The following is a 57,671-nucleotide window of genomic DNA, read 5'->3' as shown; positions in this document are numbered from 1 at the left end:
AATCCAGCTTCGAAATATCCAATAAGTCGGTGAGCAACTCGCCCGCTGTTTTGAGCGAGCTATTCACATGGGATAGGGTGGTGCGCGCCTCGCGGTCCAAATTAGGATACTGGGACAAGGACGCGGTAAACAATCTCGCCGCATTCAGGGGTTGCATTAAGTCGTGCCCTACCGCCGCTAAGAAGCGACTCTTAGAAGCGTTAGCCATTTCTTCCTGCGCCTTGGCCTCAAGCAACTCACTGTTTAGCATGGCTAACTCATAGGTACGCTCTTTAACACGCGATTCGAGGGTTTCATTGGCCTCAAGTAAAGCCCGTTCCTGCTCACGGTATTGAGTGATGTCGGTAAAGGTCATCACAAAGCCGCCATCGGGCATAGGATTGCCTTGAATTTTAATCACTTTACCGTCTTTACGTTGTCGCTCTGAGGTATGCGGCGTGCCATTACGCATATGCTGCACACGTTTTTCGACCTGTGACTCAATATCCCCCTCACCGCAATAGCCCCGCGCCGCGTTAAAGCGGATCACTTCACCAATCGGCATCCCTTGCTGTAAAAATCCATCCGGATATTGATATAGCTCGACGTATTTGTAGTTCCATGCCACTAAGTTGAGGTCGCTGTCGATAACACTCATCCCTTCATAGGCATGCTCGATAGCCCCGCGCAGCATATCTTGGCTGAGCATGATTTTGGATGAGGCTTCATCTACTAGACTAAAGACTTCATCCAAGGCCAAGTCGCGCCCCTGTAAAACCGAGTCCATTACCAAGGAGGCACTGGAAGCGCCAAGCACTCCGGCGAGTAAGCGCTCGGTGTGGGCGATAAGCTCAGGTGTCGCAGCCTTGTGCCAGCTGTCACTCTTGACCGCCTCGGTGGAGAATCGGCTAAAGCTTTCATAGGCGCGGGTTGGGCTAACAAAGCGACTGGCTAAGATCAGCAAATCCTGCTGGGAGATGGGGCCATTTTTCTTATTGGCATTATTTTTAAGCTTACCCGGGCTGACAAAGGCGCTGGCTTGAATACGCTCGGCCACCCCTGCCCTAAACCAAATCGAGCCTAAGATGTAGCAGGCAATATTAGCGAACAAGGCTGTGAGCGCATCGCGCACATTGGGGGTAATGGCATCTAACAGGTCGATATTACTCGACAACAAGGTCGCCACATTTTGGCCGTCATTCATGCCGCTCAGCATGATGTAAAACCACAGGCCAAAGCCCACACTCAAGCCTAAAAACACCCCGGCACGATTACCGTGCTTCCAATAGAGCCCGCCCACCAGCGCAGGAGCCAGCTGGGCAAACGCCCCAAAGGATAACATCCCAAGGTGCGACAAGGAGTCACTGTCGGCTAGCGCCAGATAACTGCCATACCCCAGGCCAAGGATGATGACGATGGCCAGGCGGCGTGCATTTAACAGCATCTGCGAAAACTGGCTAAAGTTTTTCTCACGGATATTGCCCGTGCGCAGCATCACAGGCACCAGCCACTCGTTACTCACCATCACGCTTATCGTCACTACCGCCACAATCACCATGCCAGTTGCCGCAGATAACGTACCCAACAGTGCAATCACGGCGAGCAGTGGATGATCTAACGCAAGCGGTAAATTGATCACATAAGTGTCTGCGGCAACGCTATCCCCGAGGATGACTTTACCCGCTAGGGCGAGTGGCCCAACGAATAAGCCAAACAAGGCCAAATACAGTGGGAATAACCAGCGCCCCTTAGACAACACCGACTCATCGGCGCACTCCACCACCATCACGTGGAATTGCCGTGGCATACATAAAAACGCCGCCATGCCGACGAGCAGCTCAGGCATTAAGGCTTCGATGCGAGGATTTGGGTAATTAATTAAGGCTTTTTCACTCGCCTGCTGCCAGATATCACCAAAACCATCGAACACCCCAAAGCTAATCACAATCCCCACCAGCAAAAATGCCGCCAGTTTGACTAGCGATTCAAAGGCAATCGCCAGCATCATGCCGGGGTTATGCTCGGTGGCATCGAGCTTACGCGTTCCAAATAGAATGGCAAAAATCGCCAGCAATGCTGTGATAAGTAAAGGGATAGTAATGCCGTTTAAAGGATCGTCTGCTGGCTGAAACAAATTAAGGCTAAATACCATCGCCTTAAGTTGCAGGGCAATGTAGGGCATGATGCCAAATAGCGCGATGAGGGTAACAATGGCCGCCAAGGTTTGTGACTTACCGTAACGGGCGGCGATAAAGTCGGCGACCGAGGTAATATTTTGCGCCTTGGACACGAGGACCATCTTGCGCAGCATGCCAAAACCTAAGGTGAAAATAATGATAGGACCGATAAAAATCGGAATGAAGGACCAAAAATCATTAGCCGACTGCCCTACCGTGCCTAAAAAGCTCCACGATGAACAATAAACCGCCAGACTTAAACCATAAATGCCTACCTGAAGCTTCTTGGTCACACCGCTAAACCAACGCTCCGCGCCCCAGGCTAAAAGGAATAAAAGTGAGACATAACAAATAGCAATAACGGCGACGACTAAGGTTAGATTCATATTTTTGCTCTTTTTTCCATTATTGTGCGATAAATAATGGCTGAAATCTAGCCAGATTTTCGAGTGCAACAGCCTAAATATAAAGGAGATTTTAAAACTAGACCAAGGTCTAATGGAGTTGCCAGCCCCTTGCATACCATACTCAGACTACGCAATTTTTAGAAAGGGAAGCCCTATGAGCTCGCAGTCTCTCTACAAAGTCTCCGGCAATATCGCTGCCAATGCACTTGTAAATAATGATCAATATAAAAAAATGTACCAAGAGTCGATTGTCAATCCAGAGGGTTTCTGGAGAGAGCACGGCAAACGGATCGATTGGATAAAGCCATACACTAAAATCAAAAAAACCACTTTTGACGATCATAACTTATCGATTAACTGGTTCTACGACGGCACCCTAAACGCCTCAGCCAACTGCTTAGATCGCCATCTAGCAGAGCACAGCGACCGCGTTGCCATTATTTGGGAAGGCGATAACGCCAGCGAACAACGTAAAATCACCTACGGTGAGCTGCACACTCAAGTGTGTAAGTTTGCCAACGCCCTACGCAGCCAAGGCGTGCGTCGTGGGGATATTGTGACCATTTATATGCCAATGGTGCCAGAAGCGGCAGTGGCAATGCTGGCCTGTGCCCGCATCGGTGCCGTACACTCGGTGGTCTTTGGTGGCTTCTCACCCGATTCAATCGCTTCACGGGTCATCGACGGTAAATCTAAGGTCGTCATCACCGCCGATGAAGGTATGCGTGGTGGCCGCGCGATCCCACTCAAACGCAACATCGACGATGCGCTCAAGCATCCCGATGTTACCAGCGTTGAGAAGGTAATCGTACTTAAACGTACTGGCGGCAAAGTTGATTGGGTAGAAGGCCGCGATGTGTGGTGGCACTCACTAGTTGAAACCGCATCCGAGCACTGCGCCATTGAAGAAATGGGCGCCGAAGATCCGCTCTTCTTACTTTATACCTCAGGTTCTACCGGTAATCCCAAGGGCGTATTGCACACCACCGGCGGTTATATGGTGTATGCCTCTATGACCCACGAGTATGTGTTCGATTACAAACCCGGTGAGATTTACTGGTGTACCGCCGACGTGGGTTGGATCACGGGTCATTCCTACATGGTGTACGGCCCACTCGCGAACGGTGCGACCGTGCTTATCCACGAAGGGATCCCTAATTACCCAAGCCCAGCGCGTTTAGGCGAGATGATTGACCGTCACAAGGTCAATATTCTCTATACGGCGCCGACACTTATCCGTGCACTGATGGCCGAAGGTAAACAGCATTTTGACCAGTATGATGGCAGCTCGTTGCGCATCATGGGCTCTGTGGGTGAACCCATCAACCCTGAAGCTTGGCGCTGGTACCACGAGGTCATCGGCCATGAGCATTGCCCAATTGTCGATACTTGGTGGCAAACCGAAACCGGCGGCATTTTGATTACGCCATTACCAGGTGCAACCGATACCAAACCCGGCTCGGCGACTCGCCCCTTCTTTGGGGTACAACCGGCGCTCGTGGACAACATGGGTAACATTTTAGAAGGCGCAACCGAAGGTAACTTAGTGCTGCTCGACTCATGGCCAGGCCAAATGCGTACCGTTTATGGTGACCACGAACGCTTCGTGCTGACCTACTTCAAAACCTTCCGTGGCATGTACTTTACCGGTGACGGCGCGCGCCGCGATGAAGACGGTTACTACTGGATCACTGGCCGTGTAGACGACGTGATTAACGTCTCTGGGCACAGATTAGGCACTGCAGAAGTAGAAAGTGCACTGGTGTCACACGAACTGGTCGCTGAAGCCGCCGTTGTGGGCTATCCCCATGATATTAAAGGTCAAGGTATTTACGCCTATGTCACCTTAACCCGCGGCACAGAAGAGAGTGAAGAACTTCGCCAAGAGCTGCGCCAATGGGTTCGCAAAGAAATTGGCGCCCTGGCCACACCGGATCTTATCCAGTGGGCGACAGGATTACCTAAGACACGTTCAGGCAAAATCATGCGCCGTTTCCTGCGTAAGATTGCCGCGAACGAAGTGACCAACTTAGGTGATGCATCAACGCTGGCCGATCCAGCCGTGATTGAGACCTTGATTGAAACTCGCTTGAATCGTAACGAGTAATCGTTATCCCGCGCTTAATCGTGACTTTTCACGGTTAAGCGCAGCTTTAGCTCCTGTACGTTTGAACCTTGCACCTTTGAGTAAAGGTTCCTTTAAATGAAGCAAACCCTGTTGAGAAAGTGCCTGATTGCCCCTTTCTCTTAGTTGCCCCTCCAACCAAGGGGCATTTTTTTGGTTCTGTGTTAAGCTTGGCGCCAAACTCAATCGACCAAGAATATCTAGCAGCGTGTCAGTTAATTCCAGCCCAAGCGTTACCCTCAGGGATTACCAGCAACAAGCCGTCGATGCCGCCATCGCGCATTTCAAAAAAAGCACCGAATCCGCCGTGTTAGTCCTGCCAACAGGAGCAGGGAAAAGTATCGTTATTGCCGAGCTTGCCCGCATCGCCAGAGGACGTGTGCTGGTTTTAACCCATGTGAAGGAACTGGTTGCCCAAAACGCGCAAAAGGTCGGATTACTGACGACTGAGGCCAGCATTTACTCCGCTGGGTTAAATCAAAAATCGACTGACGGCAAAACCGTCGTGGCCAGTATCCAATCCGCCGCGCGCGCCTTAACTCAATTCGATGAGCCCTTCTCGCTGGTGATTATCGATGAGTGCCACAGAGTCAGCCTCGAAAAAACCAGCCAATATCAGCAGATCTTAAGTCATTTACAGCAGCGTAATCCCAAGCTCAAATTATTAGGCCTAACGGCCACTCCCTATCGGCTCGGTACGGGCTGGATTTACAAACGCCATTACCATGGCAAAGTTGGCTCGCCTGAACTTGGGATCTTCGAGCAGTGTATTTTCGAGCTCCCCATCCGTCCGCTGATTAAACAAGGTTATTTAACCGCGCCCACCTTGTTCGATGGTTTAAGCGCTCAATATGACTTCAGCCAAATCAAGCCCAATGACAATGGCGAATATCCCGAGACCCAAGTCAATGCGCTGCTGAATCACGCTGGACGCGCGACAACGGCGATTGTGGAGCAACTGATTGAGCTGAGTCACCATCGCCAGGGGATCATTATTTTCGCGGCAACAGTTCGCCATGCTGAAGAAATTGTCAGCCAGCTCAACAAGGAGCACAGCGAGCAAACGGCAATCGTCACAGCGCAGACGCCAGATAATGAACGTGATGAACTTATCGAGCGCTTTAAAGCGAGGGAGCTTAAGTTCCTTGTCAACGTGGCGGTATTGACCACGGGATTCGATGCGCCCCATGTGGATTTGATTGCGATTTTACGCCCCACCGCATCGGTGAGTTTATTTCAGCAAATGATTGGCCGCGGTCTTAGGATCTGTGAAGGTAAAAAAGATTGTTTAGTGATTGATTACGCAGCCAATGGCTATGATTTGTATTTTCCAGAAGTCGGCCAAGCTAAGCTCAATAGCAATTCGGTTCCGGTACAAGTTCACTGCCCTGTCTGCCAGTTTGCCAATATCTTTTGGGGATTAACCGACAATGATGGCGATATTATCGAACACTTTGGCCGTCGCTGTCAGGGCATAGTCGAGCATCATGGGCAAAAGCAGCAATGTGACTTTCGTTTTAGATCTAAATCCTGTCCCGATTGCGGGCAAGAGAACGACATTGCGGCGCGTATTTGCCAGCATTGCCAATCAACCTTAATCGACCCCGACAAACGCCTTAAGCAAGTATTGAATAAGCAGCACCATCATCTGTTCCGCTGCCAGCATATGACGTTAATGGGTGATGCAGGCGATCTTAAGGTGCAATATCTGGACATTGAAGGAAACGAGTTTAATCGACGCTTTAAACTGCAAACGCCCGCACAATGGCGTACCTTGTATGCGCTGTTTATTTTTCCCCATAGTCGCACGCCGGGCCTAAAACCTAAGCAATACAAAAAAGTGTCTGAGCTGATTGCCGATAGCGCCGCCTTTCGAATGCCGGATCTGTTACTGCTGAAAAAGCACAAGAAAGGCTGGGATCTGCTCGAAAGCTATTTCGATTACCAAGGGCGCTATCAAACTGAAAATAAACACATCTGACATTATCAATTCGGTTAGCGCTATGGTATAAAACGCTTAAAGTAATCCTAAGGAGCTATTATGTACGTTGTTATTTTTGGCCGTCCTGGCTGTCCTTATTGCGTGCGAGCAGTACAACTGTCAGAGCAACTCGTTGAAAAACGTGATGACTTTAAATTTAGATACGTGGATATCCACGCCGAAGGGATTTCTAAAGCGGATCTCGAGAAAACTGTCGGCAAGCCAGTCGAAACTGTGCCACAGATTTTCGTTGATGAAAAACACGTAGGTGGTTGCACCGATTTCGAACAATATGTTCGCGATAACAACCTGTTAGGTTAATCCTAATACCAAATAAAAAGGAGACCTCAGGTCTCCTTTTTATTTATTACATCAAACGTTAGAGCACATACTTCGCCGAGAAGATGATCCGGCTTAAATCACCATCATCACCATTCTCTTTACTGTTTTGGGCGTACATATATTCCACCCCAAAGGTCAGTGGTTTACTAGGGGAATACAACAGGTTGATATAGCCAGAATAGGCATCCTTATTCACCCCTGTGCCCGTTAAAGCCACATCATTATCCGCTTGCATACCAGAAAATGTCACACTGGTGCGCCACTGTTCGTTCCACCAATGACGGTAAGACACAAAGCCGCCGAAGGTACGAATGGATTCGATATCGCCGCTCGCATCTAACACACCCGCATTAATGTAGTTAAGCGCCATATAACGCCCTAAACCATCACCATAGGTTGCGGTAAAGCGCAGATCATCTTTACCAATGGGGATAATCCCCGCCACACTGGCGCCGTAACCAAAGCTCGAACTATCGATTTGGGTCGCACCGATTTTGGTTTCTAAATTGAGTTGACGAGCAATACCCGCAAACGAGAATGAGGCGCCGCCGTCCGTCTTGAGATTGTATCGTGCCACCACATCAGGCACGACACCATTACCACTGGTGATCCGTGCGCCACCTTGATTCGGAGTTACCGTTGTTTCAGGGTTTTCTATCGCAAATTGGAAGTTGCCATGGGTATAACGCAGTAACGATTGACGCACAAAGGGCGTACCATCTGCAGCCCCCACAAAGTCGAGGTTTTCAGGCAGAGCCGCAGGGTTTTGGAATGTGGTCCAGGTTTGACCTACGATCCAATTATCATAGGATACATAGGCATGGCGGATACGTGGTGAATAGCTGTTAGACACCCGCTCATTGCCATCTGTGTGGGTCATGAAATCCAGTTCAATAAAGCCCGACAAGCTATGACCATCAAGGTCCGTTGCCGCCTTAAAATTAAATCGCGTTTCACGGGCTTGGAAATCCACCACTTGGTTACCGTTGCCGTCTTTACCGTAAATGGTACCCGGTACGTAAAACTGACGGGATAAATCCCCCGAATCGGGTGCCCCATTGCCATAATCGCTGAACATCACGTCCGCCTTGATATAGCCACCAAATTCAACGTCAGTATTTTTTAAAGAAGCCGCATTGGCAGAGCCCATAAATGCCAATAAGGTTGCAGAGTAAAGCAAGCTAAGTTTTGCTTGTTTCATTTTATGTTTCCCCAGTTGTTATTATTTGTCCGCAGCCAATATGGACAATTTAACAAGCGAGCAACATTGGCAATAAGTCTATGAGACAAAAGTAGAAAATGCTGAATATAACGCGAAAATACTTTGGGATTGCAAGCTAAAGAGGAGTTTACTAGGGAATTTTAGAGTGGTGGGTCGTGAAGGATTCGAACCTTCGACCAATTGGTTAAAAGCCAACTGCTCTACCGACTGAGCTAACGACCCATTTAAGGAATCTGAATTTTACACTCTCAGAAAAGTGGCGAATCGTGAAGGATTTAAACCATTCGATTGATTGGTTAAAAGCCTACTGCCCTCGCTTTATAAAATAAGCGACAGGCTAACGACCCATCTATGAACTCTGAATTTTACACTCTCAGAAAAGTGGTGGGTCGTGAAGGATTCGAACCTTCGACCAATTGGTTAAAAGCCAACTGCTCTACCGACTGAGCTAACGACCCATCTAGTACTCTTAATTTTACACTTTCAGAAAAGTGTGTGAATCGTGAAGGATTTAAACCATTCGACTGATTGGTTAAAAGCCAACTGCCCTCGCTTTATAAAATAAGCGACTTAGCTAACGACCCATCTAAGGACTCTGAGTTTTACACTCTCAGAAAAGTGGTGGGTCGTGAAGGATTCGAACCTTCGACCAATTGGTTAAAAGCCAACTGCTCTACCGACTGAGCTAACGACCCATCTATTTTGCCACTAATTTATTCACTTTCAGTAAAGTGGTGGGTCGTGAAGGATTCGAACCTTCGACCAATTGGTTAAAAGCCAACTGCTCTACCGACTGAGCTAACGACCCATCTGTTTTGGCACTGATTTATTCACTTTCAGTAAAGTGGTGGGTCGTGAAGGATTCGAACCTTCGACCAATTGGTTAAAAGCCAACTGCTCTACCGACTGAGCTAACGACCCATCTTATTTACAACACTTCAAATACCGCTAACTTATTCTATTTACTAGAGTAAGTGGTGGGTCGTGAAGGATTCGAACCTTCGACCAATTGGTTAAAAGCCAACTGCTCTACCGACTGAGCTAACGACCCATTTACTGGTATTTTGCGCCCCGAACGACCTCGCCGTTCCGAGGGCGCCTATAATACCTTTTTCATTTTCCCATGCAAGCGTAAATTCCCAATTTTTTGTCGTTTGCATGAAAAACAGACTAAGAGTATGTTTTTTAGTTAATTATGCTTTAATTGCAGCCAATTGTTGTTGAGCAATGCGTGCTGCAGCGCTGTTGGCGTAGTCTTTTACTACTTGTTGGTAGTATTGAGTCGCACCGGCTTTATCACCGGTTTTCTCTGCGATCATGCCAAGCTTCACTAGACTGTCACCACGTTTGTTGGAATCACTAAAACGGGTTACGACGGTATTGAAGGCTTGTTTGGCTTCAGCAAATTCACTCTTATTAAACAGTAACTGTCCTAACCAATAGTTGGCGTTGGCAGCATAGACTGAATCTGGATACTGTTTAATGAAGGCACGAAACGCTGGAATAGCATCGTCATACTTGCGCTCTTTCAGCACTAAGTTCACCGCACTTTCGTAGCTGGCCGTTTCACTTAAGCTACTGGCGGCGGCATTGGCGGTTGCGGCCACTGCAGCGGGCGTTGCAGGAGTAGAAGCAGCTGGCGCGGCAGCGGCTTTGGAGGATAAATTGGCAATTTCATCGTAAAGCTGACGCTGACGTTGTTGCATCTGCTCTATTTGATAATTCTGTTGTTCGGTCAAACCACGTAAGTCGAGAACTTCTTGCTGCAAAGTATCCAGACGGCGCTGCATATCAATTTCGCTTTGTTGTCTCGATTTTACAATGCGCTCTAAACGAGCAAGTCTGTCATCACCTGAACCACCAGCAATATCTTCAACAGGAGCAGGAGCTGCCACTGCAGCTCCTGCGCCGAAGAACATTGCCGTAATTAAGACGGCACGTTTCATCTAGTTACTCTCCGTAATTCAATCTTAGTAAACTAAAACTGCACGACGGTTTTTAGCAAAACCTTCATCGGTACGAGTGAAGTCAAGTGGCTTCTCTTCGCCATAGCTTACGATGCTCATTTGGCTAGGTTGTACACCCATGCCTTGTAAGTATTTAGCAACAGCTTTAGCACGACGCTCACCCAGTGCGATGTTGTATTCTGGCGTGCCACGCTCGTCGGCATGACCTTCAATCAATACGCGTACGCTTGGGTGCTCAACTAAATAAGTACCGTGGGCTTCGAGTACGGCGGCGAATTCAGTTTGAACTTCACTGCGGTCGAAGTCGAAGTAAATGATGTGTTCTTTTCTCAACTGCTCGAGTTGCTGACGTTGTTGCTCTTCAGGTGACAACATTCCACCAATACCGCCAGTTTGAACGCCACCACCATTCAGTTCGCTACCAGAACCGTTTGTAGAGCCCATTGCATCAGTTTCTGATTCAGAAGTTGAGCTACACGCACTAATAGCCATAATTGGAAGTGCTACCAACATAGCTTTTAACAACTTGTTCAGATCCATTATCTGTTCCTTATAAAATTAAATGTGAATAAATCGAGCTAATACATTAGAGAAACGGAGACCAAGAAGGTGATTTCACCTCACCCTGACCTACCGGTAATCTCGCTTTAAAGCGTCCGTCCGTAGAAACAGCTGCTAAAACTTGCTTGCCTTGATACGTAGTGCCATAAATCACCATAGTACCATTAGGGGCCACACTTGGAGATTCGTCCAAACGTGTCGATGTCAGCACCTGCATAAAGCGCGTACTTAAATCCATACGTGCAATATTAAATTTACCGTTTGTGCGATTCACAAAAATCATGCTGCGACCATCAGGGGTAATCGAACCACCTAAATTCCATTCACCTTCAAAGGTTTCACGGATCACTTTGCCTGAATTTAAATCTACACGATATAACTGTGGTCTACCACCGCGCTCGGAGGTAAACAACAATGACTTGCCATCGGGATACCAAGATGGCTCAGTATCGATGGAATAGTGGTTGGTAATACGTTTTGCTGCCTTAGTGGCGATATCGATAACGTAAATCTCAGGTTGACCATCCTTTGAGAGGGTCACAGCCAAGGATTTACCATCTGGCGAGAAAGTCGGTGCACCGTTAATGCCAGGGAAGCTGCTCACCTTTGTACGTACTTGGGTGTAAAGATCCTGAACAAAAATCTCAGCCTTTTTGTTTTCAAAGCTTACATAGGCTAAACGACGACCATCGGGAGACCAAGAAGGCGACATCAGCGGCTCTGGAGAGCGCAGTAACATTTGCTCGTTATAACCGTCATAGTCGGCGATCATCAGTGAATAAGCCGCTTTCTGAGTGTGATTCACCACCACGTAAGAAATACGGGTTAAGAACGCACCACGAATCCCCGTCAACTTCTCATAGACGATATCGCTAATACGGTGGCCATATTGACGGAACTGCGCCGCAGAAATCACTGTTTGGCGACTGTCCATCAAAAATTCCGTAGCACTGGTAGGGCCTTTTAACGCTTGGTTTTGCGCTTTAACCAAATCGATAAGGTCAAAACTCACCAAAAACTGATCCGTACCATAAGGTTTTACCGACCCCACGACGACAGCTTCGGCACCGACATTGGCCCACGCGCTCGCGTCAAACTGGGCTAAGGCACCGATACCACGTTGTGGTAACCCTAATTCATCTAATGGTTTGAAGGTACCGCTACGAATTAAGTCAGACATCACCACATCGGCAATCGCCTGGGGTGGCGCACCCGCACCTTGCCATTGGAATGGCATCACTGCGATTGGACGCGCCGCATCCACACCCTCAGTGATCACAATATCCAGCGCCGCTTTTGCCGGCATAGTGCAAAGCAGAACCGCCAATGCTAACCATTTTGCCAAAATTTTCATGGGACTCCTTTAATTAAACGTTGGTTCAACGATTAAGTTAATTTCTTTCATCAAGTTATAAACCGCAGGATCCGGAGACACTGGTAACTTGCCCGCTTTTAAGATCGCCGCTTTTGCTGCACGGCACACATTAGGATCGCCCCCCTGCGTCTGACTGCTGATCACAAAACCATCATTGGCTAAACGCACAGAAACAGTACAGGTTTTACCGCGCATCGACTCGTCAACCACTAGGTTACGTTGAATCGTCGATTTAATCATCGCGGTGTATTTACCCACTTCCGTTTGCATTTGCTTATTCATGGTTTGCGATAACGCAGCCTGCTCGGCGGCTAACGCATCGGCCATTTCCTGCTCTTGCTGGGCACGCGCCTTGGCTTCAGCATCCGCTTTTGCCTTAGCTTCGGCTTTTGCTTTCGCTTCTGCATCGGCCTTGGCTTTTGCCTCCGCTTTGGCCTTAGCGTCTGCCTCGGCTTTCGCCTTGGCTTCGGCTTCCTTCTGCTTACGGTCAGCCTCGGCTTTCGCGGCTGCAGCTTCTTCTACTTTGCGTTTTTCCGCCGCTTTTTGAGCTGCATCTTCAGCAAGTTTACGTTCCTGCTCCTTCTGCTTGCGGTCGGCTTCAGCTTTCTGCGCTTTTTCCTTTTCCTGTTGCTGCTTCACCTGCGCGGCTTTCGCGGCATCATTGGCCTTTTGGGTCTCAATTTCCTGTTGCTTACGTTCTTCCGCCAGTTTCTTCAACTGTGCCTGTTCACGCTCACGGGCTTGCTTTGCTTCCTGTGCTTTGCGCTCAAGTTCGGCTTGGCGCTCACGTTCGCGGCGCTCGGCATCGCGCTTTTCCTGCTTAAGCTTTTCAACTTGATTAGCCACTTTTTGCTGATCAACCATAACAGCTTTTACTGCAGGGGCGCTAACTTGTTGCACAGGTTCAGGTTTATGGGTGAAATCTATGCCAATAGCCAGAATAATTATCACGCCAATATGAATACCTGCTGAAATCGACAGAGGTAATGCAACATTTGAATTATCCGCCACCTATTTCTCCTTGGGTGAATCCGTCATCAAACCGACTGAGGGAACGCCTGCCTGCTGCAGGGTCACCATCAATTGGATCACGTTATCGTAAGGAATATTTCTATCGGCTTTCACCACCACTGGGCGCTCAGGCTCAGTCACCATGATCGCCGCAACGGCGGTGGCTAACTCATCCAATTCCATCTCTTCGTTATTGGAACCGCCCTGATTAAGGAAATAAGCGCCGTCGGCATCGATAGACGCTACTACTGGCGGCTTACTGTCCGCAGGCAGCACTTCCGCCGCACCTTGAGGCAGCTCCACTTTCACCCCTTGGGTCACAATCGGCGCTGTTACCATGAAAATAATCAGCAGCACGAGCATGACGTCGATATAAGGCACCACGTTGATTTCGGCAACGGGGCGACGACGTTTACGCTGATAACCGACTTGCATTATACGCCTTCCTTCTCACTGTACGCTTGGCGATGCAGGATGCTAGAAAACTCTTCCATAAAGTTAGCGTAACCGATTTCCAGCTTTTCAACTTGGGTGGCAAAACGGTTATAAGCGATAACAGCAGGGATTGCCGCAAACAGACCCATTGCGGTTGCGATCAGTGCTTCTGCAATACCTGGCGCCACCATGGCAAGCGTCGCGTTTTCCATTGAGCCGATAGCGATAAATGAATTCATAATACCCCATACCGTACCAAACAAACCGATATAAGGGCTAGTCGAACCAATGGTTGCCAATAAAGGTAAGTTGGCCTCTAACTTTTCTAATTCACGGGATAAGGTGACGCGCATGGCACGTGAAGTACCATCCATCACTGCATCGGGCACTTTGCTATTTAATTTATTTAGACGTGAATATTCTTTAAAACCCGTCACAAATAATGACTCTAAGCCAGTATTATCTGGACGAGCCGATAATTCTTTATACAGACGATTTAAATCAACGCCTGACCAAAATTTATCTTCAAATTTTGCCGATTTACTTTTTGCAGATGTCAATAAGCTACGGCGTTGTAAAATCACCGTCCAAGACATTACAGACAAGCAAAGTAAAGTGAACATCACAAATTTCACTAATAAACTGGCTTGTAAAAATAACCCGACAATCGACATATCAGCTTGCACTGTCAAACTCCTGCACAATATTTAAGGGGATAGCTCGGGGCCGCATTCGTGATAAGGCAACACAGGCTACTAGCACTGTGCCTTCACAATAACAGTCTCCCTGATGATCAACCAAACGTTGATGAAATACCAACGAGGCCTTTTTCAACTCTATGACCTTAGTTTCTACAATAAGGTTCTGTTCAAAACGCGCGGCTTTTTTAAAATCCAATTCCGCCCGCTTAACCACAAACGCCGTATCATCGGCTAACAGTGCAGTCTGGCTTACGCCTAAAGCTCTTAACCACTCGGTTCGCGCCCGCTCAAAAAAATTGAGATAGTTCGAATGATAGACAACTCCACCAGCGTCGGTGTCTTCGTAATAGACTGAAATGGGCCAATTAAACGTCATTTGAAATCAGCAAATTTTGGTTGAAAAATTGACGCTTACTATACCTAGGGAAACAAGACTTGTGAATGACCCGACGAAGATATAGATAGGGATAGCGCGGGTTTCAGCGCAATTGAGGGATTTGTAAATAACAATGGGGTCAAACGACCCCATTTCATTAACATAGTTCGCTATTTTGCGAGAGTTTGCGGCAATGTCAGCCCGAAGCTTTGCCACAGGAAGCTGTAAATGTCGGCAAACTCGTCGATCTTCATCGCTGTTGGTTTGCCGGCACCGTGCCCTGCATTAGACTCAATGCGCATAATGACGGGTTTATCGCCCTGCTGCTTCTCTTGCATCATGGCAGCAAACTTAAAGCTGTGTAGCGGAACTACGCGGTCATCGTGATCGGCCGTCATCACCATAGTCGCAGGATAGGCCTGGACTTTAACGTTATGGTAAGGCGAGTAAGCCAATAAGGCAGGGAATTGCTCAGCGTTGTCGGCACTGCCGTATTCACTGGTCCAAGCCCAACCAATGGTGAACTTGTGGAAGCGCAACATATCCAGCACACCCACGGCCGGTAACACGGCGGCAAACAGTTCAGGACGTTGAGTGACAGCAGCGCCCATCAACAAACCACCGTTACTGCGACCATAAGCACCTAACTTAGTACTGTTAGTGTATTTTTCGTTGATTAGGTATTCGGCCGCCGCAAAATAGTCATCAAACACATTTTGCTTTTTATCGAACATCCCAGCTTGGTGCCAGCTTTCACCGTAATCGGCGCCGCCACGTAGGCTTGGTACGGCGTAAATGCCGCCCATATCTAACCAAGCGATGTTGGCAGGACTAAAACGCGGAGTCATTGAAATCGCAAAACCACCATAGGCATAGAGTAGCGTTGGGTTTTGACCATTCTTCACCAGCCCCTTCTTGTAGGACACCATCATAGGGACGCGAGTACCGTCCTTGCTGGTGTAAAATACTTGCTCAGACACATAGTCATCGGGATTGAACGACACCTGCGGCTTAGCAACCACTGTCGACTCTGCCGTTTTAAAATCGAACTTATAGGTAGTTTCGGGTTGAATATAGCTGTTAAAGACATAGTAGAAATAGTCTTTGCTCGCCTTGCCGAAAGGTCCGGCAACATTACCTTTACCAGGTAAAGTGACATCCTGACGCTTTTGTCCGCCCATGCTGAAAATCGATAACTGTCCCAATACATCGTGCAAATAACTCACGACTAAATGGTCATTAATAATGGCCACTTTATTAATAGGATCTTTCGATTCTGGAATAATGGTTTGCCACTGGGATTTATCACTATTACGGGTATCGATGGCAATCACTTTACCGTTTGGCGCATCTAAATCGGTCTTGAAATAAAATACGGCGCCATCATTGCCTAAAAACTCATATTCCGCCTCGAGGTTAAGGATTAATTCCACCACCTGCGCTTTAGGTTCAAACAGTGATTTATAGAAGAAACGATTCCGTTTGTCTGTGCCTTGGGAAATTGACAACAGTAAATATTCGCCCTGCTCAGACACATCGATGCCGAAGCCCCAGTCTTTATTTTGTGGGCGTTCGTAAATCAATAAATCTTGGCGCTGATCTGTGCCTAACTTGTGGTAATACACTTTTTGATTAAAATTCACATCAGCCAGTAAATCACCGCCCGCGGGTGCATCGTAACGGGCATAGAAAACACCTTGGTTTTCCTTATCCCACACTGCGCTGGAGAATTTAATCCAGTTGAGTTCATCTTTAAGCTTTTTACCCGTGGCAATATCGATAAACTGCCACTGCTGCCAGTCAGAGCCTGACTTAGACACTCCATAGGCTAAAATCTTGCCGTCATTACTGACTGATACGCCGGAAAGCGCCACAGTCCCATCGGCTGAAAAACCATTTGGATCCAGTACAGGTTTCTCAACGCCATCTTTGCCTTTTACATAGAGTACAGATTGCGCTTGTAAACCATCGTTACGGTAATAAAACTGGTTATCGCCATTCTCGAAAGGAGCAGAGATTTTCTCGTAGTTCCACAGCTCTGTGATACGGTCAACCACGGCTTGTTTGTTGGGGATCTTCGCTAGGTATGCTTGACCAAAGGCCTGTTGTTCTTTGACCCAGCTTTCGGTTTCTGGCGTGTTTTCTTCAAGGTGACGGTAAGGGTCCGCCACTGCAACACCGTGAATCGTCTCGACTAAGTTGTCTTTTCGGGTTTCTGGGTAAACCAATTTGTTGGCGCTGACCTGCTGTGCGGCCTCTTCTGGCGTATTGCCACTCTGGCAGGCGGCCAACGCCATGCCCAATGTGGCCACTAATAAACCTTGCTGGGCAAGGCGAAATCTTAATGCCATCTTTTATCGTCCTTTTAGTGATATCCGGCTTAACGCTCTTTTGCAGCAAGTACTATACAAGCAAAATTTTTCATGGCAATGCCGCAGCAAAAGATGAGCTTTTCTCGCTAAGAGGCAAGATTTAACAAAGTGGTAGCAATGATGAGTTTATTGAAGTGTATTTTTATGCATTAATTCTGACTGACAAGCTGTTAATCAAGCTAAATAGTGACTTAAGTGAGCTAAATCACTTAATTATTCATTAGTTTTACTAATGTGTCTAGGCAATTTTTCTCGTTTGCTTGAGCCCTTGGGACGCACTAGAATGTGCTTGTTTTCAGGAGATATCCGCTAGCGGATATGGAAAACAAAGAACTTTTAAACTGGTGTCTTTTTAAGATGTCAGTTCATCCCTGGTTCTTATGCTTGACTTCCTTCCTTCAATTTGTTGATTGCAAATGCATTTTTTGCGGCCCGCTTAGATTAAGCGGGCTTTTTTTTATCTCGATTCAAACACACCGCGAAATTCTAGCGATTTTCAGTCGTTTTTTGTTACATAAAAATCTAATCCTCTTCCCTAAAAACGCAGCAATAAACTTATGCCTTGACGTCACTCTTAGCATTGCCGCACTTTTAATACCAATCACATTAAATATCTAATCAGTTCAGAGCCTCACAGGCCTCTCAATCCAAGGCGCATTGACGAAGAAATGGTTATTCCCTTTTAAGTCAATGTAACACGGGAGTGAGATGCCTGTGAGGCTCCCGAAGGGCGGGGTTGAATGGGCTTTATACTGTGTTTAAGGCTTTCGACAGAGCGCCACTATGCCTTCAAGCCTTCGCCTTGTCTAAAGCCCGTTTAACTCCCGCTGAATGAACAGATATTTAATACGATTGGTATAATAAGCCATAAGCTTGAATGACTGAGATTGGAGTAACATTCATGCGTTCACGAGATGCACGCTTCAGAAATGACAATGCCAAGTCCGAATACTTGGCATTGTTGGTTTAAATGAGGTGTATTTAAACTGAACGAAACTAGAACTTAGAGCCAAATATCACATCAGCGGCTTACTGATCCGGATAACGACGCGGCGGTTGAGTGCTCGCTCCTCAATATCATCATTCGACGCCACATGACGGCGCTCACCATGGCCGACGGTGACTATTCTATCCTGCGGAATACCGCTGGCGACAAAGAAATCTTTTACCGATTCTGCGCGCTTATCCGACACTTTTTGGTTAACGGAACGACCACCGTAACTGTCGGTATAGGCATCGACTAACACCAGCTCCACATCCGGATCGTAGGATAAGTATTCCTGAATGCGGGAAAGCTGCTGCTGTGAGAAACGAGTTAAATCGGTGCCGCCCTCTTCATAGTTAAGTACGGTAAAGGCGATATCCTCGAAACTGTATGGCAATAAGTGTGATAGGCACGACTTAAACTCAGCATATTTACGGCCAAAGTTCGCCGCCGACAGCCCTACCGCAATTTTATTCGATTCGTTATACCAATCGGCATAATAAAACGTCGGCTCCATGCCACGGCTCAGTTCGCTCAACATCGACCAAGCGGCACGTTTTGGCACTTCACCATTAAAGTACTTTTGGTAACGTAATGAAGTGATTTCTTTCGATACTACGCCAGGACGCCACTGGGGGGCGCGACTCATCAAGGTCGCCTGTGTGACTTGGTCCGGTTTCACCCACATGTCCAAGGTAAAGTTAAGATTTAACTGTTTACCCGCTTCGCTGGTGAAAATCGCCTTACCGTAAGATGGAATATCATGCTCAAGACGGCATATGATGGGGCTGTTTTGACTGACTCGCCATTGGGATTCGCCCAAAGAGGCCACATAGTGGCGCAACTCTGCCATTGCAGTTGCTGGAACGCATAAAATTGATACTAATATCAGTTTTCGCCACATAGCCCTTACTCGTGTTTATTCGGTTACGAAGTTTTATCGGCAAACTTTTTAGTTCCTTTAGCTCATAAAACCACCAATCAAACATGACACATCCTAGTACATTTAGCATAATAGCGCCCTATCATTTTTCTTGGGTACTTTAATGAGCGATATTAGCGACGCAAACAAATTGAAACACCGATTTCGAGGCTACTTTCCGGTAGTGATAGATGTCGAAACCGCGGGCTTCAACTCTCAAACCGATGCGTTGCTGGAAATAGCCGTCACGCTGTTAAAAATGGATGATGAAGGCATGCTCGGCATTGATAAAACCCTGCATTTCAATATTGAGCCCTTTGAAGGCGCCAACTTAGAACCCGAGGCGCTGGCCTTTAATGGTATTGATCCCACCAACCCATTACGCGGCGCCGTAAGCGAAAAAGAAGCCTTTTTAGAGATTTTTAAAGCCGTTAAAAAGGCGCAGAAGGCCTCAGATTGTCACCGCAGTATTATCGTGGCGCACAATGCCGCCTTCGATCATGGGTTTGTGAGTAAAGCGATTGAGCGCTGTGACTTAAAACGCTCTCCCTTCCACCCTTTTGCTACCTTTGATACGGCAACACTCGCAGGCTTAGCTATCGGCCATACCGTGCTGGCCAAAGCCTGCATTATGGCGGGGATCCCCTTCGATAATAAAGAGGCTCACTCAGCACTTTACGATACCGAGCGCACCGCAGAGCTGTTTTGCTACATAGTTAACCGCTGGAAGCAGTTAGGTGGTTGGCCATTATTAGCCGCGGGTGAGTCAGAGGATGCAGATGGTGAGGAATAAGCGTTAATGCTTATCGACCGTCCAATAAAAAAGCTGCCCTAGGGCAGCTTTTTTATTACGCGAAAATCTGCAAATTACAGAGAGCTTGCGTTTTCTGCTAAGTAAGCCGCAACACCTTCAGTGCTTGCGTTCATACCTTTGTCGCCTTTTTCCCAACCCGCTGGGCACACATCACCGTGCTCTTCGTGGAATTGTAGGGCGTCGATCATACGCAGCATTTCGTCAACGTTACGGCCTAATGGCAGATCGTTAACCACTTGGTGACGTACCATACCTTCTTTGTCGATCAGGAATGAACCACGGAAAGCCACGCCAGCTTCTGGGTGCTCAACATCGTATGCTTTGCAGATGTCGTGTTTAACGTCAGCAACTAAAGTGTATTTCACTTGGCCAATACCACCTTTTTCTACAGGGGTGTTACGCCATGCGTTGTGAGTGAATTGAGAATCGATAGACACACCGATCACTTCAACACCACGCTTAGTGAACTCTTCCATGCGGTGATCGAAAGCGATCAACTCTGATGGACAAACGAAAGTGAAGTCAAGTGGATAGAAAAATACAACCGCTGGCTTACCTTTGATGGCCGCAGTTAAGTTAAAGCTATCTACGATTTCGCCAGAACCTAATACAGCTGCAGCAGTAAAATCAGGAGCCGGACGGCCTACTAATACGCTCATTTTATATCTCCATCTATGAGTTGAACTAACTATTAAAGTAAAACATCCCTTAAACACGCTAGCACCGATTTGTGCGAGTGTCTTTAAGGGAGCTTACCAATCAAATCTTTAGGCATTATAAGTCGTGCGTTTTGCCTTACAACCTATTTAAGACCAATATCACATTTTTCAAGGGCATTTTGACACTACTGCTTAAGGATAGAGCAATCTGGACGAGTGGTAAGCGTACGAGAACACATTCGTCTAACAGTAAAAACCCACCCAATTCACATTTTCAGATATTTTTCAGATTAAGCCGCCGTAAACTGGACAGACACGGCCTTTGCAGTCAAAAATAGTCCCTTTGGTTTACAGAATTAAGATATTGTCTATGAATGCAGTCGTTATTGCAGTGTGTTTAATGTTAGCCCTCAGTTTGGCGAGGGTGAATGTGGTGATTGCACTCACTATCAGTGCCCTCGTTGCCGGTTTGGTCGGGGGAATGGATCTGCATCAAACAATTGATGCCTTCAATACGGGATTAGGTGGCGGCGCACAAATCGCTCTCAGTTATGCCTTACTCGGGGCGTTTGCTGTGGCACTATCCCATTCGGGCTTAACGACACTGATCTCCAACTCCATTATTAAAAGCCTTGGCAAGGACCCCAATGCCACCAACACCAACTGGGTGCGCTGGTTATTGTTGTTATCCCTGCTTGCTATGTCGATGGCGTCGCAAAATATCCTGCCGATCCATATCGCCTTTATTCCGATACTCGTGCCGCCGCTGCTGCATGTGATGACCAAGCTGAATATCGACCGTCGTCTGGTCGCCTGCGTGCTGACCTTTGGTCTTGTGACCACCTACATGATTTTACCCGTGGGGTTTGGCGGGATTTTCTTGAATGATATATTGCTCTCTAACCTGACGGGTAATGGATTGGTCGCCGTACGAGATCAAATTCCCCCTGCCATGCTGATCCCCGCCGCCGGTATGGTGGTTGGCTTGTTGATCGCGGTATTTTTCAGTTACCGCAAACCTAGGGTTTACGATGAAGCTAAGGTACTGACCGCCGAGTCTGAAGAAAGCCTCAATAAACGCAATATCGTTATCGCTGCGTTTGCGATTCTGGCGACTCTGTTTGTGCAACTTGAAACCGATTCGATGATCTTCGGCGCCTTAGTCGGCTTTATGATCTTCAGTTTTTCGGGCGCGCTCAAGCACGTTGCCGATCAAGATATTTTCACTCAAGGCGTGCGCATGATGGCCAATATCGGCTTTATCATGATCTCCGCCGCAGGTTTTGCTGCGGTAGTCAAAGAAACCGGCGAAGTCGGCACACTTGTCTCGTCATTAAGTTCATTGATTGGCGACAATAAAGCCCTCGCCGCCTTTTTGATGTTACTGGTCGGTCTTTTGATCACTATGGGCATTGGCTCGTCTTTCTCGACCATTCCGATTATCGCGACGATTTACGTGCCCTTAGCCTTAAGCTTTGGTTTTTCAGTGCCTGCAACTATCGCGTTAGTCGGCACCGCTGCGGCCTTGGGCGATGCTGGCTCACCAGCATCTGACTCAACATTGGGCCCGACCTCGGGTTTAAATGCCGATGGTCAGCACGACCATATTCGCGACAGCGTGGTCCCAACCTTTATCCATTACAATATCCCTTTACTGGTCTTTGGTTGGATTGCCGCCATGGTGCTCTAGGACTGATAGCAATAAAAAAGCGTGGCAAGACCACGCTTTTTTATGCCTAATTTTTAATGTCTAGCTAGCTCAGTAAAAGGAACTCAGCGCAGGCTATTATCGGACACATGCCCACCCTTTTTGGCCTTATCCACGTATAAAGCCTTATCCGCCGCCTGTAACACAGAATCAAAGGATGGATAGCCGCTCGAATCTGCCACCCCGCACGATACCGTTAGCATGCTTAAGAACTGGCGCTGCTCAACATTCTCTTTAAGCTTATGAGCAAGTTGTAACGCTTTATCCTGGGAGCAATTACTGAGGATCACCACAAATTCGTCCCCACCAGTGCGGATGAACAAGTCATTCTCCCGAAATACCGCCCGCATGGCTTCAACAATTTGCAGAATTGCCATATCGCCCAGTTTATGACCGTAGGTGTCATTGATGGTTTTGATTTTATCGCCATCGATACAGATCACCGCATACAAGCCCTCAGTCGCCGCCTTAAATATCAGCGTCTCATAGACCTTCTTATTGTAGGTTTTAGTAAAAGGATCCTGCAGCATCGCCTCGCCGAACCGTTGACGTTCTGCTCGCAGCTGTTTAAGGCGCATATACCTGAGTTGGAAGATAACAGTTAACACGCACAACAAGAACCATAGGGGAACATACTGAACCACAAAGCGTAATACACTGACTTTGTAGGTTAATGTGGTGAGGTTATCCAGATGATTGCTCATGGGATAAAACAAGAACTCTGGTGTAATACGCGTCCAGAGGCTGTCGCCAGTGATCACGATATCGGTGCCATAAGGGGTCATCACCGACTCATAGTCTTTACCCCGCATAAATCCCGATGCCATAAATGCCGTATCGGCAATCACATCCCCCCACATATGCGCAGGATCGTGGGAAGATGAAATCGGCGCCGCCATAGAGAAAATAACATTTCCTGTAATTTCATCGACGTAAGGAATCGATAACACGATACCGTCCGCCAAGGACTCCGCCGACGCGTCCTTACTGCAATAATGCAGCCGCTGACAGAACTCATTGGTCAAAATATGATCGTGAATTAATCGGTTTTTCACTTCTTCCGGAATTGGGGATGCCACATACAAGGCATTGCTTTTATATAAGCCGATATAGACAAAAGCCCCGCGAACCGCATTCTTGCGACTCGAATAGAGGTAGTCAAAATAACGAATGATTTGCTCTTCTTCCGGCAGCAAATGGCTCCCGGGAGGCAATAATAAGCGCGAAGGGTCAAGCTTAAAGGGCGCAAGCAGCGCGCTATCAAAATCAATAATATCGTGTAACGACAAGCCTTTTCCTAGCAGCTCCACATAACTTGGCACAGTGTGTTTTGCCCTCAGGAAATGAACGAAAGCCTTATGTTCCTTATCGATTTTGAAGGGTAAGAGGATCAGCAGCAGGACAACAAATATCAATGTTGCCAGTGAACAGGATTGACGAACCAGTGCCCAACTGAGTTTTGTACTAATCATAATCCCTGCGATCATCTTACTTAAAATGAATTGAATATAACGAACAATTGCATTGTTCAAGTATTAAATTGAAATAAATCTTATTGTTAACTCTAGTTCAAGCACTGGGAAGGGGCGATGAATATTGTATTACGAACGCCAAAAACAAAAAGGGAGCCTAAGCTCCCCTATCGAATCTTAATGACGGTTAAGTCATCTCGTTTTTATTTAGTACCGAAGATTTTATCACCAGCATCGCCTAAACCAGGCAGAATATAGCCTTTCTCGTTTAAGCATCTGTCGATAGCGGCAGTATATAGCTCAACATCTGAGTGAGCCGCTTCAAGGGCTTTAATCCCTTCAGGCGCGGCAACTAACACTAGGGCTTTAATTGACGTACAACCGCGTTTTTTCAGCAGATCGATCGTCGCAATCATTGAGCCGCCGGTTGCCAGCATAGGGTCAACAATCAGCGCGATACGTTCATTCATATCGCTGGCCAGCTTTTCAAAATATGGCACTGGCTCTAAGGTTTCTTCGTCGCGGTAAATACCCACAACCGAAATACGCGCACTTGGAATATGCTCAAGCACGCCGTCCATCATGCCTAAACCCGCACGCAGGATTGGCACAACAGTCACTTTTTTGCCCTTGATCTGATCCACATCCACTGGACCATTCCAGCCTTCAATCGTAACAGTTTCGGTTTCGAAATCTGCGGTAGCTTCATAGGTTAACAAGCTGCCCACTTCGGCGGCTAGCTCACGGAAACGTTTAGTGCTAATGTCACCTTCACGCATCAGGCCGATTTTGTGACGCACTAACGGGTGTTTAACCTCGACAACTTTCATTTTTCTCTCCTACTGTTGTTCGCGAAATATCTTAGGCAAATTTTTCAGATTTTAGATGATTTGTTTATTGGGTAAAACATAAAGTTTTGCCATTCGAGCTAATCGTGAGCAATATCCCAAGAATTATTGCCTATCGCTTAAGATACGCCCATTCATCTACTATTTTATGACCAATCGCAGGATAGAAAATGTGAAATATCCCCCTGTGAAGCTAAAAATACTCCCCGCAAGGCGATAAATCCAAATCATGGCTTTCGACCCCTAGCACAAGCTGGTAGAATACCGCCGCATAAAAATCCAATAACGATGTACCCGAGAGGATCCTCCGTGAGCACTCCTACCCCACTGAGCTATAAAGACGCTGGCGTTGATATTGATGCTGGTAATGCACTGGTAAGTAACATTAAAGCGGCTGTTAAACGTACCCGTCGTCCAGAGGTAATGGGCAACTTAGGTGGTTTTGGCGCATTGTGTGAATTACCCACTAAATACAAGCAACCTGTTTTAGTGTCAGGCACCGATGGTGTTGGTACTAAATTGCGTTTAGCTATCGATTACAAAAAACACGACACAGTCGGTATCGACTTAGTGGCTATGTGTGTGAACGACTTGATCGTTCAAGGCGCTGAGCCGTTGTTTTTCCTCGATTACTACGCAACAGGCAAGCTCGATGTAGAAACAGCAACCTCGGTTGTTAACGGCATCGGCGAAGGTTGTTTCCAATCTGGTTGTGCGTTAATCGGCGGCGAAACCGCTGAAATGCCAGGCATGTATGAAGGCGAAGATTACGACCTCGCAGGTTTCTGTGTGGGCGTGGTTGAAAAGGCCGACATCATTGACGGGAGTAAAGTGGCTGCGGGTGATGCGCTGATCGCCTTAGCCTCAAGCGGTCCTCATTCAAATGGCTATTCATTAGTGCGTAAAGTATTAGAAGTCAGCCAAGCGGACCCTCAACAGGATCTCAATGGCAAGCCATTGATCCAACATCTGTTAGAACCAACCAAAATTTACGTTAAATCATTGCTCAAGCTGATCGAAGCATCGGACGTGCACGCAATGGCGCACATCACTGGCGGCGGTTTCTGGGAAAACATCCCCCGCGTACTGCCTGAAGACTGCAAAGCCGTTATCCAAGGTGATTCATGGCAATGGCCTGTCGTTTTCAACTGGTTAATGGAAAACGGTAACATTGCAGAATATGAAATGTACCGCACCTTTAACTGTGGTGTCGGCATGATCGTTGCGCTGCCAGCCGATAAAGTCGATGCCGCACTGGCACTGCTCGCCGCCGAAGGCGAACAAGCTTGGCTAATCGGTGCTATCGCTGCTCGCGAAGGCAATGAAGAGCAAGTGGAGATCCTGTAATGCCCCAAAGCTGTCGTGTAGTTGTATTAATTTCCGGAAATGGCAGTAACCTGCAAGCCGTTATCGACGGTTGTGACGATAATCTGCAGGCCGAAGTTGTCGGAGTGATCAGTAATAAACCCGATGCCTACGGTTTAATTCGCGCCCATCATAGTGAAATTGATACCAGCTGCGTGATTGCTCATTCAGGTGAATCTCGCTCTGAGTACGATGCACGGTTAATGGCAACAATTGAAAAGTACCAACCTGACTTGATCGTGTTGGCCGGATTTATGCGTATTCTGACCAACGATTTTGTGAATCGTTACTTAGGACGCATGATCAATATCCACCCTTCGTTGCTGCCTAAATATACCGGATTAAATACCCACCAGCGCGCCATTGATGCCAAAGACACAGAACATGGCGCCAGTGTGCATTTTGTCACCCCAGAGCTGGATGCTGGCCCAGTGATTTTACAGGCAAAAGTCCCTGTTTATGAGGATGATACTGCTGAGATGCTCGCCGCTCGTGTCCATGAGCAAGAGCATGCGATTTATCCTTTGGTGGTGAAATGGTTCAGCCATCAACGCCTCAAGATGCAGGACGGCCAAGCCTATCTCGATGGCACCTTAATCGGACCTAACGGCTACGCCCCCGATTAAACACTGCCTCGCGAAAAAAAAGAGACCTTAAGGGTCTCTTTTTTTTCGCCTTGTAATACAAAATCATTGTTTTCTCGCCTAATGTGGCATTAGATAAGCTAACGAAAAGTGATTTTGTTCGGCATACAAGAGACTATTAGATGAAAAATATTATCTGCGATATCGATGGTGTACTCCTGCACGACAATAAGCTGATCCCCGGCAGTGATAAATTTATCCACCGCGTTCTCGACCAAGGCAATCCCCTCGTTATTCTGACCAATTACCCAGTACAAACGGGTAAAGATCTGCAAAACCGCCTCAGCGCCGCCGGGATAGACGTACCAGAAGAATGTTTTTACACCTCGGCCATGGCCACCGCCGATTTTTTAAAGCATCAGGAAGGCAGTAAAGCTTTTGTGATTGGCGAAGGCGCCCTCACCCATGAGCTCTACAAGGCTGGCTTTACCATTACTGACATTAATCCCGACTTCGTGATTGTCGGTGAAACCCGCTCCTATAACTGGGATATGATCCATAAGGCCGCCGGATTCGTCGCCCGCGGTGCCCGTTTTATCGCCACCAATCCCGACACTCACGGCCCCGCTTACAGTCCGGCCTGCGGCGCCCTGTGTTCACCAATAGAGCGCATTACCGGTAAAAAGCCCTTTTATGTGGGCAAACCCAGCTCGTGGATTATCCGCTCAGCGCTCAACCATATCGACGGTCATTCCGAAAATACCGTGATTATTGGCGACAATATGCGCACCGATATTCTGGCGGGTTTTCAAGCAGGGCTTGAGACTATTCTGGTCACCAGCGGCGTGAGTAAGCTTGAAGATATCGATAAAGAGCCTTTCCGCCCAAATCATGTATTCGCCTGCGCCGGCGATATTGATGTAGTTTAATCCTTAAATCGCCCGATTCTCAGCACCTTAGCGTGCTGAGAACCACAACAGACTCGATACGGTAAAGCAACATTAAGTAACATTTTTCCCCTTGGCTCTCCCTTGTCCCCCAATAGCGCTTGCTTCATGATAAGGCACGACATACCCCTTTGATATATGCGTGAAATACGCCCTAAAAACAACAGTAGGATTAACCTATGCGACGTTTGTATCCTGTCTGCGCGCTAGCCATGCTCAGCGCCTGCAGCCCTAATTCGGCCCAGCCCGATGCCAACAGCAGTGCAGCACTGAAACCCGTGCAAATGAATGAAGCACGCTTTAGAAACGACATTAAAAACCTTTCCTCCGATGAGTTTGAAGGCCGCGCCCCCACTACCCACGGTGAAAAGCTCACCTTAGACTACCTGTCTAAGGCCTTTGCCGAAATGGGACTCAAAGGCGCCTATCAAGGCAGTTTTTTACAACCTGTACCTATGGTGAGTTATACCGCCTACGATGTGCAGCAAATCAGCTTGGCAGGATTGCCGTTAACCTATCGCAAAGATATCGTCTTAAACAGTCGTCACGATAATGGCGGCGTCAATATCGAAAACGCCCCCTTAGTGTTTGTTGGCTACGGTGTAAATGCGCCGGAATATGGCTGGAACGATTACCAAGATGTGGATATGAAAGGCAAAATTGCGGTGATCCTTGTGAACGATCCCGGCTTTGCCCGCCCTGACTCTGGTAAGTTTAACGGTAAAGATATGACCTACTATGGTCGCTGGAGTTACAAATTTGAAGAAGCCAGCCGTCAAGGCGCACTCGGGGCGTTGATCATTCACGATACCGAGCCTGCTTCTTACCCTTGGTCCGTGGTTGAAAACAGCTGGACTGGCGCGCAGCAAGATTTAGTCCTCAGCAAAGCCGAGCAAGACAGCCGCGTGCAAGTCGAAGGCTGGTTAACCTTAGATGCTGCTACACAATTATTTGAAAAAGCGGGTTTATCCCTACCAACGCTGATGGCGCGCGCCGCCGATAGTCCAATTAACTTACCCCTTGAGCAAATGGCCAATATCGCCTTTAAAAACAAAGCCGAATACGCCAACAGCTATAACGTTGTCGCCACCCTTCCCGGCACTCAGCAAGCCGATGAGCAAATCCTATTTACCGGCCACTGGGACCATATTGGCAAAGATGACAGTAAAGAAGGCGATAAGATTTACAACGGTGCCATGGATAACGCATCGGGCATTGCGGGCATTTTAGAAATCGCCAGACAACTGGCCGATAACGCCAAACAGGGCCACGGCTTAGCGCGCTCGGTGACCTTTATCGCGACGACAGGTGAAGAGCAAGGTTTACTCGGCTCACGCTATTACGCTGCCAACCCAATCTACCCCATTGATAAAACAGTGGCAGTACTCAACTTAGATAGCACCAATATTTATGGAAAAACCAAGGACTTCACTATCGTCGGTAAAGGCAAGTCCGAGCTTGAAAACTACTTAGTCGATGCCGCCAAACAGCAAAACCGTATTGCTTTGGGTGAAAAGAATCCTGCGTCGGGCGGATTCTTCCGCTCTGATCACTTCAGCTTTGCCAAACTTGGCGTGCCTGCGGTCTTTGCCGGTGGAGGAAGCGAACCCATAGATGCTGCAACCGCAAGCTATAAGACTCAAATGCAAGCGACCATGAAGGGCTGCTACCACAATGTCTGCGATGAATACCATGAAGACTGGGATCTGAGCGGTGCGATTCAAGATCTCGAAGTTTACTATCAAGTGACTCGCACCTTAGGTAACAGCCAAGATTGGCCTGGCTATTATCAAGGCACTGAGTTCAACAGCCTGCGTCCTGCCAAAACGGAACTTGCCACGGCCGCAAAGTAAACACTTGAAAACGATTCATCGCTGAAACATCCCATAAGGCACCTTGAGAGGTGCCTTATTATTTTATCAGCCGCCCCACTTTAGACTCACAGTTTGACCTTGGCTGTGACAACACGTGCAATGACCGCCGACAAACTGTTCATTAAATCAGCAATATTTGTGATTGGATCACTATCTTGCTCACATTTATCATGATTTTGCCAAAAACGGATTTTATTGAGTGAACATTATGTATTTGCCAATATCCCGCTTCGCAACCAATAACCAAAAACATTTTATTCATAAAAATGCACGATAAATTAAACAACCATCAGCCATAACCATTTTACATGCAGATCAAAACCATCGAAAACACCTAAAAACAAACAAATCATCAAAAATAGTATTTGGCAAAATCCCGAATCGCTGGCACATTGATACTCAATTGAGACATCCTCAAATGAAATACAGCGGTTTAGGAGTTGCATTATGTGTTCAATTTTTTCAATTTTAGATATTCAATCCGATGCGAAAGAGCTACGCCAAGTGGCACTGGAAATGTCCAAACTGATGCGCCATCGCGGCCCCGATTGGTCAGGCATTTACGCCAGCGATAAAGCGATTTTGGCCCATGAGCGCTTGGCGATTGTCGATATTGAACACGGTGCGCAGCCACTACTAACCGAAGACGGCAGCCTTATCCTCGCGGTCAACGGTGAGATCTACAACCATAAAGAACTCAAAGCCCAACTCGGCGATAAATACAGCTATCAAACCAACTCTGACTGCGAAGTGATCTTGGCGCTATATCAAGAATACGGCACTGAATTCCTTGATAAATTAAACGGTATTTTCGCCTTCGTACTCTACGATAAAGCCAAAGATGCCTACCTTATTGGCCGTGATCATATGGGTATTATCCCGCTCTACACTGGGCGTGATGCGGCGGGTAACTTCTACGTGGCCTCCGAAATGAAGGCACTGATGCCGGTCTGTAAAACCGTGGCCGAATTTCAGCCTGGGCAATATCTGTACTCAAGCATCGGTGAGCCAGTGCAATACTACACTCGCGATTGGCAGAGCTTTGATGCGGTGAAAGATAACGGCGCCAGCCAGGAAGAATTACGTGATGCCCTCGAAGCCGCCGTTAAGCGCCAATTGATGTCCGACGTGCCCTACGGCGTGTTGTTGTCTGGCGGTTTAGATTCCTCGGTGATCTCGGCGATTACCCAAACCTTTGCCAAACGCCGTATCGAAGATGACGATCAAAGTGGTGCTTGGTGGCCACAGCTGCACTCCTTTGCCGTTGGGTTAAAAGGCGCGCCGGATTTAGCCGCTGCTAAGAAGGTCGCCGATGCGATTGGTACCATTCACCACGAGATCAACTTTACCTTCCAAGAGGGTTTAGATGCGATTAAAGAAGTCATCTACCACTTAGAAACCTATGATGTCACCACCATTCGTGCCGCGACACCCATGTACCTGATGGCGCGTAAAATCAAGGCGATGGGCATTAAAATGGTGTTATCGGGTGAAGGTGCCGACGAACTCTTTGGCGGTTACTTGTACTTCCACAAGGCGCCAAACGCGCAGGCCTTCCACGAGGAACTCGTGCGTAAACTGGATAAACTGCATCTGTTCGATTGTCTGCGCGCCAACAAAGCCATGGCGGCGTGGGGACTCGAAGCCCGTGTGCCTTTCCTCGATAAGGAATTTATGGATGTGGCGATGCGTATCAACCCTGAGGCAAAAATGTCTAAGGATGGTCGGATTGAGAAACACATTCTGCGCCAAGCTTTTGAGCATAAATTGCCAAAAGAAGTCGCCTGGCGTCAAAAGGAGCAATTCAGCGATGGCGTGGGTTACTCTTGGATCGATGGTTTAAAAGCCCATGCCGCTGAGCAAGTCGACGACTTGCAACTGGCCAATGCGAAGTTCCGCTTCCCGTACAACACACCAGAAACCAAGGAAGCCTATTTCTACCGTTGTTTCTTTGAAGAGCATTATCCATTGCCAAGTGCCGCCGAAACGGTTCCCGGTGGCAAGTCGGTCGCCTGCTCTACGCCTGAAGCGCTGGCGTGGGACGAAAGCTTACGTGGCATTATCGACCCATCAGGCCGCGCCGTACGCTCAGTGCATGCTGCTAGTTATTAATCGCTGAGGCATGTCATCAAGATAAAAGCCACCCTAGGGTGGCTTTTATCTTTAACTATCTAACTCTTTAAGACTTTGATTTAGCTTGACCACACGGCACCAAACATAAATGTTGCTTTGGAATATCACCTTGAGTATTTCAAGTAGAGCGAACTAAAAACCTAGGCCGATATCGCCAGCGGTGCAACGAGTGTCGCATCTTTAGCCTTGGAAATTTGCCAAGAAGACGTTGCAAGAAACGCCTTCCCCGCCTTTATCCCTTGCTGATAATCAATGCGTAAATCCGCATCTGTGCTGCCTAACAGCTTGCTCTGTAATGGCGCCTTCGAAAAAATCTGCACAATTTCAACATCATCTGGAGGATTGGCAATAAAGTCTAGCTCGGCCTGATAGGCCTCTTCATGCTGCACTAGGTAATCAATGGTCTTAGGGCAAAAACCAGAAACACAGATCCACGATTTAAGCTTATGTACCCAAGCCGATTGGGCTTGAAAGTCCTCATTGACCGTCCTGACCACCACAATTTTGCGGGCACCCCGTTTATACGCCTCACGCACGGGCAGCGGCGCCGCTAAGCCACCATCGAGGTAAAAGTCTTGCTTGGATTCGAGTGTCGCATCGCTATGATTAGCAGATCCAATCCCTAACCAAGGCGTTAACTTCACCCCCTGTTTATATAAAAAAGGCAAGGCGCTAGAGGCTTTGAGTAGTTCACGCCAGTGCTCATGACTGGTTGGACTCAAGAAATACCCTTGGCGGTCAGAGACTCGCGTGGTGGTAATAAGGAGTTCTCGGCCATTGAGGGAATGACTGGCCGCCGCTAAATCCAGCTTAAAGCTGCCACGCTGAGTCTGCTCAAAATACCAGTCGAGGTCGATGACATTGGCACCAATCAGACCACGCCCTAGCTGATAGAAGCGTTTATGGCGCGTAAGGCCCCGGATGAGTTTTTTGGCGTAACCCTTTTGTCTGGCTAAAAAACTGGTCAAGTTTTGCGAGCCTGCTGAGGTACCAATCAATAAATCGAAGGGGTCGAATTCCGCCTCAAGCCAAGCATCGAGTACGCCCGCAGTAAAAATGCCGCGCTGGCCACCGCCTTCTGCAATTAACGCTACTTTCGGCGCGGTAACAGATTGAGAGGCAGAAGATAAATAGCTAATCGGCGGCATAACTGACCTTATCGCAACAAAGACGCAATGGAGAATAGATAAGCTCAGTCTAAACAAAGATAGTCACAGTCAAAAACGGATAGAATCTATCGTTGTAATCGGTAAATGAAATATAAGAAGCGTTTCATGCGGATCATGGCATGGTTAGCAGCAATGCTAAAACACTCATGCACATTACAAAGATATAGCGAAATTTATCTTTATATACAATCTTTTGCACAATCAATCTATGCCCGCGAATCATCACGCGGGCATAGATGACACTTGGAAGCTTTACGCTAGAACTTATGGGTCAATTCCAAGGTGACATTACGCGGCTCACCGGGGAAATGGCCATTGCGCTCACTAAATCCGCTAACAGCATATTCCTTGTCGAAGATATTCTTCAGATTTACGCGCACTTGGGTTTGATCCCATTGGGTTGTCCAGCTCATATCAAACACTGTATGGGGTTTCACCGTTTGACCATTGAGGCTAAATTGCTCGCCCACATAGTCCATCCCGAAGGCAATGGCCGAATCAATCGCTTGAATATCGTAACGCGTCCATAAACCGGCTTGATGACGCGGCGCATTGGCAAAGTGTTTGCCGTCACCAAAGGTGTTGGTCAGGCTGTCGTTGATCACGCCTTTAATCACTTGGGTATCGTTATAGGCATAGTTGGCCGTTACGGTAAGGTTATCCGTAAGATCCCCCACCAGCGTCCATTCTACCCCTTGGCTACGTACTTCGCCTAAATTGACTAAGTTTGGAATACCATCGTCATCGCCGGTATCTAGAGGGTTTGCCTGGGCCACATTTTGTTTTTCAATACGATAGAGTGCGAGCGTGGTCATAAACTGGCCATCGAGCCACTCGTTTTTCATCCCAAGCTCTATTTGATTACCGGTTTCGGAATCGAGTGTGCCGTCACTTTTAATACTCTCTTGATCCGACAATGATGCCGGATTAAAGCTCTCTGAGTAGTTCAAATAGAAAGACATAGATTCGATTGGACGATAATTCAGCCCTGCCCTTGGGGTAATAGCATTATCGCTAAAGGAGAATCCGGTCTTTTTATCGTAATCATCAAACTGGCTAAAGCGTAGACCCGCAATTAAAGACCACTGCTCGTTAAAATGCAGATGCTCTTGCAGATAGAGGCCAAAACGGTTGGAGCGAGTACCGTCGGTATCCATGTCTTTTAACTGATAAGTACTCGGATTAGTTTCTCCGTAATTCAGCTCAAAGATATTGAGATTACCCACGCCTTCCTTGCTGGTCGCCAACTTGTAATGGTATTCGGTTTCGACATAGTGATAATCACCACCAAACAGGAACTCATGCTCAAAACCTAAGGCATTAAAACGATAGACAAAATCATTGGTTAAACTGATTTCGTCATTGGCACGGGATTGGACACGATATTCACGTTTGATGGTGCCATCTGCGCTGTTTGCCTTACCATCACCGTTCACATCGACCCAACCACGGGATTCGTGATATTGCTGATCGGATTCATTATTCAGATAACGAATTTGAGTTTTTACCGAAAAATCATCACTAAATTGATGATCGAGAATCGCTTGCAGCACCAAGGCATCCATTTTCTGGAAGTCGCTCTTCTCGTTGGCATTGTAGGAAGGGTCAACGAGGAAATTGCCCGCATCATCCACGGGTACACCACGTAACCGATTACCGCCCAAATCCTGTCTTATCAGATCGAATGTGGTGGTGAGCTTAGTATCGTCACTGATTTCATACAGTAAGCCACCGGCTACTTCGGCATTTAAACTATCGGCATTGTTACGGAAGCTATCTTCCTGTTGATAATAGCCCCCCAATCGATAGGCTAAATCCTCGGTTAAGCCGCCGGTGAAATCCAGCGAGCCGCCCATCATGTCGTAACTGCCCGTGCTTAGGGTGAGCTCTTTACGCTCGACAAAGGTTGGTTTTTTGGTGACATAGTTAATCATGCCGCCGGGTTCGCCACCGCCATAGAGTGCCGATGCAGGGCCTTTTAATACCTCAACCCGCTGTACGTTGAACAGTTGTGGCACCGAAAATCCCGAATACGGGTCGCCACGCACGCCATCGTAAAACACGTTGGCATCGTCGCGAAAGCCACGAAAGGTCACGCCGGAATAGCTAAATTCACTGACACCGGCAATGGAGCGGTATAAGTCAGTAATATTGCGGGCGGCTTGATCGTCAATCAGTTGCTCGGTCAGCACTTGTACTGACTGCGGCAGCTCCATCACATTAATTGCCGTTTTAGTGCCGATTTCCGTCTCTTTATCGACATACATCTGCATGGCGCGACCACGCACAACAATGCGCTCTGGCGCCTTAGTCTCAGCTTGTGCTTCGGCCTGTGTGTTGGTTTGTATATTGGCTTGTGCCGTTGAAGCACTTTCTTGCTCGGGTTGACTCTCTTGAGCGTTAGGCGCAGCCGCAAAGACCAAATGCGGCATCAGGGCAAGCGTTAGTATTGAATAGGCAAAACGTGATTTCACAAAGTCCCCCAACCTTGAGCAAACCTGTGGTTTACCCATGTCATCTAAAATGTGCCGTCATTATAAAGTTTGATTATTAGATGACAATAATTCTCATTTAAATTTACATCGGTCGGGGTTTGTAACAATTGTAAAGAGAGTCCATTCTTTGTGTATGGATAAACGGCATGGCTCTTATTGAATGGCGCTTAATAAAAGCCATCTAAATAAAAAAGCCAGCATCACGCTGCTGGCTTTGACTGGTTGTAACACTTTGAAGGTAAGACTTAAAAAATAGCCTCATCGAGTGTAGTTAGCATCTCACTCGCCAGCTCCAATTGTTTACGCAGACTGCGGCTCTGCACGGCCCAATACGCCATATAAAAGTCCGCCGTTTTCAGTTTAGCCTGGTAAAAGTCGGACTCTTGTGTGCCATTTTCGAGTGCAGTGAGTGCAATCTTCGCCATACGCGCCCACATCCAGGCAAGGGCAGTAATGCCAAATAACTCGAGATACGCCATCGATGCCGCGCCGATAATGTCGGGATTGCTGGTCGCATGGGTCGCTAAATAACCGCTCGCCTTTTGTAAATCGGTGGCACAATCCATTAGCCCACTGATATAGGGCTGCATTTGCGGATCTTTATCCTGTGATTGAATAAACTCAGTCACTAACGCAGACCATTGCTGCATGGCGGCGCCGCGATCGCTCAGCAATTTACGCCCAACTAAATCGAGCGCCTGAATGCCATTTGTGCCTTCATAAATCAAAGCGATGCGGCTATCACGCACAAACTGCTCCATCCCCCACTCGTGGATATAGCCATGACCACCAAACACTTGCTGGGCATCCACGCAGGCATTAAAGCCACGATTAGTGATAAAACCTTTCACCACAGGGGTAAATAAGGCCGCTAACTGGGCAGCCACTTTCGCCTTGGCTGGATCGCTATGACGCTCTGCCTCATCGAGCCACAGCGCCTGCTGACCAACGAGTGCCCGGGCACCTTCATTAAAGGCTTTTTGCGATAACAACATCCGGCGCACATCACCGTGAACCAAAATCGGATCGGCGGCTTTTTCGGGCGCCTTAGCTCCACTGATGGCGCGGCTCTGCAATCTGTCTTTGGCGTAGGCCAAGGCATTTTGATAGGCGATTTCGGACACGCCTAATCCCTGCATCCCGACACCAAGGCGCGCTTGGTTCATCATGGTAAACATGGCGCGCAGCCCTTGATGGGGTTCGCCGACTAACTCACCGAGTGCCCCCTCAAATACCATCACGCAGGTTGAATTACCGTGGATCCCCATTTTGTGCTCGAGGCCGCTAGCATAGAGGCTGTTCGCCTCACCTAAACTGCCATCACTGTTCACCAACACTTTAGGCACGGCAAACAGCGAAATCCCCTTCACGCCTTCGGGGGCATCGGGTAAACGGGCGAGCACCAAATGCACAATATTATCGGTAAATTGATGGTCACCCGAGGAGATAAAAATCTTCTCCCCAGTGATGACAAAGTAGCCGTCCGCCGCGGGAACGGCCTTAGTACGCAGCAGTGCTAAATCGGTTCCTGCATGGGATTCGGTTAGGTTCATGGTGCCAGTCCATTCACCACTCACTAATTTGGCTAAATACTTCTGTTTCAGCGCCTCACTGCCGTGGGCATGAATGGCCGCATAGGCGCCATGGGTCAGGCCGGGATACATGGCAAAGGCCATGTTGGTCGAGGTTTGCATCTCTGTGGCGAAAATACCGACCACTTCGGGCAGTCCTTGGCCGCCATAGGCGGGATCGCAGGTCAGTGTAGGCCAGCCATTATCGACAAACTGCTGATAGGCGTCGGCAAAACCTTCGGGGGTAACCACTTTGCCATCCACGAGTTTGCAGCCCTGCACGTCCCCTACGCTATTTAACGGCAACATCACCTCAGTACTGAAATCCGCCATACCCTGTAGGATGGCATCGACCAGATCGGGGTCGATTTCATCGAAGCCTTTTAAGGCATCTTGCTGATAAATATGCAACATTTCATCGAGGATAAATTGATAGTCACGTAGTGGTGCTTGATAGACTGGCATAATCGCTTCCCTTTCTTGTTTTATGGCAATGAACTCAGTGCTCTGACCACTTTAGCTAAATCTGTTGAAAAAGGAAGCATCTGGACCTTGGCACAATGACTTTTGTTTACACAATCGAACAGCGAAACCGTAAATTGATCGCAACAAAGGCTTATGCTCAAGTGCAAAAGTTTGTAAGCTAAGTGTCTGTATTGCTGATACGTCATCAGGTTGAGGATATTGTTACTATGGGTTCTGTTACCACCAAAAAACACGCAAACGGGCTCGATTATGTCGAAGTGAACACTGCGTTATGCCAAGCAAGGATTTTTTTACAAGGCGCGCAAATCGATCATTTTCAACCCGTAGGTAAGCCGCCCTTGTTATGGGTGTCTTCGGCGGATGACTATCAACCGGGTAATGGGATCCGTGGCGGTGTACCTGTCTGCTGGCCTTGGTTTGGCATGAGCAACCAAGCTAATTTTCCACAACATGGTTTTGCCCGTACCCGTATTTGGACACTCGAGTCGGTTGAGATGCGTAATCAATTGGTAGATTTGCGTTTCAGCTTAACGATCGGTGAAGAAGATAAGGTTTTTTGGCCGCACCATACCCAAGTCAACGTCCTCTTTACCTTAGGTGAAACCTTAAGTATCAGCTTAGTTAACACTAACCTTGGCGATGTGCCCGTAACACTCACCCAAGCACTACACAGTTATTTTCCAATTGAAGATATTCACCAACTTAAAGCCACGGGTTTTAGTGGTGCTCAATATATTGAGTTTGCCGAAGGGCCTTACCCGCAAACAACGGACGACGTGCTATTCGACCGCGAAACCGATCGCGTTTACACCAAGCTAGGCCCAGTACAACACTTACATACGCCCCAAGGTGTGATTGAAGTGAGCCGCGAAAATAGCCACTCGGCCGTGTTGTGGAACCCTTGGATTGAAAAATCAACTCGCCTTGCCCGCTTTAATGACGATGACTATCTGACCATGGTGTGTTTAGAAGCCGCCAATGTGCTTGAAGATAAATTAACGCTGGCCCCCGGCGAGAGTCACAGTTTAGTCACCCATATTCGCTGGGCAGACTAATCCGTCTTTGTCGATATCCCATCAATGTAAAAGCCCAGTGCATGACTGGGCTTTTTTATGCCATCAAATTCACGATGGTCATCTATTTGGCAATCACCGCCTACTTAGTGTTTTTCTCAAAACGCGCTAACAAGCTTGAGGTGTCCCAACGATTACCGCCCATGGCTTGAACTTCAGAATAAAACTGATCCACTAATGCGGTTAAGGGTAAGTGCGAGCCATTGCGGCGAGCTTCTTCTAGGGCAATGCCTAAATCCTTACGCATCCAATCGACGGCAAAACCAAAATCATAGCTTTGGCCCCACATGGTTTTGTAGCGATTTTCCATCTGCCAGCTTTGCGCCGCGCCTTTACTGATCACTTCAACCACTTTTTCACCGTCAAGGCCAGCCTTACGGGCAAATTGCAGGGCTTCGGCAAGGCCTTGTACCACACCTGCGATACAAATTTGGTTAACCATCTTAGTGAGTTGACCTGCTCCTACCTCACCTAAACGCTCGGCGCAGCGCGCAAACGCCTCGATAACGGGCTTTACACGCTCGAACACGGCTTGATCGCCCCCGACCATCACGGTCAGCACGCCATTTTCGGCGCCAGCTTGGCCCCCCGATACAGGCGCATCGAGAAAATCGATGCCTTTTTCGGCCAGCACTTTATGTAATTCACGGGCCACATCGGCAGAAGCCGTTGTATGGTCAACCAGTACAGTGCCTTGAGCCATACCATGGATCACGCCATCATTGCCTAATACCACTTCACGCAAGTCGTTATCGTTGCCTACGCAGGTAAACACAATATCTTGGCCAATAGCCGCCTCTTTGGGCGTTGGGCAACAACGACCGCCGTAGTTCTCAACCCAAGTTTGTGCCTTGGCAAAAGTGCGGTTATACACAGTAACCTCATGGCCCTTGTTGAGTAAGTGTCTTGCCATGGGGTAACCCATTACGCCTAAACCAATAAATGCGACTTTTGCCATGAGGAATTCCTTTGATTGATAAACAAGGTGAAACGTTTTACACCACACATTTTACTGCGTTCATTAACACCGCCAGATTGACAATACTGAATTGACCACAATGGACTAACGACACGCTGAACGCGCGCTTATGTTACTCCGAGAAAGACCCGACCTAAACTAAAAAAATGCGAGCAAGTGTTTCAACTTAAAGGGTCAATCGGTAAAAAAAACGCTGGCGGCAGTGTAGCACTCGCTTAGGCGAGCGTCAGAGTAAAAATGCCCTTGGCAGCAAACGCAGTGTTCGACAGAAACAACAAAGGCGCACTAAGGCGCCTTTGTGTTATATCACGAGCCAAAATCACTTTTGCACGTGGGCTTCCATTTCGGCGCCAATTTTCTTGCGCATCTCCATTAAACGCAGCGCAGAATCACGCAGGTGAATATCATGCTCAGTCTGCGGCACCCATTCAGGCACAGGTGTCGGTTGTCCATTTTCATCCACGGCCACCATGATAACGATACAGTGAGTAGTGAGATGGCGCTCAGAGACCTTAGGATCCCCTGCTCGCACATCAATACCGATATGCATCGAGGTCTTGCCGGTATAAATCACCTTTGCGCTGACTTCGACAATATTGCCCACAAGGATCGGCTGTACAAATCGAATTCCCCCCGCATAGGCGGTAATGCAATATTTACCACTCCAACCCGCAGCGCAAGCATAGGCCGCAAGGTCAATCCATTTCATCACAGCGCCGCCGTGAACCTTACCACCAAAATTCACATCCGCAGGCTCAGACAAAAATCTCAGGGTAATTTGTCTATCGATACCAGCCATATAACCTCAACTTATTCAGCCTCTGTGGCTCAATGATTTTGCAATAAGTTGAGTTTACGATAGAAATGCGCAATAGCGTAAAGATAATTACGATTGTCCCAGTGAAGAGAACCGATTTAGCCAAAGTAGCTTATCAGCCCGCAGGTGAGTAATAATCCCGGCAACGCTAGGCGATACAACCACAGTTGTAATTGACTGCTAACAAAGCGAGTGCCCTTGCCATAAGTGTAAATACCCAACCCCGCCAAAAACAGCCCAATCACTTCAAATCCCGATGACATATGGTTGCTGCCACCGACACTGATGGCAGTCACCAACAACGCAAACCACACCAGTACATATGCGGCAATGGCAAAGGTGAAGGTCTTCATGCCGATATCCATATTCGGATGCCAAACTTTGGATTCACCACGGATAAGTTCGGTCAAATTTGCGGTTACGGCGCCAACGATTGGCACAAGTGGGATCACCAGAGGGTTTAACATGACAAGCATCCATTTAAGCGGTATATGCCTGTCATTATCGGCGGCAAGCTGGATTAAACAAGCTTGATGAACAAAGGTTAACTATTTGGATATCAGCAGGTTAGAAAGTGATATTCGGCACAATTCGGGCATAAAAAATGCGCCTATAGGCGCATTTTTTATTGAGCTAACCGTTGTTTAAACTTTCTTAAACAGCAATGAACCGTTTGTGCCACCAAAACCGAAAGAGTTACACAGGGCGTACTCTAACTTCACATCGCGGGCGGTGTGCGCCACGAAGTCTAAATCACAGCCTTCATCTGGATTATCGAGGTTGATGGTCGGTGGTACAGCTTGGTCGCGTAGTGCAAGCAGGGTGAAAATCGCTTCTACTGCACCCGCAGCGCCCAGCAAGTGACCCGTCATAGACTTAGTCGAACTGACCAGCAGGTTGTAGGCATGATCGCCAAACACAGATTTCACCGCTGCCGCTTCGGCTTTATCGCCCGCAGGTGTTGAAGTGCCGTGGGCATTGATATAGCCAATTTTCTCAAATGGCAGTTTGGCATCATTCACCGCATTGACCATAGCTGCAGCTGCGCCCGCACCATCGCTTGGTGGCGATGTCATATGGAACGCATCACCGCTCATACCAAAGCCGACGAGTTCACCATAAATGGTCGCGCCGCGCGCCTTAGCGTGCTCGTATTCTTCCATTACCATCACACCCGCGCCATCACCGATGACAAAACCATCACGGTCTTTATCCCATGGACGGCTGGCTGCGGTTGGGTCATCGTTACGGGTCGACAGCGCTTTAGCTGCGCCAAAACCACCCACGCCTAATGGACAAGTGACATCTTCGGCGCCGCCAGCAACCATCACGTCGGCGTCGCCATAGGCGATAGTACGCGCCGCAAAACCGATGTTGTGCACACCAGTAGTACAAGCGGTCGTAACGGCAAAGTTAGGGCCTGTCATACCGTACATAATCGATAAATGGCCAGCAATCATATTGATGATGGTGCTTGGCACGAAGAAAGGCGAAATCTTACGGGGGCCACCGCTTAATAGTGCGCTGTGGTTTTGTTCAATTAACCACATACCACCCATGCCCGCACCGATAGCAGTACCGACACGGCCAGGATTTACTTTGCTCATATCCAGACCCGAGTCTTGGATAGCTTGGATGCCAGCAGCCATACCATACTGAATAAAGAGGTCCATTTTACGGGCGTCTTTCTTGGTTAAGTACTGCTCAACATCAAAATCTTTTACAGAACCACTGAAACGAGTGGTGAATTCGCTGGCATCAAATTTGGTTATAGGTGCAATACCACTCTTACCCGAAAGCAGCGCCTTCCAAGTAGTATCGACAGTATTACCCACGGGAGTTACTAACCCTAAACCGGTTACCACTACACGACGTTTAGACACGGCAGTCACCTTTTAATGCTAAATAGATAAGGTTATGACAGATAACGGTGTTTCTATCATAAAGAGTCTTCGCCAATCTGCGGCGAGCATCTCATGGACAAATGCAACACACAGGCTCCAGAGACGATTGAATGGCACTATTGCAGAATTGGGCGGGGCTAAAACAAAAACAGGCGGCATATTTGCCGCCTGTTCTCTAGAATTCAGAATTACTGATTCTTAGAAACGTAATCGATCGCTGCTTGAACAGTAGTGATCTTTTCAGCTTCTTCATCAGGGATCTCGGTATCAAACTCTTCTTCCAGAGCCATAACCAACTCAACAGTGTCCAGAGAATCTGCACCCAGATCGTCAACGAAAGATGCCGCTGGTTTAACGTCTTCTTCTTTAACGCCCAGTTGCTCTACAATGATTTTCTTTACACGTTCTTCGATGTTGCTCATTAGTTTTCTTTCCTATTCAAATTACGCACTTGCGTAAGATTGCGAGTAGTTTATTAGATTTGGCTGACAATGCAAGCTTAGTTTTCGTGGTCTAACCACGAAATTTAGCGACCAATTGATACAGATCACTACTCAGTTGCGACAGTATCCCTGCCATCCGCCCTTAAACCATGTACATTCCGCCATTCACATGCAAGGTCTCGCCTGTGATATAAGCGGCAGAATCCGACGCCAAGAAGAGTACGGCATTAGCAATCTCTTGCGCTTGCCCTAATCGTTCCATCGGAACCTGAGACATGATAGCTTTTTGCTGATCTTCGGTCAGCTCATCAGTCATATCGGTCTGGATAAATCCAGGAGCGATAGCATTAACTGTAATTTGACGAGATGCAACCTCTCTTGCAAGAGATTTTGTAAATCCGATCAAACCAGCCTTTGCAGCCGAGTAGTTAACTTGACCTGCATTGCCCATAGTGCCTACCACTGAACCAATATTGATGATCCGGCCGAAGCGCTTTTTCATCATGGTACGCATCACAGGTTTTGATAGTCTGAACAATGATGTCAGGTTGGTATCGATGATATCATTCCATTCATCATCTTTCATTCGCATCAGCAAGTTATCACGGGTGATACCCGCGTTGTTGACTAGAATATCAACATCACCCGCTTTTTCTTTGATCGAATCGAATAAATCGGTGACGGATTGACTATCGGTAACATTAAGCACTAAACCAAAACCTTTGTCACCCAGATATTCTTGAATTGCTGCGGCGCCCTTCTCACTTGTGGCAGTTCCTACCACAATCGCACCTGCTTCGACTAAGGTTTCGGCAATCGCGCGGCCAATACCACGGCTCGCGCCTGTCACTAAGGCAACTTTGCCCGCTAAACTCAGATTGATACTCATACAAACTCCTTATTCAGTTAACGCGGCAAGGGATGCAACGTCATTAACTGCTTGGGCAGAAAGAGATTTATTAATGCGTTTTGCAAGGCCTGTCAATACTTTACCTGGGCCACACTCAACTAACTGGGTAATGCCTTTTTCGGCCATTAATTCAACGGTTTCGCTCCAGCGCACTGGGCAATAAAGTTGACGAACCAGCGCATCTTTAATGTCGGCAACCGCAGTGGGTGATGCCACATCTACGTTATTGATAACTGTGATGCTTGGCGTATTAAACTGCACATCGTTCAACGCAAGGGCTAATTTATCAGCGGCAGGTTTCATTAATGCGCAGTGTGATGGCACGCTGACAGGTAAGGCAACCGCCATTTTGGCACCCGCCGCTTTACAGGCCGCAGCAGCACGCTCAACCGCCTCTTTTTGACCGGCGATAACCACTTGGCCAGGGCTGTTGAAGTTAACAGGGCTCACTACTTCGCCTTGAGCGGCTTCAATACAAGCATTAGCAATACCGTCATTATCCAGACCGATAATCGCGTACATGGCGCCAGTACCGGCTGGTACGGCTTGCTGCATCAGTTGACCACGTAGCTCAACCAGTTTGATCGCATCTTTAAAGTCGATGACACCAGCACAAACTAATGCAGAATATTCGCCTAGGCTGTGACCCGCTAACATCGCAGGCATGGCCTTGCCAGAAGCAACATAGGCACGCCAAATCGCCACACTTGCCGCTAATAAGGCAGGCTGAGTTTTATCGGTTTCATTTAAGGTTTCAACGGGGCCGTCTTGTACCAATGCCCACAGATCATACCCTAACACCTCACTCGCTTCGGCAAAGGTTTGTCCCACGGTCGGCTGTGCACCAGCCAGCTCGGCTAGCATGCCTAGGGCCTGTGAACCTTGGCCTGGGAATACAAAAGCTACATTTTCCATATCAAATTACCTATGGCGAACTTAATTTATTGAACACTAAACCGTTATCTTGGACAGCAAACCAAGATAACGATAGTTAGGAATTTAGTCGTATCCAGATACGGTTAAAAACGGACGAGCGCACTGCCCCACGCAAAACCGGCACCGAAGGCTTCGAGCAGCAATAGCTGACCACGTTGGATCCGGCCATCACGCACGGCCTCGTCTAAGGCAATCGGTACCGACGCCGCCGAGGTATTACCGTGTTTGGCAAGGGTTAACACCACTTTATCTAAGCTCATGTCCAGCTTTTTTGCCGTGGCATTAATAATGCGGAAGTTAGCCTGATGGGGAACCAACCAGTCGATTTCCGACTTGTCGATATTATTCAGGCGCAATGTTTCAGTGACTACATGGGATAACTGAGTCACAGCTACTTTAAAAACGTCATTACCTTTCATGGTCATAAAGCCAACCGCCTCAGAGGTTTCCCCCTGACGAGGTGGGAAGGCGCACTTAAGCAAGTCACCTTGGCGACCATCGGCATAAATATGGGTTGAAATAATCCCGGGCTCATCGGAAGCACCGATAACCGCCGCCCCTGCACCATCACCAAATAGGATAATAGTAGTGCGATCTTCTGGCTCACACAGACGGGATAATACGTCGGCGCCAATCACGAGGACTTTTTTCGCGGTACCATTTTTAACGAATTGATCCGCCACGGATAAGGCATACACAAAACCTGAACAAGCCGCCGCAATATCAAAGGCTGGAATGGTATGTACGCCGAGCATGGCTTGAATTTCGCAGGCCGCCGCAGGGAATGCATTTGCCGCACTGGTGGTGCCACAAATGATCATATCTAACTCTGATGCTTCTATGCCGGCCATTTCAAGCGCATTTAATGCCGCCTGATAGCCCATAGTTGAGACAGTTTCGTCTTGCGCCGCGATGCGACGCTCTGAAATACCTGTACGTTCAACAATCCATTGGTCACTGGTTTCCACCATTTTTTCCAAATCTTGATTGCTACGCACCTGCACTGGCAGATAACTACCAGTTCCGAGAATTTTTGTATGCATAAGGAGGAATCAGTTATTTATATCTAAAAGAATCGACTCCAAACGATCTTTTATCATTTCGGGGAGTCGACGTTGCGCTTCAGTCACTGCCAAACTAATTGCTTGTAAATAGGCAGTTTCATCCGCATTTCCATGGCTCTTTACAACTATGCCGCGCAATCCTATCAGACTTGCACCATTATAGTGGTCGGGGTTCATCTGGCTGAGGACCGCCTGAATGCGTGGGGCGATGAGTTTTGCCAAAAAACGCACGAAGAAACCTTGGGTTAGGCCACGTTTTAACTGATGAACCAATAACTTGGCAATGCCTTCAGAGGTTTTGAGCGTGATGTTACCCACAAAACCGTCACAAACGATCACATCCACATTGCCCGAGTAGATTTCATCACCTTCGATAAAGCCGGTGTAATTAATTTGATCGGTGTTTTGCAGTATTTGCGCCGCTTGTTGAACCTGATCGTTGCCTTTGATTTCTTCTGTGCCCACATTAAGGAGTGCAACTTTAGGGCGGGATTTTTTATCCACTGCCTCACACAGCACAGAGCCCATCACGGCAAATTGGAAAAGCGTTTCTGAATCGCAGGAGATATTGGCACCTAAGTCCAATAAATAAACCGGCTTTTGCGTGACTGAGGGTAAACAACTGACCAACGCGGGTCTGTCTACGCCGGGCAAGGTTTTTAATAACACCTTGGCCATGGCCATTAAGGCACCAGTATTGCCCGCACTCACACACGCCGCCGCTCGTCCATCACGCACCAGTTCAATCGACAAGCGCATCGAACTATTCTTGCGGGTACGCAAAGCGTGCACGGGTCTATCGGACATGCTCACCACTTCATCGGTGTGAATGACTTCAATACGTGAAAGTAACGGTTGTTCTGCTTGACGCAGATAGACATCAATTTCAGTCTTATCGCCGACTAAAATGATTTTAAGAGAAGAGTGAGATTTTAGTGCCCGCAAGGCTGCAGGCACCGTGACGTGGGGGCCATGATCGCCACCCATCGCATCTAACGCGAGCGTCAGACTCGTCATTAGGAAACCAACAAATTACTTGTTGATTACCTTTTTACCGCGATAGAAACCATCAGCAGTCACATTGTGACGCATATGGACTTCACCGCTGGTAGCGTCAACAGACAGCTGAGCAGTGCTCAGTGCGTCATGTGAACGGCGCATACCGCGCTTAGAACGAGATTTTTTATTCTGTTGTACAGCCATTGGCCCTGTCTCCTAGATTACTTGCTCTTCAGTTTTTCTAACACTGCAAACGGATTTGGACGCTCCTCTTGAGCGGGTTCGATCTCGCCTACAACTATGTCCATTGACCCGATGTTGCAATCAGTTTCTTCATGCATCGGGATGATAGGCATAGCGACTATCAATTCATCTTCGATCAATTGATGCAGACGTACTTCGCCAATCTCATTGCACTCAATTGGGTCATACGCATCCGGGAGCTCATCGATTTCTGCCTTAGTCCGGCATGGACCGAAGCAAAACTCGACCGTAACCTCAGTGGTAAATAGCGTCATGCAACGTTGACAAACCAGAGTGAGCTCCGTCACAGCCTTCCCTTTCAGGTAGACTATCCCCTGCAAATCTACGCCACATTCAATCGACACTGCCACATCGGAACAGTCGCCGGCACATAACTCATTTAATCTTCTCAATTGCTGCCCAGGCACTATCCCCTCATAGGTAGAACGGCTCGAGGCGGCGCGAAAAGGATCAATTGAAACCGGTATCTTTACTGTTTGCATAAGGCGCGCATATTATAGTTTGAAAACGCTAGAGTCAAAGAAAAATTTCTAACTTAAGTCCCAGTTTGCGACTTAAGTGATTCTCTAGCCCCAACATTGAAATTAACGGAAGCGAAATTTTACCCAAGCACGGGGCGGCGCACAAGCGTAAGCCGTCTAAAATAGCCGCACTCATCGTAAGAATCCCCGATTACCGCCCCAAAGTCATGCTATCTGCCACCACTCGCTTGCATTCAAGCGGCCAGGTTAGCGACAATAAGTCAGGTTTTCTTATGGATTTTTACCGATGACGCCCCAGTTAATCCTCGCTTCCACCTCTGTTTACCGACAAGCACTATTGCAAAAGTTAGGCTTAACCTTTGAGACTTGCAATCCAGATATCGATGAAAGCCCCATGGCAAATGAGTCCGCCCAAGACTTAGTCTTAAGGCTTGCCAAAGCCAAGGCCGAGGCAGGTGCGAGACATTTTCCTCGTGGATTAATTATAGGCTCAGATCAGGTCGCCGTGATTGACGGCAAGATTATTGGTAAGCCATTAAATCGAGACAATGCGATCAAGCAGCTCAGCCAAGCCTCGGGCAAAGCAATCACCTTTTATACCGGTCTTGCGCTCTATGATGCCAAGACTGGAGAAATGACAGCTCAGGTCGAACCTTTCACCGTGCATTTTCGTCAGCTGACGGCTGCGCAAATCGCCGCTTATGTCGATAAAGAGCAACCTTTTTATTGTGCGGGTAGCTTTAAGAGTGAAGGCTTAGGAATTGCCTTATTTAATCGCTTAGAAGGCCGCGATCCTAACACGTTGATTGGGCTGCCCTTAATACTGTTAACTGAAATGCTGCTCACTCAAGGAATCGATGTCTTAACCGACTAGCGCGAAGCTATTATTACGGTGATATACGCAAGTGCGGCCCGAGATAAGCAAGCGAGATGGCACTGTTATCCATAATCGCTTGCCCAGATAACTCAAAAAGCACTTAGGTTTTTAGCGATTCAGCTCAGCATTCGTCATAAATATGCGCTGATGAGTCAATCACTATAAATGCAGCAAGAGTTTTTCAGGGGAATCGATTAAGGCAATGGGATTGGCTTGCTGAAGCATTGCTTCATTATGGGCGCCGTAAGTTACGCCCACAGCATCAATCCCCGCATTCGCCGCCATGCTCAAATCCAATAAAGAGTCTCCGACCATCAAGGCTCGTTCAGGCTGAACGCCTAACTCCTGTAGCAAACTTAAGATCATTTCTGGATGGGGCTTACTCTGCGCCTCATCGGCGCAGCGTGAAGCAATAAAATAGTGACCTAAGCGGGATTGCTCCCACACGCGCACTAAGCCTGCTCTCGCCTTACCCGTCGCGACGGCAAGTTGGTACCCAGCAATTGATAATGATTCGAGTAATTGGGGGGCTTGGTTAAAAATCGGCGTTGGCGTGGTATCAAGATGCAAATACTGCGTCTTGAACTCGGCGCGCATCTTAATATAGCAATCATCTGTGCCCACAAGCGCTTGAGCAGCATTTTCTTGTGTTGCACTCGCAACGGCGTCATGCGGCTGCCCTGAAGTCAAACCGGCGGGAAATAACACCTGTAACGCCTGCGTCATCGACAAGCCAATCACATTGCGAATATCCGTCTCAGCTGGCACGGGTAACGCCAGCGCCCTTGCCATATTCTCAATGCAAACAATAATCTTGCCGATGGAATCCATTAACGTGCCATCCCAATCAAAAATAACTAAATCATATTTTCGTTGGGTTGAATGGCTCACTGACACTTTCACGCTCTCAGGTTATCCGTGGGTAATTGGCGCAGAAAAAGCACTAAGCGCGCTTTAACTTGCCTAACAGTTGCTGCAAATTATCATCAAGCGGCGCTGAAACTCGCATCACCTCATCGTTTTCAGGATGAATAAACATTAACTCTGCCGCATGTAAAAACAGTCGAGTCAGACCCAGTGAGCGCATACTGTCATCAAACGCCTGCTCGCTGTATTTTTCATCACAGGCGATAGGATGTCCCATATATTGGCAATGCACCCGAATTTGGTGGGTACGTCCTGTCACAGGGCTGGCCTGCACAAGCGTACAACCTTGATAACGCTGTACAATTTTAAAACGCGTTTCAGAAGGTTTACCTTCGGCATTGACTCGAACGATACGTTCGCCCGACTTAAGTGTCAGCTTTAACAGTGGTTGTTTAACCACTTTATCCTGCGCCGACCACTCGCCTTTAACTAAGGCCAAGTAATCCTTTTGCATCTTTTTATAACGCAGTTGATCATGCATATGCTTAAGCGCACTGCGTTTTTTCGCCACCAGTAACACACCAGAGGTGTCTTTATCGAGACGGTGAACCAGTTCTAAAAACTTTTGTTGTGGACGTAACGACCGTAGCGCTTCAATCACACCATAATCGACGCCACTGCCACCATGCACCGCAATCCCCGCAGGTTTATTTAATACAATCAGATGATTGTCTTCATGCAAAATACGGTCTTCAAGCTGTGACACTCTGCTCAAGTTTGCTGAAGGCGCGGTGCGATTGTCCTGCTCAGCCATTCTGACCGGCGGCACGCGAACCACATCACCGATTTGCAATTTGTACTCGGGCTTAATGCGTTTTTTATTCACCCGTACCTCGCCCTTACGGACGATACGGTAAATCATGCTCTTAGGAACGCCCTTGAGCACTGTGATTAAAAAATTGTCGATTCGTTGGTCGAGGTGGTCTTCGTCAATCGTGATCAACTGCACCTGTAGCTGTGGAGATTCTGTATTCATGATGTGCCATCTGCTTAAAACGGCGGCCATTGTACAACACTTAAGAAGAATTGTGCCTTTCCATTGCTGAATTTTTTGATTATTGCTATATTTCACCAGCGATTAGGGATAAGCCGTGAATAAAGTGTTCACAAGGTCCCAGTCCCAAGTGAAAAGCTTTATAGATTAAAAAAGATTTTCTTGATAGCAACTCATTGATTTGCAAATCGTATACTGAGTAAAAATACCACAAATGCGTTTTTTACGATTAAATCGAGAATCTAACCTTACTTTGACTAGGTTTATCTAAAGTTTTTCTCACCGATTTCGAAATATATTTTAACTTGTCGTCAGACAAACCGATTCGACTTGGGCATTACCGGAACGAAATGAAAGAATTTATGGGGTTGGTTGATGTTTTACAACGAATTCCTTGTTTTTGTAATCATTAAAAAATAAGCCATAAATAGGATGCGACACGCAGCGACTGCGTCTAACAGTAATGCGCACCTTGCCTAGCCACCAGCCGTGAGGCTTCGTTGACCTACTGCTAGGCCCGTAATGCAGCGAAACGCGATTGTTTGATGACCTCCATTTAAAGAAGAATGACGTCATCATGAAACGTATGTTAATCAATGCAACTCAATCAGAAGAGTTGCGTGTTGCCCTGGTTGACGGGCAACAACTGTACGATCTGGATATTGAAAGTCCTGGTCACGAGCAAAAAAAATCCAACATTTACAAGGGTAAAATTACCCGCGTAGAACCCTCTTTAGAAGCCGCTTTCGTTGATTATGGTGCTGAGCGCCACGGCTTTTTACCGCTAAAAGAAATCGCCAGAGAATATTTCCCTAAAGGTTATTCTTTCCAAGGTCGCCCAAACATCAAAGAAGTCGTCAGTGAAGGACAAGAAGTTATTGTTCAAATTGACAAAGAAGAGCGCGGTAATAAAGGTGCTGCACTGACGACCTTTATCAGCTTAGCGGGTTCTTACTTAGTCTTGATGCCAAACAACCCTCGTGCTGGCGGCATTTCTCGCCGTATCGAAGGTGACGAGCGCACCGAATTAAAAGAAGCCATGGCCGATTTAGAAGTTCCAGCGGGTATGGGCCTTATCGTACGTACCGCAGGTGTTGGCAAAGAATCGACTGAACTGAAGTGGGACTTAAAAGTTCTACAGCACCACTGGGCTGCGATTACCGAAGCCGCGCAAAGTAAACCAGCGCCTTTCTTAATTCACCAAGAAAGTAACGTGATTGTACGTGCAATTCGTGATTATCTGCGCCGCGATGTGGGCGAGATTTTAATCGACCACCCACGTATTTTTGAAGAAGCCAAACAGCATATCGCACTAGTGCGCCCTGATTTCGTTGAGCGTGTAAAACTCTACGAAGCCGAAGTGCCATTGTTCACTCACTTCCAAATCGAGTCGCAAATCGAATCGGCGTTCCAACGTGAAGTGCGTCTGCCATCGGGCGGTTCGATTGTTATCGACCCAACTGAAGCATTAACCTCAATCGATATCAACTCTGCCCGCGCAACTAAGGGCGGCGATATCGAAGAAACCGCATTAAACACCAACCTCGAAGCCGCCGATGAGATTGCCCGTCAATTACGTCTGCGTGACTTAGGTGGTCTAGTCGTTATCGACTTTATCGATATGACGCCAGTGCGCCATCAACGCGAAGTTGAAAACCGCCTGCGTGATGCCGTTCACCACGACCGTGCCCGCGTGCAATTAGGCCGCATTTCTCGCTTCGGCCTGATGGAAATGTCGCGTCAACGTCTGCGTCCTTCGTTAGAAGAATCGGCTGCGCATATCTGCCCTCGCTGTCATGGCCAAGGCACTATTCGTAGTACCGAATCTTTAGCGCTGTCGATTCTACGTTTGATGGAAGAAGAAGCCATCAAAGAAAACACCTCACAAATCGAAGCCATAGTGCCTGTCGATGTTGCGGCCTTCCTGCTGAACGAAAAACGCAAAGCGATTCGTATCACAGAGCAACGCCATGATGTGGAAGTCTATGTGATCCCAGATCCGCACATGATGACCCCAGATTATCGCGTCATTCGTCACCGCACTGACGATGAAATCGATGAATCCAGCTATAAGCGCATCGAACAGCCTGAAGCCAAGTTATATGAGCCCCGTAAACTGGAACGCACTGCTGCGCCAGCACCAGCCCTAAAAGGCTTCACTGCACCACAGAAAGTAGAACAAGCCACCGCACCAGCTGCCAATAAAGTGGAAGCAACAGAGCCAGGTTTCTTCAGCAAACTGTTCAGTGCCATTGGCGCCTTCTTCAGCTCAAGCGATAAGCCTGCGGCTGAAAAGACCGCAGAAACCAAAAAGTCTGACAGCCAAGCGGCCAATGCGAACCGTCGTAATCGTCGTAATGACACTCGTCGCACTCGCAATAACCAAGATGCAGACAAAGCGAAAGAAGGCACCCGCGAGCCACGCACCCGCAATGCCAAGAAGTCGGCTGATGCACCTCAGACTCAGGAGCGTCCAGCTCGTGAAAAAGACGAGAATGCAAAACGCACTAAGCCAGAGCCTAAGAGCCGTAACCAAGCACCAAAAGAAGTGGTAGCAGAGTCTCAAGACGACACGCCAAAGCAAGAAGTGGCCCGTGAGCGTCGTCAGCGCCGTAACATGCGTCGTAAAGTACGCATCGACAACGCCAATGACACCACTGAAGCGCCAATTCAAGAAGAAGTGGTATTAGCCGAAGTGGCCGCTGTTAATGCTGCCAATACTGACGTTGCAACTGAACCACAAGCTGAAACCAAAGCACCTCGCTCACGTCGCCAACCACGCAAAGAAGCCGCGGTTGCCAACGAGACAGCAGAAGCGACTGATGCAGTAAGCCAAGCTGAAGCAAGTGCTGAAGTGGCTGTAGAAGCACCTGTAGTAGAAAACCGTGCTGATGCGCCGGCTGACGTAACAGAAAGCGTTAAGACTGAAGCCGAGACCGATGCGGATAACGCAGACGTCAGTGCCGATGCAGATGATAAAGCAAAACGTGAATCTCGCGATGGACAACGTCGTAGTCGCCGCAGCCCACGTCATTTAAGAGCAGCTGGTCAACGTCGTCGCCGTGATGAAGATGAACAAGGCACCTCTGCACCTGCGCAATTCGTACCAAACGACGCACTGGGTGACGATCAAGACTACCCAGCTCCAAGCACTCAAACGGCAGAAGCTGCTGAGACCACTGAAGCAAAAGCAATTGAAGTCATTGCTGAACCGACTGTGACTTCTCCTGCTGCTGTAGTCGAAACGGCAGATGTCAGTGTGGTTACTGAAACAACCGCCAATAACGCTGTTGAGACTGAAGTTGTTGAGGCTGTCGCTACCGAGCAAGTGGCTGAGATTAAAGCCGAGGTTGCTGCAACAGAAGCTCCTGCAGACACTGCGGTAAACAACAAGGCTGAGACAAGCGTTAAAACTGAAGAAGTTGCTGTTGAGCCAGTGAAAACTGTAGAAGCAGTAACGGAAGCCGTTGTGGCTCCAGCCGAAACTCCAGCTCAACCAAAAGCAGAAGCAAAGGCCGTTGCAGTTGAAGCCGTAACGCCTGAAGCAGATAAAGCCGAAGCAAAAGAAGCCGTAAAATCTGTTGCCTCTGCGCCAATGGCAAAACCTGCTTCTATCGTTAAACCACAGGCAAAACCCGTTGTGACTCAAGCCGCGGCAGCGCCTGCTGCTGAAGCTGTGGTGAGCAAACCCAAAGCGGCGAGTCGTTTTGGTTCTATGGTGTCATCAGAAATGACCAAGCCAACGGTAGAAGTTAGAGCTCAGGTAGAAGTACCGAAAGGTCGTGAGTATGACAGTGTCGCCTCCGCCGACGCCGCTGCGCCTAAACTGAAACACAGCAACAGCGCTGAATCGGATATGGCTCGTCCATAATCCTCAGCCCGTTGTGAAAAATGCCATGCTCTTGCATGGCTTTTTTATTTTCAGCAAATTAAGCCATATTTAAGGTTTAGCTCAATCGGCTTTTTTGTTGGTATGCGCGGCTATTTTGCCAACACAAGTCATTAACAGAGGTTTCATGTTCGATCTCTTTCGCCACAAAACATCTAGTCACAAAGCCGATATTCTCTCGGGGCTGACGGTCGCACTTGCGCTGATCCCAGAAGCCGTTGCCTTTGCCTTTGTCGCCAATGTCGAACCTATGGTCGGCCTCTATGCGGCCTTTATTATGGGATTGGTTACCGCACTGATTGGCGGCCGCCCAGGCATGATTTCGGGCGCAACAGGGGCCATGGCCGTGGTGATGGTGTCCTTAGTGGTTGAACATGGCGTGCAATACTTATTCGCCGCTGTGGTGCTGGCGGGGTTAATCCAAATCAGCGCAGGGATATTTAAACTGGGTAAGTTTATCCGCATTGTGCCCTATCCTGTGATGATAGGTTTTGTTAATGGCCTCGCCATTGTGATTTTCTTGGCTCAGCTCGGGCAATTTAAAGTCAAAAATGCCGCAGGGGAATTAGTCTGGCTACCGCAAGAGCCTTTGATGCTGATGTTAGGGTTAGTCGCTCTGACCATGGCAATTATTTACTTTTTACCCAAGCTGACTACAGCAGTCCCCTCATCGTTAGTTGCGATTTTAAGCGTGACCGCCATCGTGGCGGGTTTTGACTTAGAAACCCGTAATGTGTTGGATTTTCTTAAAACCATGAGTGGTGATGAGCATGCAACCATCGCAGGTTCACTCCCAAGTTTTGCTGTTCCACAGGTGCCGTTTAACCTTGAGACGCTCTATATCATCCTGCCCTATTCCTTTATTTTAGCCGCCGTTGGATTAATCGAATCACTGTTAACCTTAACGGTTATCGATGAAATGACCAATACCCGCGGACGCAGCAATAAAGAATGTATAGGCCAAGGCGTGGGCAATATCACCAGCGGCTTTTTTGGGGCGATGGGCGGCTGCGCTATGATTGGTCAATCGATGATTAACATTAACTCGGGTGGCCGTGGCAGATTATCCGGTATTACCGCGGCTATCGGTTTACTGACTTTTATCCTGTTTGGCGCATCTTTTATCGAAATCATTCCGCTAGCCGCTTTGGTTGGCGTGATGTTTATCGTGGTGCTCGGCACATTCGAATGGGCAAGCTTTAAGTTTATGGGCAAAGTCCCTAAACATGATGCCTTTGTGATTGTGCTCGTGACCACAGTGACCGTTTTTACCGATCTCGCCTTTGCCGTCTTTGTCGGCGTCGTAGTATCTGCGCTCGTGTTTGCATGGCAACATGCTAAACACATCAGCGTGAAAGTGACCTCAAATAGTCTGGGCTGGAAAGTCTATGAGCTGAACGGCCCACTGTTTTTTGGCTCAGTGGCCAGTTTCCTCGAATTATTTGATGCCTCGCAGGATCCCCAGGATGTCATTATCGATTTCAAACATTCACGCGTAGCCGACCATTCAGCATTAGAAGCCATAGATACCCTTGCCGAACGTTATGTTGCGCTGGGGAAAAAATTGCATTTGGTGCACTTAAGTGCCGACTGTAAAGCCTTACTTCACAAAGCAGGCGATCTGGTTGAAGTGAATTTGCTAGACGATCCTCACTATAAAGTCGCTGACGATAAGCTCGATTCTTAAATAAGCACCTAATAAGGCTGCAATAACTGCTAACCCACGGTCTGAAGGTTAACTTCGCAAAAAGATCGTGGGTTTATTTCTGCTGGTAAAACAAGACTTGATGTGCACCGATACCTGATAGCTTAACTATCAAACTCAACTTTCACTACTCAACTTTGGCTAGATAAATAGGCTCCAGAACAGAGGAAAGGAGGTTAAGAGGTTAAGAGGTTAAGAGGTTAAGAGGTTAAGAGGTTAAGAGGTTAAGAAAGAATATCGCCTAATCCACTCTCGATATACAAAGCAAGAGTGTAGAAAGCTTAAAAGCGACACAAATAAAAAGAGCCGTGGTATAAACCACAGCTCTTAAATCCCTTGCTATCAGCGCTAGGCTAATAGCACTGAAAATTAACCGATTACGGTTACGTTTTCAGCTTGAGGACCTTTTTGACCTTGAGTCACAGTGAAAGACACTTTTTGACCTTCGTCAAGAGTTTTGAAACCGTCAGAGTTGATTGCACGGAAGTGTACGAATACGTCTGGACCAGATTCTTGCTCGATGAAGCCAAAACCTTTGTCAGAGTTGAACCACTTAACAACACCAGTAACTTGAGACATGATATAAATCCTGTAAATAAAAAATTAAAGCCTTAACGGCGGTGGAGCTGGAAAATGCCGGTATTACTTATGTTTACAGGACGAACTGGTCGTATTGAACACATAAATATAAGCCCAACCTTCAAGCTAGTAAGACTATAAACCATTCTAAAGATAAGTCAACATACTGCGACACTTTGAAAAATTTATTTAAACCAAGCCCATCTCAGGTTTTGCCACCGGCTCGCAGAACAGCATGTTCTTACGGCGTAAGCATCGACAGTTAAGCATTTTAAATAATTTATTTCAATAGCTTAAAATCAACCTCTAGACTGAAATGCGATGTACTTCAATCTGAAAGTCTAATTCGCAGCTTAATCCGCTCTGTGCAAATGTGTGCTTTTGTTCGGCCGTAAACTTCCAAGCGTAGGGAGTCATTTCCAGAAAATGGCTAATATCTTGGCTATTATTTAGCTCAAGTTGTGACCTAAGCCGCTCTTGGTGTAAACATTCGAACCCCTCAATCTTGGCATCCGACGCTGGATGCAATCTCGGTTCGGCATAAATTTGCTGTTTTAGCGCAAAATGATGTAAAGGCCCAGGCGATACTGTGATCAAAATGCCATTGGGCGCCATGACCCGCTGCAACTCTTCCTGCTTCGATGGCGCATAGATACGAATCGCTAAATCGATGCTCTGTGATGGGATCGGCATTTCGTAGGCGCTCGCCACACAAAAGCTGAGGTTCGGGTACCGTTTAGCCGCATATTTTATCGCCGATTTGGAGATGTCCACGCCCTGTAACTGGCAAGGATGCTCGGCGACAAGCGTATTGTACAAACGATGGCTGTAATACCCCTCACCACAGCCGATATCGAGGACCTGCAGCGCCCCGCTGGCATACGCAAGTGCCAACGCATTCACTCTGTCACTTAAGCTTTGATAGTAACCCGCAGTTAAAAACTCCCTGCGGGCCAACATCATCTGTTGATTGTCGCCAGGATCTTTGGAATTTTTCTTCTGCACGGGAAGCAGATTCACATAACCTTCTTTGGCCATGTCGAACTTGTGTGCCTGCGGGCATCCCCAAGTTCGTTCAGTCAAGGTGAGCGGTAAGGCACACAAAGGACATATATATTGCATTGGTTAACTCTATAAATGATTGGAATGGCTGGCTTATGCCTCATCTTCCATGAGTCGCTCCACCATTTGCAGTAATTCAGGGGAAGCGAGCAGCTCAAAACATTCGAGCTTCCTTAAGGCTTTATCAATATTCAAACCGTCATTCGCTGCACGGCTAAAATTTGGTCGTTCGAACATATGAGTATAAGTGCGAAATAACCATTGGCGCTTTTGTTGCAGCAAGGGATCAAGTCGCACCGCCTCTTCGGCTAACCCCGTATGACAATGCCCCAACTCTCCCCGTAAAAACGCTTGTAGCTCGAGCCGAACTTGTTCTATTTCAGTCAAGCATACGGCCAAGGATTCAGCGGTAGCATTATAGTCATATTCCCGCGCTAATATCGCTTTCGCCATCATCAACACTTTGGGCTCATGCAAACCTCGGCCATCGGACTCGAGTGCGACGAGCTCAAATTTAGATGCCGCTTGCAGTGACACACTGATCCCGGCCTGCGCATCGACTTTAATGGCAATGCCCGCGCGCAGTTCCTGCGCGCAAAATTTGGGTGCAGTACCTAAACGATGGTAAAGCCGAACTCCTTGCCCCAAAGATCTTGACGTCGATACTGCAAAACTTGTCGCTTCCACTATCTCGGCATTGAGTT

47 protein-coding genes and 8 tRNA genes (2 of these 55 running past the window's edge) are annotated in these 57,671 nt (G+C 47.8%); 14 read left to right on the top strand and 41 right to left on the bottom strand.

What is annotated here, in order from left to right:
- Positions 1–2,542 carry the 5' portion of a hybrid sensor histidine kinase/response regulator gene (locus tag M0415_RS03175; protein WP_249555700.1) on the bottom strand. The gene continues 899 nt to the left of window position 1, outside the view, so only the first 2,542 of its 3,441 coding nucleotides appear in the window; it begins with the start codon at positions 2,540–2,542; its stop codon lies beyond the left edge, outside the window.
- Positions 2,543–2,717: 175 nt separating this feature from the next.
- Between M0415_RS03175 and acs the strand changes: the two genes are divergently transcribed.
- From acs to M0415_RS03160, 3 genes are all read left to right on the top strand, one after another.
- Positions 2,718–4,670: an acetate--CoA ligase gene (acs, locus tag M0415_RS03170; RefSeq protein ID WP_218738754.1), complete on the top strand. Its 1,953-nt coding sequence runs from the start codon at positions 2,718–2,720 to the stop codon at positions 4,668–4,670.
- Between the two features lie 226 nt (positions 4,671–4,896).
- Positions 4,897–6,669 (top strand): DNA repair helicase RadD, encoded by a 1,773-nt coding sequence (radD, locus tag M0415_RS03165; protein WP_249555702.1) that lies wholly within the window; start codon positions 4,897–4,899, stop codon positions 6,667–6,669.
- 60 nt (positions 6,670–6,729) lie between these two features.
- Entirely contained in the window at positions 6,730–6,990 is a 261-nt protein-coding gene (locus tag M0415_RS03160) for a GrxA family glutaredoxin (RefSeq protein ID WP_011072684.1), read from the top strand.
- A gap of 58 nt (positions 6,991–7,048) precedes the next feature.
- Here M0415_RS03160 and M0415_RS03155 read toward each other — a convergent pair whose 3' ends face one another.
- From M0415_RS03155 to motY, 18 genes are all read right to left on the bottom strand, one after another.
- Positions 7,049–8,212, bottom strand: a complete 1,164-nt coding sequence (locus M0415_RS03155; RefSeq protein WP_249555704.1) for a DcaP family trimeric outer membrane transporter — start codon at positions 8,210–8,212, stop codon at positions 7,049–7,051.
- Positions 8,213–8,379: 167 nt separating this feature from the next.
- A tRNA-Lys gene (locus M0415_RS03150) sits at positions 8,380–8,455 on the bottom strand.
- A 35-nt stretch (positions 8,456–8,490) separates the two neighbouring features.
- Positions 8,491–8,580 (bottom strand) — tRNA-Lys (locus M0415_RS03145).
- Between the two features lie 35 nt (positions 8,581–8,615).
- A tRNA-Lys gene (locus tag M0415_RS03140) sits at positions 8,616–8,691 on the bottom strand.
- Positions 8,692–8,729: 38 nt separating this feature from the next.
- Positions 8,730–8,817: transfer RNA gene (locus tag M0415_RS03135), tRNA-Lys, on the bottom strand.
- A gap of 35 nt (positions 8,818–8,852) precedes the next feature.
- A tRNA-Lys gene (locus M0415_RS03130) sits at positions 8,853–8,928 on the bottom strand.
- Positions 8,929–8,965: 37 nt separating this feature from the next.
- A tRNA-Lys gene (locus M0415_RS03125) sits at positions 8,966–9,041 on the bottom strand.
- Positions 9,042–9,078: 37 nt separating this feature from the next.
- A tRNA-Lys gene (locus M0415_RS03120) sits at positions 9,079–9,154 on the bottom strand.
- Between the two features lie 54 nt (positions 9,155–9,208).
- Positions 9,209–9,284, bottom strand: a tRNA-Lys gene (locus tag M0415_RS03115).
- Positions 9,285–9,426: 142 nt separating this feature from the next.
- A complete protein-coding gene (gene ybgF, locus M0415_RS03110) occupies positions 9,427–10,179 on the bottom strand; it encodes a tol-pal system protein YbgF (RefSeq protein ID WP_249555706.1) in 753 nt (250 codons plus the stop codon).
- A gap of 24 nt (positions 10,180–10,203) precedes the next feature.
- Positions 10,204–10,740, bottom strand: a complete 537-nt coding sequence (pal, locus tag M0415_RS03105; RefSeq protein ID WP_011717443.1) for a peptidoglycan-associated lipoprotein Pal — start codon at positions 10,738–10,740, stop codon at positions 10,204–10,206.
- A 46-nt stretch (positions 10,741–10,786) separates the two neighbouring features.
- A complete protein-coding gene (gene tolB, locus M0415_RS03100) occupies positions 10,787–12,115 on the bottom strand; it encodes a Tol-Pal system beta propeller repeat protein TolB (protein ID WP_249555708.1) in 1,329 nt (442 codons plus the stop codon).
- 9 nt (positions 12,116–12,124) lie between these two features.
- Positions 12,125–13,147, bottom strand: coding sequence for a cell envelope integrity protein TolA (gene tolA / locus M0415_RS03095; protein WP_011717445.1), 1,023 nt, complete (start codon positions 13,145–13,147; stop codon positions 12,125–12,127).
- Complete coding sequence (tolR, locus tag M0415_RS03090) at positions 13,148–13,582, bottom strand: protein TolR (RefSeq protein WP_011623130.1); 435 nt, start codon at positions 13,580–13,582, stop codon at positions 13,148–13,150.
- Positions 13,582–14,268, bottom strand: a complete 687-nt coding sequence (gene tolQ, locus M0415_RS03085; protein WP_011626518.1) for a protein TolQ — start codon at positions 14,266–14,268, stop codon at positions 13,582–13,584. The genes tolR and tolQ overlap by 1 nt, the downstream gene beginning before the upstream one ends.
- The gene (gene ybgC, locus M0415_RS03080) at positions 14,258–14,659 is read right to left on the bottom strand and encodes a tol-pal system-associated acyl-CoA thioesterase (RefSeq protein WP_011626519.1); all 402 of its coding nucleotides are present in this window, start codon (positions 14,657–14,659) and stop codon (positions 14,258–14,260) included. Before ybgC ends, tolQ begins: the two co-directional genes overlap by 11 nt.
- A gap of 170 nt (positions 14,660–14,829) precedes the next feature.
- Positions 14,830–17,010, bottom strand: a complete 2,181-nt coding sequence (locus M0415_RS03075) for a prolyl oligopeptidase family serine peptidase (protein ID WP_249555710.1) — start codon at positions 17,008–17,010, stop codon at positions 14,830–14,832.
- A gap of 1,037 nt (positions 17,011–18,047) precedes the next feature.
- Complete coding sequence (motY, locus tag M0415_RS03070; protein ID WP_249555712.1) at positions 18,048–18,920, bottom strand: flagellar protein MotY; 873 nt, start codon at positions 18,918–18,920, stop codon at positions 18,048–18,050.
- A 142-nt stretch (positions 18,921–19,062) separates the two neighbouring features.
- On the opposite strand from motY, the gene rnt reads away from it, so the two are divergent.
- On the top strand, positions 19,063–19,731 hold the full coding sequence (gene rnt, locus M0415_RS03065) for a ribonuclease T (RefSeq protein WP_249555719.1): 669 nt from the start codon (positions 19,063–19,065) through the stop codon (positions 19,729–19,731).
- A gap of 74 nt (positions 19,732–19,805) precedes the next feature.
- Here the strand turns inward: rnt and M0415_RS03060 are convergent, their stop codons facing one another.
- Complete coding sequence (locus M0415_RS03060) at positions 19,806–20,411, bottom strand: peroxiredoxin (protein WP_011623136.1); 606 nt, start codon at positions 20,409–20,411, stop codon at positions 19,806–19,808.
- Positions 20,412–20,781: 370 nt separating this feature from the next.
- On the opposite strand from M0415_RS03060, the gene M0415_RS03055 reads away from it, so the two are divergent.
- Positions 20,782–22,101 carry a Na+/H+ antiporter family protein gene (locus M0415_RS03055; RefSeq protein WP_249555721.1) on the top strand — a complete coding sequence of 440 codons (1,320 nt, stop codon included), beginning with the start codon at positions 20,782–20,784 and terminating at the stop codon, positions 22,099–22,101.
- Between the two features lie 83 nt (positions 22,102–22,184).
- Here the strand turns inward: M0415_RS03055 and M0415_RS03050 are convergent, their stop codons facing one another.
- Positions 22,185–23,591, bottom strand: coding sequence for a GGDEF domain-containing protein (locus M0415_RS03050; protein WP_249555723.1), 1,407 nt, complete (start codon positions 23,589–23,591; stop codon positions 22,185–22,187).
- Positions 23,592–23,794: 203 nt separating this feature from the next.
- Positions 23,795–24,421: a uracil phosphoribosyltransferase gene (upp, locus tag M0415_RS03045; RefSeq protein ID WP_249555725.1), complete on the bottom strand. Its 627-nt coding sequence runs from the start codon at positions 24,419–24,421 to the stop codon at positions 23,795–23,797.
- Positions 24,422–24,748: 327 nt separating this feature from the next.
- Between upp and purM the strand changes: the two genes are divergently transcribed.
- The 5 genes from purM to asnB all read left to right on the top strand — a co-directional run bounded on the left by purM (position 24,749) and on the right by asnB (position 31,321).
- Positions 24,749–25,786 carry a phosphoribosylformylglycinamidine cyclo-ligase gene (purM, locus tag M0415_RS03040; protein WP_249555727.1) on the top strand — a complete coding sequence of 346 codons (1,038 nt, stop codon included), beginning with the start codon at positions 24,749–24,751 and terminating at the stop codon, positions 25,784–25,786.
- On the top strand, positions 25,786–26,430 hold the full coding sequence (gene purN, locus M0415_RS03035; RefSeq protein WP_086904704.1) for a phosphoribosylglycinamide formyltransferase: 645 nt from the start codon (positions 25,786–25,788) through the stop codon (positions 26,428–26,430). The genes purM and purN overlap by 1 nt, the downstream gene beginning before the upstream one ends.
- Before the next feature lie 140 nt (positions 26,431–26,570).
- Positions 26,571–27,317, top strand: coding sequence for an HAD-IIA family hydrolase (locus M0415_RS03030; protein WP_011626525.1), 747 nt, complete (start codon positions 26,571–26,573; stop codon positions 27,315–27,317).
- A gap of 197 nt (positions 27,318–27,514) precedes the next feature.
- Positions 27,515–29,188: a M28 family metallopeptidase gene (locus M0415_RS03025; protein ID WP_086904703.1), complete on the top strand. Its 1,674-nt coding sequence runs from the start codon at positions 27,515–27,517 to the stop codon at positions 29,186–29,188.
- Between the two features lie 468 nt (positions 29,189–29,656).
- Positions 29,657–31,321, top strand: coding sequence for an asparagine synthase B (asnB, locus tag M0415_RS03020; RefSeq protein ID WP_011717455.1), 1,665 nt, complete (start codon positions 29,657–29,659; stop codon positions 31,319–31,321).
- Between the two features lie 161 nt (positions 31,322–31,482).
- Here asnB and M0415_RS03015 read toward each other — a convergent pair whose 3' ends face one another.
- From M0415_RS03015 to M0415_RS03005, 3 genes are all read right to left on the bottom strand, one after another.
- Entirely contained in the window at positions 31,483–32,490 is a 1,008-nt protein-coding gene (locus M0415_RS03015) for a patatin-like phospholipase family protein (protein ID WP_249555728.1), read from the bottom strand.
- Between the two features lie 278 nt (positions 32,491–32,768).
- Entirely contained in the window at positions 32,769–34,985 is a 2,217-nt protein-coding gene (locus M0415_RS03010; protein WP_249555730.1) for a TonB-dependent siderophore receptor, read from the bottom strand.
- A gap of 266 nt (positions 34,986–35,251) precedes the next feature.
- Complete coding sequence (locus M0415_RS03005; RefSeq protein ID WP_249555732.1) at positions 35,252–37,042, bottom strand: acyl-CoA dehydrogenase C-terminal domain-containing protein; 1,791 nt, start codon at positions 37,040–37,042, stop codon at positions 35,252–35,254.
- A gap of 227 nt (positions 37,043–37,269) precedes the next feature.
- Between M0415_RS03005 and M0415_RS03000 the strand changes: the two genes are divergently transcribed.
- Positions 37,270–38,118 (top strand): D-hexose-6-phosphate mutarotase, encoded by an 849-nt coding sequence (locus tag M0415_RS03000; RefSeq protein ID WP_086902623.1) that lies wholly within the window; start codon positions 37,270–37,272, stop codon positions 38,116–38,118.
- A 100-nt stretch (positions 38,119–38,218) separates the two neighbouring features.
- Here the strand turns inward: M0415_RS03000 and M0415_RS02995 are convergent, their stop codons facing one another.
- From M0415_RS02995 to yceD, 11 genes are all read right to left on the bottom strand, one after another.
- Positions 38,219–39,094 (bottom strand): NAD(P)-dependent oxidoreductase, encoded by an 876-nt coding sequence (locus M0415_RS02995; protein WP_086902622.1) that lies wholly within the window; start codon positions 39,092–39,094, stop codon positions 38,219–38,221.
- Between the two features lie 340 nt (positions 39,095–39,434).
- Positions 39,435–39,914 (bottom strand): acyl-CoA thioesterase, encoded by a 480-nt coding sequence (locus M0415_RS02990; protein WP_011623149.1) that lies wholly within the window; start codon positions 39,912–39,914, stop codon positions 39,435–39,437.
- Between the two features lie 116 nt (positions 39,915–40,030).
- Positions 40,031–40,399, bottom strand: a complete 369-nt coding sequence (locus tag M0415_RS02985; RefSeq protein ID WP_086902621.1) for a hypothetical protein — start codon at positions 40,397–40,399, stop codon at positions 40,031–40,033.
- 177 nt (positions 40,400–40,576) lie between these two features.
- Positions 40,577–41,815 (bottom strand): beta-ketoacyl-ACP synthase II, encoded by a 1,239-nt coding sequence (fabF, locus tag M0415_RS02980; RefSeq protein ID WP_039978489.1) that lies wholly within the window; start codon positions 41,813–41,815, stop codon positions 40,577–40,579.
- A 209-nt stretch (positions 41,816–42,024) separates the two neighbouring features.
- Positions 42,025–42,258, bottom strand: coding sequence for an acyl carrier protein (acpP, locus tag M0415_RS02975; RefSeq protein WP_006081231.1), 234 nt, complete (start codon positions 42,256–42,258; stop codon positions 42,025–42,027).
- A 163-nt stretch (positions 42,259–42,421) separates the two neighbouring features.
- On the bottom strand, positions 42,422–43,168 hold the full coding sequence (gene fabG / locus M0415_RS02970) for a 3-oxoacyl-ACP reductase FabG (RefSeq protein ID WP_011623152.1): 747 nt from the start codon (positions 43,166–43,168) through the stop codon (positions 42,422–42,424).
- A 9-nt stretch (positions 43,169–43,177) separates the two neighbouring features.
- Positions 43,178–44,104: an ACP S-malonyltransferase gene (gene fabD, locus M0415_RS02965; protein WP_249555734.1), complete on the bottom strand. Its 927-nt coding sequence runs from the start codon at positions 44,102–44,104 to the stop codon at positions 43,178–43,180.
- A gap of 104 nt (positions 44,105–44,208) precedes the next feature.
- A complete protein-coding gene (locus M0415_RS02960) occupies positions 44,209–45,168 on the bottom strand; it encodes a beta-ketoacyl-ACP synthase III (protein WP_086902619.1) in 960 nt (319 codons plus the stop codon).
- Between the two features lie 9 nt (positions 45,169–45,177).
- On the bottom strand, positions 45,178–46,206 hold the full coding sequence (gene plsX, locus M0415_RS02955) for a phosphate acyltransferase PlsX (RefSeq protein ID WP_023267848.1): 1,029 nt from the start codon (positions 46,204–46,206) through the stop codon (positions 45,178–45,180).
- A 15-nt stretch (positions 46,207–46,221) separates the two neighbouring features.
- Complete coding sequence (gene rpmF / locus M0415_RS02950; RefSeq protein ID WP_011072715.1) at positions 46,222–46,392, bottom strand: 50S ribosomal protein L32; 171 nt, start codon at positions 46,390–46,392, stop codon at positions 46,222–46,224.
- A gap of 17 nt (positions 46,393–46,409) precedes the next feature.
- On the bottom strand, positions 46,410–46,934 hold the full coding sequence (gene yceD / locus M0415_RS02945; protein WP_023267847.1) for a 23S rRNA accumulation protein YceD: 525 nt from the start codon (positions 46,932–46,934) through the stop codon (positions 46,410–46,412).
- 286 nt (positions 46,935–47,220) lie between these two features.
- Here yceD and M0415_RS02940 point away from each other — a divergent pair, with 286 nt between their 5' ends.
- Positions 47,221–47,808: a Maf family protein gene (locus tag M0415_RS02940; protein WP_249555736.1), complete on the top strand. Its 588-nt coding sequence runs from the start codon at positions 47,221–47,223 to the stop codon at positions 47,806–47,808.
- A 162-nt stretch (positions 47,809–47,970) separates the two neighbouring features.
- Here the strand turns inward: M0415_RS02940 and M0415_RS02935 are convergent, their stop codons facing one another.
- A complete protein-coding gene (locus M0415_RS02935) occupies positions 47,971–48,642 on the bottom strand; it encodes an HAD-IA family hydrolase (protein WP_249556607.1) in 672 nt (223 codons plus the stop codon).
- 112 nt (positions 48,643–48,754) lie between these two features.
- Positions 48,755–49,714 (bottom strand): 23S rRNA pseudouridine(955/2504/2580) synthase RluC, encoded by a 960-nt coding sequence (gene rluC / locus M0415_RS02930; RefSeq protein WP_088211697.1) that lies wholly within the window; start codon positions 49,712–49,714, stop codon positions 48,755–48,757.
- 595 nt (positions 49,715–50,309) lie between these two features.
- Between rluC and rne the strand changes: the two genes are divergently transcribed.
- Together rne and M0415_RS02920 are read left to right on the top strand one after the other, a co-directional pair.
- On the top strand, positions 50,310–53,603 hold the full coding sequence (rne, locus tag M0415_RS02925; protein ID WP_249555738.1) for a ribonuclease E: 3,294 nt from the start codon (positions 50,310–50,312) through the stop codon (positions 53,601–53,603).
- Between the two features lie 145 nt (positions 53,604–53,748).
- Entirely contained in the window at positions 53,749–55,308 is a 1,560-nt protein-coding gene (locus tag M0415_RS02920; protein WP_249555740.1) for a SulP family inorganic anion transporter, read from the top strand.
- Between the two features lie 387 nt (positions 55,309–55,695).
- Here the strand turns inward: M0415_RS02920 and M0415_RS02915 are convergent, their stop codons facing one another.
- From M0415_RS02915 to M0415_RS02905, 3 genes are all read right to left on the bottom strand, one after another.
- Positions 55,696–55,905 (bottom strand): cold-shock protein, encoded by a 210-nt coding sequence (locus tag M0415_RS02915; protein WP_011072720.1) that lies wholly within the window; start codon positions 55,903–55,905, stop codon positions 55,696–55,698.
- A 306-nt stretch (positions 55,906–56,211) separates the two neighbouring features.
- Positions 56,212–57,027, bottom strand: a complete 816-nt coding sequence (gene rlmA, locus M0415_RS02910; RefSeq protein WP_249555742.1) for a 23S rRNA (guanine(745)-N(1))-methyltransferase — start codon at positions 57,025–57,027, stop codon at positions 56,212–56,214.
- 33 nt (positions 57,028–57,060) lie between these two features.
- Positions 57,061–57,671 carry the 3' portion of a hypothetical protein gene (locus M0415_RS02905; protein WP_249555745.1) on the bottom strand. The gene runs 196 nt beyond the window's last position, so only the last 611 of its 807 coding nucleotides appear in the window; its start codon lies off the right edge, out of view; the stop codon is at positions 57,061–57,063.

This window comes from Shewanella sp. 10B (assembly GCF_023475885.1).
Taxonomy (GTDB): domain Bacteria; phylum Pseudomonadota; class Gammaproteobacteria; order Enterobacterales; family Shewanellaceae; genus Shewanella; species Shewanella mangrovisoli.
Note: the sequence above shows the minus strand (reverse complement) of the source record. Positions and strands in the feature narration are given on the sequence as shown.

Bases quoted from the DNA above. Each gene is read 5' to 3' on its own strand.
- yceD (WP_023267847.1), bottom strand. From the start codon at position 46,934: ATGCAAACAGTAAAGATACCGGTTTCAATTGATCCTTTTCGCGCCGCC.
- plsX (WP_023267848.1), bottom strand. From the start codon at position 46,206: ATGACGAGTCTGACGCTCGCGTTAGATGCGATGGGTGGCGATCATGGC.
- rluC (WP_088211697.1), bottom strand. From the start codon at position 49,714: ATGAATACAGAATCTCCACAGCTACAGGTGCAGTTGATCACGATTGAC.
- M0415_RS03055 (WP_249555721.1), top strand. From the start codon at position 20,782: ATGAATGCAGTCGTTATTGCAGTGTGTTTAATGTTAGCCCTCAGTTTG.
- M0415_RS03060 (WP_011623136.1), bottom strand. From the start codon at position 20,411: ATGAGCGTATTAGTAGGCCGTCCGGCTCCTGATTTTACTGCTGCAGCT.
- M0415_RS02985 (WP_086902621.1), bottom strand. From the start codon at position 40,399: ATGTTAAACCCTCTGGTGATCCCACTTGTGCCAATCGTTGGCGCCGTA.
- pal (WP_011717443.1), bottom strand. From the start codon at position 10,740: ATGGATCTGAACAAGTTGTTAAAAGCTATGTTGGTAGCACTTCCAATT.
- rnt (WP_249555719.1), top strand. From the start codon at position 19,063: ATGAGCGATATTAGCGACGCAAACAAATTGAAACACCGATTTCGAGGC.
- rpmF (WP_011072715.1), bottom strand. From the start codon at position 46,392: ATGGCTGTACAACAGAATAAAAAATCTCGTTCTAAGCGCGGTATGCGC.
- M0415_RS03025 (WP_086904703.1), top strand. From the start codon at position 27,515: ATGCGACGTTTGTATCCTGTCTGCGCGCTAGCCATGCTCAGCGCCTGC.
- M0415_RS02915 (WP_011072720.1), bottom strand. From the start codon at position 55,905: ATGTCTCAAGTTACTGGTGTTGTTAAGTGGTTCAACTCTGACAAAGGT.
- upp (WP_249555725.1), bottom strand. From the start codon at position 24,421: ATGAAAGTTGTCGAGGTTAAACACCCGTTAGTGCGTCACAAAATCGGC.
- asnB (WP_011717455.1), top strand. From the start codon at position 29,657: ATGTGTTCAATTTTTTCAATTTTAGATATTCAATCCGATGCGAAAGAG.
- M0415_RS02920 (WP_249555740.1), top strand. From the start codon at position 53,749: ATGTTCGATCTCTTTCGCCACAAAACATCTAGTCACAAAGCCGATATT.
- acpP (WP_006081231.1), bottom strand. From the start codon at position 42,258: ATGAGCAACATCGAAGAACGTGTAAAGAAAATCATTGTAGAGCAACTG.
- rne (WP_249555738.1), top strand. From the start codon at position 50,310: ATGAAACGTATGTTAATCAATGCAACTCAATCAGAAGAGTTGCGTGTT.
- M0415_RS03075 (WP_249555710.1), bottom strand. From the start codon at position 17,010: ATGGCATTAAGATTTCGCCTTGCCCAGCAAGGTTTATTAGTGGCCACA.
- ybgC (WP_011626519.1), bottom strand. From the start codon at position 14,659: ATGACGTTTAATTGGCCCATTTCAGTCTATTACGAAGACACCGACGCT.
- M0415_RS02960 (WP_086902619.1), bottom strand. From the start codon at position 45,168: ATGCATACAAAAATTCTCGGAACTGGTAGTTATCTGCCAGTGCAGGTG.
- rlmA (WP_249555742.1), bottom strand. From the start codon at position 57,027: ATGCAATATATATGTCCTTTGTGTGCCTTACCGCTCACCTTGACTGAA.
- M0415_RS03160 (WP_011072684.1), top strand. From the start codon at position 6,730: ATGTACGTTGTTATTTTTGGCCGTCCTGGCTGTCCTTATTGCGTGCGA.
- M0415_RS03030 (WP_011626525.1), top strand. From the start codon at position 26,571: ATGAAAAATATTATCTGCGATATCGATGGTGTACTCCTGCACGACAAT.
- acs (WP_218738754.1), top strand. From the start codon at position 2,718: ATGAGCTCGCAGTCTCTCTACAAAGTCTCCGGCAATATCGCTGCCAAT.
- motY (WP_249555712.1), bottom strand. From the start codon at position 18,920: ATGTGGCGAAAACTGATATTAGTATCAATTTTATGCGTTCCAGCAACT.
- fabG (WP_011623152.1), bottom strand. From the start codon at position 43,168: ATGAGTATCAATCTGAGTTTAGCGGGCAAAGTTGCCTTAGTGACAGGC.
- M0415_RS02995 (WP_086902622.1), bottom strand. From the start codon at position 39,094: ATGGCAAAAGTCGCATTTATTGGTTTAGGCGTAATGGGTTACCCCATG.
- M0415_RS02935 (WP_249556607.1), bottom strand. From the start codon at position 48,642: ATGGATTCCATCGGCAAGATTATTGTTTGCATTGAGAATATGGCAAGG.
- M0415_RS03000 (WP_086902623.1), top strand. From the start codon at position 37,270: ATGGGTTCTGTTACCACCAAAAAACACGCAAACGGGCTCGATTATGTC.
- M0415_RS03155 (WP_249555704.1), bottom strand. From the start codon at position 8,212: ATGAAACAAGCAAAACTTAGCTTGCTTTACTCTGCAACCTTATTGGCA.
- M0415_RS02990 (WP_011623149.1), bottom strand. From the start codon at position 39,914: ATGGCTGGTATCGATAGACAAATTACCCTGAGATTTTTGTCTGAGCCT.
- M0415_RS03050 (WP_249555723.1), bottom strand. From the start codon at position 23,591: ATGATTAGTACAAAACTCAGTTGGGCACTGGTTCGTCAATCCTGTTCA.
- M0415_RS03015 (WP_249555728.1), bottom strand. From the start codon at position 32,490: ATGCCGCCGATTAGCTATTTATCTTCTGCCTCTCAATCTGTTACCGCG.
- ybgF (WP_249555706.1), bottom strand. From the start codon at position 10,179: ATGAAACGTGCCGTCTTAATTACGGCAATGTTCTTCGGCGCAGGAGCT.
- tolR (WP_011623130.1), bottom strand. From the start codon at position 13,582: ATGCAAGTCGGTTATCAGCGTAAACGTCGTCGCCCCGTTGCCGAAATC.
- fabD (WP_249555734.1), bottom strand. From the start codon at position 44,104: ATGGAAAATGTAGCTTTTGTATTCCCAGGCCAAGGTTCACAGGCCCTA.
- tolB (WP_249555708.1), bottom strand. From the start codon at position 12,115: ATGAAAATTTTGGCAAAATGGTTAGCATTGGCGGTTCTGCTTTGCACT.
- M0415_RS02940 (WP_249555736.1), top strand. From the start codon at position 47,221: ATGACGCCCCAGTTAATCCTCGCTTCCACCTCTGTTTACCGACAAGCA.
- M0415_RS03005 (WP_249555732.1), bottom strand. From the start codon at position 37,042: ATGCCAGTCTATCAAGCACCACTACGTGACTATCAATTTATCCTCGAT.
- purN (WP_086904704.1), top strand. From the start codon at position 25,786: ATGCCCCAAAGCTGTCGTGTAGTTGTATTAATTTCCGGAAATGGCAGT.